General features: G+C 74.0%; 51 protein-coding genes (2 of these 51 only partly in view). 17 read left to right on the top strand and 34 right to left on the bottom strand.

Annotation, left to right across the window (positions count from 1 at the left end; all coding sequences use genetic code 11):
• A protein-coding gene (locus ACFWP2_RS08535; RefSeq protein ID WP_380449504.1) for a YegP family protein crosses the window boundary here: on the bottom strand, window positions 1-51 show its 5' portion. 138 nt of this gene lie to the left of the window's left edge; 51 of the gene's 189 nt are visible here — the first part of the coding sequence; its start codon is at window positions 49-51; the stop codon falls past the left edge of the window.
• A 122-nt stretch (window positions 52-173) separates the two neighbouring features.
• Complete coding sequence (locus ACFWP2_RS08530) at window positions 174-851, bottom strand: TetR family transcriptional regulator (RefSeq protein WP_380449503.1); 678 nt, start codon at window positions 849-851, stop codon at window positions 174-176.
• Window positions 852-931: 80 nt separating this feature from the next.
• Between ACFWP2_RS08530 and ACFWP2_RS08525 the strand changes: the two genes are divergently transcribed.
• A complete protein-coding gene (locus ACFWP2_RS08525; protein WP_380449502.1) occupies window positions 932-1,825 on the top strand; it encodes an SDR family NAD(P)-dependent oxidoreductase in 894 nt (297 codons plus the stop codon).
• Between the two features lie 90 nt (window positions 1,826-1,915).
• Here ACFWP2_RS08525 and ACFWP2_RS08520 read toward each other — a convergent pair whose 3' ends face one another.
• Window positions 1,916-2,563 carry an HNH endonuclease family protein gene (locus ACFWP2_RS08520; protein ID WP_380449501.1) on the bottom strand — a complete coding sequence of 216 codons (648 nt, stop codon included), beginning with the start codon at window positions 2,561-2,563 and terminating at the stop codon, window positions 1,916-1,918.
• 251 nt (window positions 2,564-2,814) lie between these two features.
• A complete protein-coding gene (locus tag ACFWP2_RS08515; RefSeq protein WP_380449500.1) occupies window positions 2,815-4,245 on the bottom strand; it encodes an amino acid permease in 1,431 nt (476 codons plus the stop codon).
• Between the two features lie 432 nt (window positions 4,246-4,677).
• On the opposite strand from ACFWP2_RS08515, the gene ACFWP2_RS08510 reads away from it, so the two are divergent.
• Entirely contained in the window at window positions 4,678-4,893 is a 216-nt protein-coding gene (locus tag ACFWP2_RS08510; protein WP_380449499.1) for a hypothetical protein, read from the top strand.
• Between the two features lie 98 nt (window positions 4,894-4,991).
• Here ACFWP2_RS08510 and ACFWP2_RS08505 read toward each other — a convergent pair whose 3' ends face one another.
• On the bottom strand, window positions 4,992-5,984 hold the full coding sequence (locus tag ACFWP2_RS08505) for a deoxyribonuclease IV (RefSeq protein WP_380449498.1): 993 nt from the start codon (window positions 5,982-5,984) through the stop codon (window positions 4,992-4,994).
• Window positions 5,985-6,236: 252 nt separating this feature from the next.
• Between ACFWP2_RS08505 and ACFWP2_RS08500 the strand changes: the two genes are divergently transcribed.
• From ACFWP2_RS08500 to ACFWP2_RS08490, 3 genes are all read left to right on the top strand, one after another.
• Window positions 6,237-7,631: a cytochrome P450 gene (locus ACFWP2_RS08500; RefSeq protein ID WP_380449497.1), complete on the top strand. Its 1,395-nt coding sequence runs from the start codon at window positions 6,237-6,239 to the stop codon at window positions 7,629-7,631.
• A 346-nt stretch (window positions 7,632-7,977) separates the two neighbouring features.
• Window positions 7,978-9,060: a nitrous oxide reductase family maturation protein NosD gene (locus ACFWP2_RS08495; RefSeq protein WP_380449496.1), complete on the top strand. Its 1,083-nt coding sequence runs from the start codon at window positions 7,978-7,980 to the stop codon at window positions 9,058-9,060.
• Window positions 9,061-9,193: 133 nt separating this feature from the next.
• The gene (locus tag ACFWP2_RS08490) at window positions 9,194-10,228 is read left to right on the top strand and encodes a methyltransferase (protein WP_380449495.1); all 1,035 of its coding nucleotides are present in this window, start codon (window positions 9,194-9,196) and stop codon (window positions 10,226-10,228) included.
• A gap of 122 nt (window positions 10,229-10,350) precedes the next feature.
• Here ACFWP2_RS08490 and ACFWP2_RS08485 read toward each other — a convergent pair whose 3' ends face one another.
• The 9 genes from ACFWP2_RS08485 to ACFWP2_RS08445 form a co-directional block, all read right to left on the bottom strand.
• Window positions 10,351-11,007, bottom strand: coding sequence for a class F sortase (locus ACFWP2_RS08485; RefSeq protein ID WP_380449494.1), 657 nt, complete (start codon window positions 11,005-11,007; stop codon window positions 10,351-10,353).
• A gap of 101 nt (window positions 11,008-11,108) precedes the next feature.
• Window positions 11,109-11,594 (bottom strand): hypothetical protein, encoded by a 486-nt coding sequence (locus ACFWP2_RS08480; protein WP_380449493.1) that lies wholly within the window; start codon window positions 11,592-11,594, stop codon window positions 11,109-11,111.
• A 381-nt stretch (window positions 11,595-11,975) separates the two neighbouring features.
• Complete coding sequence (locus ACFWP2_RS08475) at window positions 11,976-12,305, bottom strand: TcmI family type II polyketide cyclase (RefSeq protein WP_224282871.1); 330 nt, start codon at window positions 12,303-12,305, stop codon at window positions 11,976-11,978.
• On the bottom strand, window positions 12,302-12,757 hold the full coding sequence (locus ACFWP2_RS08470) for an SRPBCC family protein (RefSeq protein ID WP_380449492.1): 456 nt from the start codon (window positions 12,755-12,757) through the stop codon (window positions 12,302-12,304). Before ACFWP2_RS08470 ends, ACFWP2_RS08475 begins: the two co-directional genes overlap by 4 nt.
• A 1-nt stretch (window position 12,758) precedes the next feature.
• On the bottom strand, window positions 12,759-13,019 hold the full coding sequence (locus tag ACFWP2_RS08465) for a phosphopantetheine-binding protein (RefSeq protein ID WP_380449491.1): 261 nt from the start codon (window positions 13,017-13,019) through the stop codon (window positions 12,759-12,761).
• A 29-nt stretch (window positions 13,020-13,048) separates the two neighbouring features.
• The gene (locus ACFWP2_RS08460) at window positions 13,049-14,287 is read right to left on the bottom strand and encodes a ketosynthase chain-length factor (RefSeq protein ID WP_380449490.1); all 1,239 of its coding nucleotides are present in this window, start codon (window positions 14,285-14,287) and stop codon (window positions 13,049-13,051) included.
• A 5-nt stretch (window positions 14,288-14,292) separates the two neighbouring features.
• Window positions 14,293-15,549, bottom strand: coding sequence for a beta-ketoacyl-[acyl-carrier-protein] synthase family protein (locus ACFWP2_RS08455; protein ID WP_380449489.1), 1,257 nt, complete (start codon window positions 15,547-15,549; stop codon window positions 14,293-14,295).
• Window positions 15,546-15,971: a cupin domain-containing protein gene (locus ACFWP2_RS08450; RefSeq protein ID WP_380449488.1), complete on the bottom strand. Its 426-nt coding sequence runs from the start codon at window positions 15,969-15,971 to the stop codon at window positions 15,546-15,548. Before ACFWP2_RS08450 ends, ACFWP2_RS08455 begins: the two co-directional genes overlap by 4 nt.
• Before the next feature lie 27 nt (window positions 15,972-15,998).
• Window positions 15,999-17,174, bottom strand: a complete 1,176-nt coding sequence (locus ACFWP2_RS08445; RefSeq protein ID WP_380449487.1) for a SchA/CurD-like domain-containing protein — start codon at window positions 17,172-17,174, stop codon at window positions 15,999-16,001.
• A 303-nt stretch (window positions 17,175-17,477) separates the two neighbouring features.
• Between ACFWP2_RS08445 and ACFWP2_RS08440 the strand changes: the two genes are divergently transcribed.
• Window positions 17,478-19,103, top strand: a complete 1,626-nt coding sequence (locus ACFWP2_RS08440; RefSeq protein ID WP_380449486.1) for an FAD-dependent oxidoreductase — start codon at window positions 17,478-17,480, stop codon at window positions 19,101-19,103.
• A 77-nt stretch (window positions 19,104-19,180) separates the two neighbouring features.
• Here ACFWP2_RS08440 and ACFWP2_RS08435 read toward each other — a convergent pair whose 3' ends face one another.
• Both ACFWP2_RS08435 and ACFWP2_RS08430 read right to left on the bottom strand, forming a co-directional pair.
• Window positions 19,181-20,842: an APC family permease gene (locus ACFWP2_RS08435; protein ID WP_380449485.1), complete on the bottom strand. Its 1,662-nt coding sequence runs from the start codon at window positions 20,840-20,842 to the stop codon at window positions 19,181-19,183.
• A 321-nt stretch (window positions 20,843-21,163) separates the two neighbouring features.
• On the bottom strand, window positions 21,164-22,084 hold the full coding sequence (locus ACFWP2_RS08430) for a serine/threonine dehydratase (protein WP_380449484.1): 921 nt from the start codon (window positions 22,082-22,084) through the stop codon (window positions 21,164-21,166).
• A gap of 330 nt (window positions 22,085-22,414) precedes the next feature.
• On the opposite strand from ACFWP2_RS08430, the gene ACFWP2_RS08425 reads away from it, so the two are divergent.
• Window positions 22,415-23,296, top strand: coding sequence for a DMT family transporter (locus ACFWP2_RS08425; protein WP_380449483.1), 882 nt, complete (start codon window positions 22,415-22,417; stop codon window positions 23,294-23,296).
• Window positions 23,297-23,762: 466 nt separating this feature from the next.
• On the opposite strand, the gene ACFWP2_RS08420 is transcribed toward ACFWP2_RS08425, so the two are convergent.
• Entirely contained in the window at window positions 23,763-24,089 is a 327-nt protein-coding gene (locus ACFWP2_RS08420; protein ID WP_380449482.1) for a hypothetical protein, read from the bottom strand.
• Window positions 24,086-24,421, bottom strand: coding sequence for an SAV_915 family protein (locus tag ACFWP2_RS08415; protein ID WP_380449481.1), 336 nt, complete (start codon window positions 24,419-24,421; stop codon window positions 24,086-24,088). The genes ACFWP2_RS08420 and ACFWP2_RS08415 overlap by 4 nt, the downstream gene beginning before the upstream one ends.
• 401 nt (window positions 24,422-24,822) lie before the next feature.
• On the opposite strand from ACFWP2_RS08415, the gene ACFWP2_RS08410 reads away from it, so the two are divergent.
• Window positions 24,823-27,045: an NADP-dependent isocitrate dehydrogenase gene (locus ACFWP2_RS08410; RefSeq protein ID WP_380449480.1), complete on the top strand. Its 2,223-nt coding sequence runs from the start codon at window positions 24,823-24,825 to the stop codon at window positions 27,043-27,045.
• A gap of 121 nt (window positions 27,046-27,166) precedes the next feature.
• On the opposite strand, the gene ACFWP2_RS08405 is transcribed toward ACFWP2_RS08410, so the two are convergent.
• Window positions 27,167-27,754, bottom strand: coding sequence for a YdcF family protein (locus tag ACFWP2_RS08405; RefSeq protein WP_380449479.1), 588 nt, complete (start codon window positions 27,752-27,754; stop codon window positions 27,167-27,169).
• A gap of 129 nt (window positions 27,755-27,883) precedes the next feature.
• Window positions 27,884-28,900: a cytochrome c oxidase assembly protein gene (locus tag ACFWP2_RS08400; protein WP_380449604.1), complete on the bottom strand. Its 1,017-nt coding sequence runs from the start codon at window positions 28,898-28,900 to the stop codon at window positions 27,884-27,886.
• A gap of 202 nt (window positions 28,901-29,102) precedes the next feature.
• Here ACFWP2_RS08400 and ACFWP2_RS08395 point away from each other — a divergent pair, with 202 nt between their 5' ends.
• Window positions 29,103-30,062 (top strand): NAD-dependent epimerase/dehydratase family protein, encoded by a 960-nt coding sequence (locus tag ACFWP2_RS08395; protein WP_380449478.1) that lies wholly within the window; start codon window positions 29,103-29,105, stop codon window positions 30,060-30,062.
• On the opposite strand, the gene ACFWP2_RS08390 is transcribed toward ACFWP2_RS08395, so the two are convergent.
• The 5 genes from ACFWP2_RS08390 to ACFWP2_RS08370 all read right to left on the bottom strand — a co-directional run bounded on the left by ACFWP2_RS08390 (window position 30,053) and on the right by ACFWP2_RS08370 (window position 35,630).
• Window positions 30,053-31,057 (bottom strand): 2-hydroxyacid dehydrogenase, encoded by a 1,005-nt coding sequence (locus ACFWP2_RS08390; protein ID WP_380449477.1) that lies wholly within the window; start codon window positions 31,055-31,057, stop codon window positions 30,053-30,055. The two genes, ACFWP2_RS08395 and ACFWP2_RS08390, sit on opposite strands and share 10 nt — an antisense overlap.
• Window positions 31,058-31,230: 173 nt before the next feature.
• A complete protein-coding gene (locus tag ACFWP2_RS08385; RefSeq protein WP_380449476.1) occupies window positions 31,231-32,256 on the bottom strand; it encodes a 6-phosphofructokinase in 1,026 nt (341 codons plus the stop codon).
• Window positions 32,257-32,607: 351 nt separating this feature from the next.
• The gene (locus tag ACFWP2_RS08380; protein ID WP_380449475.1) at window positions 32,608-33,336 is read right to left on the bottom strand and encodes a type 1 glutamine amidotransferase; all 729 of its coding nucleotides are present in this window, start codon (window positions 33,334-33,336) and stop codon (window positions 32,608-32,610) included.
• Window positions 33,337-33,382: 46 nt separating this feature from the next.
• On the bottom strand, window positions 33,383-34,645 hold the full coding sequence (locus ACFWP2_RS08375; protein WP_359898457.1) for a MurT ligase domain-containing protein: 1,263 nt from the start codon (window positions 34,643-34,645) through the stop codon (window positions 33,383-33,385).
• Between the two features lie 286 nt (window positions 34,646-34,931).
• Window positions 34,932-35,630, bottom strand: coding sequence for a GNAT family N-acetyltransferase (locus ACFWP2_RS08370; RefSeq protein ID WP_380449474.1), 699 nt, complete (start codon window positions 35,628-35,630; stop codon window positions 34,932-34,934).
• 331 nt (window positions 35,631-35,961) lie between these two features.
• On the opposite strand from ACFWP2_RS08370, the gene ACFWP2_RS08365 reads away from it, so the two are divergent.
• The gene (locus ACFWP2_RS08365; protein ID WP_380449473.1) at window positions 35,962-39,915 is read left to right on the top strand and encodes an amino acid adenylation domain-containing protein; all 3,954 of its coding nucleotides are present in this window, start codon (window positions 35,962-35,964) and stop codon (window positions 39,913-39,915) included.
• A gap of 112 nt (window positions 39,916-40,027) precedes the next feature.
• On the top strand, window positions 40,028-40,267 hold the full coding sequence (locus ACFWP2_RS08360) for a hypothetical protein (protein WP_380449472.1): 240 nt from the start codon (window positions 40,028-40,030) through the stop codon (window positions 40,265-40,267).
• Window positions 40,268-40,381: 114 nt separating this feature from the next.
• On the opposite strand, the gene ACFWP2_RS08355 is transcribed toward ACFWP2_RS08360, so the two are convergent.
• The 4 genes from ACFWP2_RS08355 to asnB all read right to left on the bottom strand — a co-directional run bounded on the left by ACFWP2_RS08355 (window position 40,382) and on the right by asnB (window position 45,763).
• Window positions 40,382-40,807, bottom strand: a complete 426-nt coding sequence (locus ACFWP2_RS08355; RefSeq protein WP_380449471.1) for a hypothetical protein — start codon at window positions 40,805-40,807, stop codon at window positions 40,382-40,384.
• 77 nt (window positions 40,808-40,884) lie between these two features.
• Window positions 40,885-42,324: a pyridoxal phosphate-dependent decarboxylase family protein gene (locus ACFWP2_RS08350; RefSeq protein WP_380449470.1), complete on the bottom strand. Its 1,440-nt coding sequence runs from the start codon at window positions 42,322-42,324 to the stop codon at window positions 40,885-40,887.
• A 159-nt stretch (window positions 42,325-42,483) separates the two neighbouring features.
• Window positions 42,484-43,602, bottom strand: a complete 1,119-nt coding sequence (locus ACFWP2_RS08345) for a hypothetical protein (protein ID WP_380449469.1) — start codon at window positions 43,600-43,602, stop codon at window positions 42,484-42,486.
• Window positions 43,603-43,912: 310 nt separating this feature from the next.
• Entirely contained in the window at window positions 43,913-45,763 is a 1,851-nt protein-coding gene (gene asnB, locus ACFWP2_RS08340) for an asparagine synthase (glutamine-hydrolyzing) (protein WP_380449468.1), read from the bottom strand.
• Between the two features lie 216 nt (window positions 45,764-45,979).
• Here asnB and ACFWP2_RS08335 point away from each other — a divergent pair, with 216 nt between their 5' ends.
• Complete coding sequence (locus tag ACFWP2_RS08335) at window positions 45,980-46,255, top strand: hypothetical protein (RefSeq protein ID WP_355254796.1); 276 nt, start codon at window positions 45,980-45,982, stop codon at window positions 46,253-46,255.
• A gap of 45 nt (window positions 46,256-46,300) precedes the next feature.
• Window positions 46,301-48,127, top strand: a complete 1,827-nt coding sequence (gene glmS, locus ACFWP2_RS08330) for a glutamine--fructose-6-phosphate transaminase (isomerizing) (RefSeq protein WP_380449467.1) — start codon at window positions 46,301-46,303, stop codon at window positions 48,125-48,127.
• Between the two features lie 126 nt (window positions 48,128-48,253).
• Here the strand turns inward: glmS and ACFWP2_RS08325 are convergent, their stop codons facing one another.
• The 3 genes from ACFWP2_RS08325 to ACFWP2_RS08315 form a co-directional block, all read right to left on the bottom strand.
• Window positions 48,254-49,165 carry a glutaminase gene (locus tag ACFWP2_RS08325; protein WP_380449603.1) on the bottom strand — a complete coding sequence of 304 codons (912 nt, stop codon included), beginning with the start codon at window positions 49,163-49,165 and terminating at the stop codon, window positions 48,254-48,256.
• A 156-nt stretch (window positions 49,166-49,321) separates the two neighbouring features.
• The gene (locus tag ACFWP2_RS08320; protein WP_380449466.1) at window positions 49,322-50,023 is read right to left on the bottom strand and encodes a DUF3152 domain-containing protein; all 702 of its coding nucleotides are present in this window, start codon (window positions 50,021-50,023) and stop codon (window positions 49,322-49,324) included.
• Window positions 50,020-50,154 (bottom strand): hypothetical protein, encoded by a 135-nt coding sequence (locus tag ACFWP2_RS08315; protein ID WP_380449465.1) that lies wholly within the window; start codon window positions 50,152-50,154, stop codon window positions 50,020-50,022. Before ACFWP2_RS08315 ends, ACFWP2_RS08320 begins: the two co-directional genes overlap by 4 nt.
• 381 nt (window positions 50,155-50,535) lie before the next feature.
• Between ACFWP2_RS08315 and ACFWP2_RS08310 the strand changes: the two genes are divergently transcribed.
• Window positions 50,536-50,751 (top strand): heavy-metal-associated domain-containing protein, encoded by a 216-nt coding sequence (locus ACFWP2_RS08310; RefSeq protein ID WP_359898470.1) that lies wholly within the window; start codon window positions 50,536-50,538, stop codon window positions 50,749-50,751.
• A gap of 97 nt (window positions 50,752-50,848) precedes the next feature.
• Here the strand turns inward: ACFWP2_RS08310 and ACFWP2_RS08305 are convergent, their stop codons facing one another.
• Window positions 50,849-51,403: a DinB family protein gene (locus ACFWP2_RS08305; protein ID WP_380449464.1), complete on the bottom strand. Its 555-nt coding sequence runs from the start codon at window positions 51,401-51,403 to the stop codon at window positions 50,849-50,851.
• A gap of 94 nt (window positions 51,404-51,497) precedes the next feature.
• Between ACFWP2_RS08305 and ACFWP2_RS08300 the strand changes: the two genes are divergently transcribed.
• Window positions 51,498-52,469, top strand: coding sequence for a helix-turn-helix transcriptional regulator (locus ACFWP2_RS08300; protein ID WP_380449463.1), 972 nt, complete (start codon window positions 51,498-51,500; stop codon window positions 52,467-52,469).
• Between the two features lie 65 nt (window positions 52,470-52,534).
• On the opposite strand, the gene ACFWP2_RS08295 is transcribed toward ACFWP2_RS08300, so the two are convergent.
• A complete protein-coding gene (locus ACFWP2_RS08295; protein ID WP_380449462.1) occupies window positions 52,535-53,881 on the bottom strand; it encodes a PLP-dependent aminotransferase family protein in 1,347 nt (448 codons plus the stop codon).
• A 138-nt stretch (window positions 53,882-54,019) separates the two neighbouring features.
• On the opposite strand from ACFWP2_RS08295, the gene ACFWP2_RS08290 reads away from it, so the two are divergent.
• Both ACFWP2_RS08290 and ACFWP2_RS08285 read left to right on the top strand, forming a co-directional pair.
• Window positions 54,020-54,781 carry a crotonase/enoyl-CoA hydratase family protein gene (locus tag ACFWP2_RS08290; RefSeq protein ID WP_380449461.1) on the top strand — a complete coding sequence of 254 codons (762 nt, stop codon included), beginning with the start codon at window positions 54,020-54,022 and terminating at the stop codon, window positions 54,779-54,781.
• 88 nt (window positions 54,782-54,869) lie between these two features.
• Window positions 54,870-55,467 carry the 5' portion of a GNAT family N-acetyltransferase gene (locus ACFWP2_RS08285; RefSeq protein ID WP_380449460.1) on the top strand. 173 nt of this gene lie beyond the right edge of the window, so only the first 598 of its 771 coding nucleotides appear in the window; it begins with the start codon at window positions 54,870-54,872; its stop codon lies off the right edge, out of view.

Here is a 55,467-nt window from a genome sequence, read left to right as displayed (position 1 = left end):
GAACCGGTGCATGCCGCCCTCGTCCACGTACAGCTCGAATTTGCCAGCCATGCCAGAAACAGCCTTCCGCTCGGATGACCCCCTGGAACCGCACCGTAGGGTCAAATCCCTTGTGCGGCGCGCCAGATGATCCATTGGAGTGCACCGGAACGGATGTCGGAGAGGCGGTCGGGTCAGGTCTGCGGCCCGCTTCGTGCGGCGGCCAGCCCGGTGACGGTGGCGGTCAGGACGCGGGCGAGCCGGGGTTCGACCTCGATGACGGCGTGGGCCAGCCGGGGGTCGCTGCGGTAGAGGGCGGCGACCTCGGCGCCGGGGTTCGCGATCTGCCACATGGCCCCGGCCAGGGAGACGGCGGTGGCGATCAGGTCGACGACGTCCTGGTCGTCCAGCGTGGGCAGTTGTGCGCGGACGGCCGCGCCGATGGGTTCGCGGGCGGCGAGCGTGGCGAGCTTGAACTCGCGTACCGCGTCGAGCGAGACGTTGCGTTCGAAGTTGAGCGGGGCGTGGGCGAGCAGGTCGCAGAACATCCCGCGGGCCGCTAGCGTGGCGGCGAACGCCCGCGCCACGGCGGCCGGGCCCGGCTCCACCGTCTCCCGCAGTCGTGCGGTCAGCGCCTCCGACCACTCCGCCCAGCCCTCGGCGGTGAGCCGCAGGAAGATCTCCTCGCGGGTCTCGAAGTACCGCAGCAGCGCCGACTTGTGCATCCCCACCGCGGCGGCGATGTCGGTCAGGGTGACGTCCCTGATGCCGCGCTCACCGCCGAGCGAGCGGGCCGCCGCCAGGATCGCGGCCTCGCGCCGGCGCTTGGCCTCGGGCGAGCGCGCGCGCTGGAACTCCGATGCTTCATCCACCTGCCCATGGTAGGGCGACACTGTTGCCGTAATACCGCAACACCGTTGCGCTAATAACGCAACGGTGTTTTACTAGCGGCATGGAGCAGAACACGGAGCAGAGCAGGGAACAGACCTGGTTCATCACCGGCAGCTCGCGCGGCTTCGGCCGCGCCCTCGTCCGGGCCGCACTCGAAGCCGGCGACCGAGTGGCCGCGACCGCCCGTCGGCCCGAGCAACTCGCCGACCTCGCCGAGGAGTTCGGCGACCGGATCCGCCCGATCGCGCTGGACGTCACCGACCCGGCGGCCGCCCGGGCCGCCCTCGCCGAGGCGCACGCCGCCTTCGGCCGGATCGACGTGCTGGTGAACAACGCCGGCTACGCCAACGTCTCGCCGATCGAGACCACCGACGACGCCGACTTCCGCGCCCAGTTCGAGACCAACTTCTGGGGCGTCTACCACGTCACCAAGGCCGCGCTGCCGCTGCTGCGCGAGCAGAAGGGCGGACTGGTCGTGCAGTTCTCCTCGATGGGCGGGCGGGTCGGCGGCTCCGCGGGCATCGCCTCCTACCAGGCGGCGAAGTTCGCCATCGACGGGTTCAGCCGGGTGCTGCGCACCGAGGCCGCGCCGTTCGGCGTGCGGGTGCTGGTGGTCGAACCCAGCGGCTTCCGCACCGACTGGGCCGGTTCCTCGATGGTCGTCCACGAGGTCCCGGAGGCCTATGAGGAGACGGTCGGTGCCATGAACCGGCTGATGCGGCAGGGCGGCGCCGGCGCCGCGGGCGATCCGGTCCGCGCCGCCGAGATCCTGGTCCGGGTGGCCAAGCGGCGCGACATCCCCCACCACCTGCCGCTCGGGGTCAACGCCGCCGAGGGCTCGATCGCCATGGACCGGCGGCTCCTGGCGGAGGACACCAGGTGGCGCGAGGTGGCCCGCTCGGCCGACTTCGCCGAGGCCTACCCGGTCGCCTTCCCGGCGGACTCGGCCGACTGACCGGTCCGGCGCTGCGGCCGTGCCCGGCGTCCGCCGGGCCCGGCGGTGCGGCCCGGCGCGGGGTGGGCGCCGGGCCGCGGGGGCGTTCGGTCAGCAGTTGTCGAGGATGCCGGTGAGCGCGGTCTTCTCGGTGCTGTCCACGCTCAGGCCGTAGTACTGCTTCACCTGCACCCAGGCGCGGGCGTAGGTGCAGCGGTAGGAGGCCTGGGGGAGCCACTCGGCCGGGTCGCGGTCGCCCTTGGAGCGGTTGCTGCTCGCGGAGACCAGCAGCAGCTGGGGGCGGGTGACGTCGTTGGCGAAGGCCTGGCGCTGCGCGGTCGTCCACGCCCAGGCGCCGGAGGCCCAGGCCTCGGAGAGCGGCACCAGGTGGTCGACGTCGAAGGAGGAGGCGTTGGTGGTGGTCGCGCCGTCGTACGGCGAGGACCAGTTGCCGCTGGTGGCCTTGCAGGAGGTGTCGGTGGCGACGTTGCTGCCGTCCCGCTTGACGACCCACTCGCGGGTGTCGCAGGTGCCGCTGATGGTGATCCAGGTCGGGAACAGCGTGCGGTCGTAGGTGTCCCCGTGGGTCTCCGCGGTGGCGGGCATCGCGGCGAGGTAACTGCGGGCGGTGGCCGCGGAGATCGGGGTCGGCAGGGCGGCCTGGGCGGGGGTGCCGGCCGTGACCACGGTCACGGCGGCGAGGGCGGCGGCAGCCGGTATCCAGGACAGGAATCGGCGCGCGGGTGCGGCGGGGGCCATGGCGGACGCTCCATCATCAGATCGGATGAACTGCTGAATTGCGTGCGCCAGTGTGGCGATCCGGGTACCTACGCGGGTAGATCCGGGAAGTGAAATCCTCGTGCACATCGGACGTGCACCGGACAAGTCCGGCGTACGTCACGGGGGTTCAGGGGGATGTGTCCGGTTTCCGGCCGTCGCCGGGGGCCCACCGGCGGCCAACCGTCGGCTCACCGGGGCCCACCGGCGGCCAACCGTCGGCTCGCCGGGGCTCAGGCGCGGCGGCGGCCCGCCATCCAGACGTAGACCAGGATCCCCGCGAACAGGAAGAGGACGCCCTGGTACACGGCGGCGTAGCCGGCCCCGGCGAGTAGCCAGAGCGAGAAGGCGAAGGAGCCCAGGCCGAGGACGGCGTCGCGCACCAGCCGCCCGCGGTCGACCCGCTCGCCGGCCCCGCGCACCAGCCAGTACAGCTGGGCGGCGGTGGAGAGCAGGTACGGCACGGTGGCGGTGAAGGTGGTGACCAGCACCAGCATGTCGAAGGCGCCCTTCGCGCCGCTGGCGAAGTTGAGCACGGTCAGCGCCGAGGCCAGCGCCACGCTGACCAGCACGCCGAAGGTCGGCACGCCGCGCCGCTCCTTGCCGAAGGCCGCCGGGAACAGCCCGTCCTTGGCCGCCGCGTACGGGGCCTGGGCGGAGAGCAGGGTCCAGCCGTTGAGGGCGCCGGTCATCGAGACCAGTGCGGCGACGGCGATCACCGTGCCGCCCCAGGTGCCACCGAACATGGCGTCCACGGCGTCCGAGAACGGCGCGGTGGAGTGGACGAGCTGCTGGTGCGCCACGGTGCCGAACACCGCGACGGTGCCGAGCAGGTAGACCACCGCCGCACCGGTGGTGCCGAGCACGCTGGCCCGACCGACGTTGCGCTCGGGGTCGCGGACCTTGCCGGCGCTCATCGCGGCCGACTCGACGCCCAGGTAGCTGAATAGCAGGATCGCCGCGGCGGCGGTCATGCCGCCGGCCCAGCCGTGGCCGGTGGCGTCGAAGGGCCCGAGGTTCTTCGGGTCGAAGAAGAACAGGCCGCCCACCGAGACCAGCAGCAGCGGGATGAACTTCAGTACGGTGGAGACGAGTTGGACCACCCCGACGTAGCGGGTGCCGGCCAGGTTGGCCAGTGCCGGCAGCCACTGGAAGGCCAGCGCGGCGGTGATCTCCAGCGGGATGGAGTGGTGGAGCGGCAGCACTACGTCCAGGTACCCGACGGCGGCCACGGCGAGCGCGGCGTTGCTGACCCAGGTGGTGATCCAGTACGACCAGGCGGACAGGAAGCCGGCGAAGTCCCCGAAGGCCTCGCGGGCGTAGACGTACGGCCCGCCGGTGCGCGGGTTGCGGCGGGCCAGCTGCCCGAAGACCAGTGCCAGCGCGATCGCGCCCACGGTGAGCACCCCGAAGGCGGCCAGGCTGACCGTCCCGAACGGGGCCACGGCGGCGGGGATCATGAAGATGCCGCCGCCGATGATGTTGCCCATCACCAGGGCGGTGGCGGTCACCAGCCCGAAGCGGCGGCCGGTCGTCTGCCGCGACGGGTCGTCCGAAGCGGGGCCGGCCGGCCCTGGGCCGTCCGTCGGGGAGCCGACCGGCCCCGGGGTCTCCGGGCCGCTCGGTCGGGTCGCCTGCCGGGGTGCGGCGGGACTGGTCTGCATGAGGGTGGTGCGCCTTTCGTGGAACTGCTCCTGCGGCTCCTCACACGCGGTGGAGCGATACGGAGCGACCGTTCATGCTCGGACCAGCCGATACCTTGCACCAAATCGACGGGATTTGTTCAGTTCGCCCGGTCCGTCACCGCAAGACTTGCGGTCGCGGAGCGGCCCGACGGGCACTCGTCCGGCACTCCTCCGCCCGGCTGTTCGAGCGCGGACGGACCGGATTCACGGAGGTGTGCCCGGGTTCGTCCGGCCGGGGGAGTTGCCTCACCCGAACGCCTCAGCCCGGTTGCGGCGTGCGCCCGAAGCCTCGCGTTCGTGTGCAAACGTGGGCGCGGCGCCCCCGGTGGGGCGCCGCCCAGCCCGTCGGGCGGCCGAACCGGCCGGTCGGGGGCGCGGGTTGAGGACCAGAAACGAACCAAAGGACATCAGATGTCGCTTCGTGGGAAGATCCGCAAGCTCGCCGTGATCGTCGCCGTGGCCGGTGCCGTGGTGGCGGTCCCGACCTCGGCCGTGGCGGGGGGCTACGCTCCGACGCAGTCGGAGGGGCAGAACCTGGAGTCCGTCTCCGCGGGCGTCGGCCTGTTCGGTCCGCACGCCAGCTGGGTCAACTACTCCGAGCACGGCGAGAGCGACTGCGGCTGCTGATCCCCTCCGAACCCCGAGCCCGGAGGCCGCCCGTCGGCCTCCGGGCTCACGCCTGTCCCGGGGCGGCCGGGCTCACGGCCGTCCTGCGGTCTCCCCGCTCACGGCCGTGCCGCGGCGGCAGGCTCCCGTCGGTCCGCCGGACGGGTTCCGGGGCCGCGGACGGTGGCCCGGTCCCGCAGTTCCCTCAGCACCGCGATGTCCATCGCGTGCCCGGTGCCGTCCCCGCCGTGCTTGCGGTCGGGGGTCTCCACCACCAGGGGCACCCCGGCCGTCTCCGGGTGCTCGAACAGCTCGCGGAACGGCTCGGCGCCGATCATCCCGGCACCGATGTTCGCGTGCCGGTCCTTGCGGGCGCCGACGACGTCCTCGGAGTCGTTGGCGTGGATGAGTCGCAGTCGGCCCGGACCGGCCGCGGCGGCCAGCGCGTCCAGCGCGGCCGTCACCCCGCCCGGCTCCTCCAGATCGTGCCCGGCGGCGAAGGCATGGCAGGTGTCCAGGCAAACTCCCACCTTCGGGTGATGGTCCAGCGCCTCCAGGTAGTCGGCCAGCTCCTCCAGCCGTGAGCAGAGCGAGCTGCCCTGGCCCGCCGTCGGCTCCAGCAGCAGCCAGGGCGCGTCGTCCCCCAGCCCGTCCAGTTCGTCCAGCAGCGGCCGGACGTCCGTCCGGACCTGCGCCATCGCCTCGGCCCGGCGCGAGCCGCCGCCGGGAGCGGAGCCGACCGCCGAGCCGGTGTGCAGGACGACGCCGAGCGCGCCGATGGCGTGGCCGCGGCGCAGCGAGTGCCACAGCGAGTCGGCCGAGCGCTCGCGGGTGTCCGGGTTGTCCGAGCCGAAGTTGATCAGGTACGGGGCGTGCACCCAGGCCGGGATGCCCTGTTCGGCGCAGGCGGTGCGGAACTCCTCGTCCTGGGCCGGGTTGCCCGCCGGAGTGGCCCAGCCGCGCGGATTGGCCACGAACACCTGCACCGTCTCCGCGCCGACCCGGGCCGCGTACGCCAGGCCGGTGCCGGCCAGCCCGCGACCGGCCACCGGGACGTGGGCGCCGATGGGGTTGCGGAGGGCGGCGACGGGCGGTACGTGCACGGTGGTCATGGCCCCGAGCATGTCACGCGCCCGGACCGGGGTGCCGGGCGGGCCGGGCGGAGCGGAGTCGGGCGGAGGGCGGACAGGGCCGGGCCGGCAGGGCCGGACGCCCGCAAGGCCGGAGGCCCGGCTCCTTCGGCAACCGGAGAAACGATTCTCTGTGCTCGATCGAGTGAATTCGAACCGGAACCCCAGAACCGCGCCCCCGCCTCCGTCACGATCCGTGACCAGATGGACTTCGCGACTCCTGAGGAGGCAGCCGTGAGCACCGCCGAACCGGTCGAGATCGTCGACCTGCGGGCCGACCACCTGATCCGCGACCCCTTCACCGCCTTCGCCGACCTGCGCGAGCGCGCCCCGCTCGCCCGCGCCACCATCCCCGGCGTGGAGCCCTTCTGGATCGCCGTCCGCTACCAGGACGTCCGCACCGTGCTCTCCGACCCGCGCTTCGTCAACGACGTGAACGCCGTCGACGGCCCCGTCGCCGACGACCTCGCCACCGCCGGCTCCGCAACCGACGACCTCGCCACCGCCGACGGCATCGGCCCCGCCGCCGCCCTGTCCGGCCCGGCGGACGGGACCACCGCGCCCGTCCCCGCGCACCGCACCGAGCAGGTCTGGCGCGCCCGCGGCATGCCGCCGGAGTGCGCGACGTACCTGCGCGCCGGGGTCTTCGGCGCGGACGGCGCCCGGCACCGCCGGATGCGCGGGCTGGTGCACCCCGCCTTCACGGCCGGTGCGGTCGAGCGCCTGCGGCCCACGATCGAGCGGCTCGCCGAGGAGTACGCCCGGGCGCTGCCCCGGCACGCCGGCCCGGACGGCGTGGTCGACCTGGTCGCGCACTTCGCCTACCCGCTGCCCGTCACGGTGATCTGCGAACTGCTCGGGATCCCCGAGTCCGACCGCCCGCGGTGGCGCCGCTGGAGCTCCTACCTCGGCCGGGGCGCCGGGCCGGGACTGGACGAGGCGCTGCGCGCCATGGTGGGCGCCGCCCGCGAGCTGGTCGAGCGCCGCCGGGCCGAACCGGCCGAGGACCTGCTCTCCCGGCTGGCCGCCGCCGAGGGCGACACCCTCGCCCCGGTGGAGACCGTCTCGCTGATCCTCAACCTGATCGTGGCCGGCCACGAGACCACCGCCACCCTGATCGGCAACGGCACGGCCGCGCTGCTCGCCCACCCCGAACAGCTGGCACTGGTCCGGTCCGACCCGGGCCTGCTGCCCGCCGCCGTCGACGAGCTGATGCGCTGGTGCGGCCCGACCATCGGCGGGGTGCCGCGCTACGCGACCGAGGACCTCACCCTGGCCGGCACCCTGGTCCGCAAGGGCGAGGCGGTGATGCCGATCCTCGCCGGGGCCAACCACGACCCGCGGGCCTACGCCGAGCCGGAGCGCCTGGACGTCTGCCGGGCGAGCGCGCCGGACCGCGCGGGGCACCACGAGGCGCACCTGGGCTTCGGCCACGGCACCCACCGGTGCCTGGGCTCGGTGCTGGCGCACCAGGAGGCCGTCGTCGCCTTCGGCACGCTGCTGCGGACGTACCCGCGGCTGGCCCTCGCGGTCGGCCCGGAGGCCGTCGAGCGCGGACCGAACCCGGCGGCCTGGCACCTCGCCGCACTGCCGGTCCGCCTCGGGCCGCAGGCCCAGGCCGCGGGCTGACCGGGCCGCCGAGCCCACTGCCGACGCGCCCGACCGCCCCCGCGGCCGGGCGCGTCGCCACGTCCGCCGCCGACCGCACCCCCGGAGCCGTACCCGTCGCACGGCGCGCCCGGCTGGCGCCCGCCCCGCGCCACGCCGGGCCGTCCCACCTCCGGTCGACGCCCTGTCAGCCCCGCAGCCCAGCCCTGGTGGCGGGCCCACCCGGCCGCCCATACCGTCGACACGGCCGCACCCACCGGCCGTCACCGCCCGCGCACCGCGCGTCAGCCCACACCGCCGGACCGTGCGGACGACCACGCCACCCGCACGAACACCGCGCGCGCCGAAAGAAATCAGGTCACCACTCATGCCCACGCGACGGGTCCACCACCTCGCCGCGGCCACCGCCGCCGCCACCGCCCTGACCACCGTCCTCGCCGCTCTGGCCGCAGCCCCCGCGGCCCGCGCCGTCGGCGGCATCCCGCTGCACCTCGTCCGGCCCGGAGAATCGATTCAGCGGGTGATCGACGCCGCCCGGCCCGGAGACACCGTCCAACTGTTCCCCGGCACCTACCGGGGCAGCGTCCGCATCACCACCCCCGGCCTCACCCTGCGCGGCGTCGGCACGGACAGCGTGATCGTCCCGGGGGACGGCACCGAGAACGCCTGCGGCGCCGCCGGCCACGGCATCTGCGTGGTCGGCACCGAGGAGCAGCCGCTGTCCGACGTGACCATCGAGGGCCTCGCCGTCACCGGCTTCCGCAGGAACGGCATCGACGCCAGCGGCACCACCGGTCTGACCGTCGCCGGCACCTACATCCACGACAACGCCCAGCAGGGCATCAGCCAGGAGATGTCCACCCGGGCCGTCATCCGCGGCAACCTCTCGTCCGACAACGGCCAGTCCGGCGTCTTCCTCGCCAACTACGCCTACCGCGAGGGCGGCTCGCCCGACACCGGCGGCACCGTCGTCGAGGGCAACGAGCTGGTCGGCAACCGGGTGGGCGTCACCGTCCGCCGGTTGCGCGGACTGGCCGTCCAGGACAACGGGATCAGCGGCAACTGCGCCGGCGTCTTCGTGGTCGGCGACGAGGGCGTGCCCCGCGCCGGGGACCTCGACGTCCGGCGCAACGCCGTCGTCGGCAACAACAGGTTCTGCCCGGCCAACCCGCGACTGGGCGCCATTCAGGGCGCCGGCATCGTGCTCACCGGCACCGAGGACGTCCGGGTGACCGAGAACATGGTCCACGACAACACCGGCACCTCGGAATTCTCCGGCGGCATCGTCCTCTTCAAGAGCGTCGTCGGGGTCTCCAACGCCCGCGCCGTGATCACCGACAACCAGCTGAGCGGCAACGGCCCGGCGGACCTCGCCGACCGCGACCTCGGCGCTGACAACACCTTCGCCGGCAACACCTGCGAGCGCTCCGAGCCGACCGGCCGCTGCTGAGCCCGCCCCTGGCGCCTCGTCGCCCGCCCCTCACCCCTCGCCCCTCACCCCTCGCCGCCCGCCCCTCGCCGCCTGCCGTCCGCTGCCCGTCGTCCGCCGCCCCAGGAACTCCCAAGGACCCGAGGAACCAGCCATGACCACCGCACCCGCCCACACCAGCCCCCAGGCCGCGATGCGCCTGCGCGAGCTCGTCTTCGGCGCCGCCTGCGCCGCCGCCGTCCGCGCGGCCGCCCGGCTCGGTGTCGCCGACGTGCTCGGCGACACCCCGACCACCGTCACCGACCTCGGCGTCGCACTCGACACCGAGCCCCGCCAGCTGCGCCGCCTGCTGCGTGCGCTCGCCTGCTACGGGATCTTCCAGGAGAGCGGCGACGACCGCTTCGAGCACACCGAGATGTCCCGGCTGCTGCGCGAGGACGCCCCCAACTCGCTGCGCTACATCTCCCTCTGGTGCACCGAACCGTGGACCTGGGAGGCCTGGCCGAAGCTGGACGAGGCCGTGCGCTCCGGCCGCAACGTCTTCCCCGAGCTGTTCGGCAAGGAGTTCTTCGACTACCTGCACAGCGACGCGGGCGACTCGGCGAAGGTCTTCGACAAGGCGATGACCGCCTCCAGCCGGCAGTCCGCCGAGGACTTCGCCGAGTACCTGGACCTCACCGGCATCGACTCGGTGGCGGACATCGGCGGCGGCCAGGGCCATGTGCTGGCCAGCCTGCTGGAGCGGCACCCGGCGCTGCACGGCACCCTGCTCGACCTGCCCAAGGTGGTGGCCGGCGCCGACCTCCGGCTCCACGACGGCGGCGCCTTCTCCGACCGGGCCCGCCTGGTGCCGGGTGACTGCCGGGTGGAGATCCCGGTCCGCGCCGACCTCTACATCATCAAGAACATCCTGGAGTGGGACGACGACAGCACCCGCCGCACCCTCGCCAACGTGGTCAAGGCGGCCGGATCCGGCGCCCGCGTCGTGGTGGTGGAGAACCTGGTCGACAACAGCCCCTCGATGCGGTTCACCACCGCGATGGACCTGATGCTGATGCTCAACGTGGGCGGCGCCAAGCACTCCGAGGAGAGCATGGTCGGGCTGATGGCGGAAGCCGGACTGACCGTCACCGCCGTCCGCCCGGTCAACCCCTACCTGCACGCCTTCGAGGCCGTCGTGACCGGCTGAGCCACCGCCCCACCCACCTGGTCGACCGCGGACCCGCACGGCCGTCGGCCCCCGATCACCGGGGGCCGACGGCCGTCGCGCTCCCGGCGGGACCGGGGCGGGCCGGCCGGGGGAAACCCGGGTCAGCCCGGGCGGGAGGACTCCAGGTGGGCGAAGACCACCACGTTGTCCAGGTAGTCCCGCCGCTTCTTGTCGTACGTGCCGCCGCAGGTGATCAGCCGGAGCTGGGCGTCCGGGGTCCGGCCGTACACCTTGGCGTCGGGGAAGGCGTCCTTGGCGAAGGTCTCGACCGAGTCGACCGAGAACACCGCGACCGTCCCGTCCGCCCGGCTCACCTCGACCTTGTTGCCCGGCAGCAGGAAGCTCAGCAGCAGGAACACCGCCGGGCCCTTGGCGGTGTCCACGTGCCCGGCCAGGACCGCGCTGCCGCGCTCGCCCGGGGTGACGCCGTCCCGGTACCAGCCGACCAGGTTCTTGTCGTCCGGCGGCGGTGCGTCGAGCTGGCCGGCCGGGTTGAGGGCCAGTTCGGTGAACGGCGCGTCCACGGCGATCTGCGGGATCCGCAGCCTGGTCGGCTTGGCGCGGCCGAGCGCCGGCGCCCCGGCGTCCGCGGGACCGGGGACGGCCGGCGCGGCGGCTGCCGGGGGAGCGGGCTTGCCGTCCCCGTCGGAGTCCGATCCGGTGTCCACCGAGTTGTAGATCAGCAGCAGCCCGACCGCCGCCGCGCCCATGCCCGCGCGCAGCAGCCGGGGTGTTCCAGAGGCGGGACCGCCCGTCATTCGTGTCCTCCGCTCGACCTGTTCCACGACGGCCCACCGCCCCCGGTGCGCCGGCCCCGTGCGGGGAGGCGCCCGGAGGCGGCGGAAGCAGGGTGTCGGCGTCAGGCGACCGCGCCGGGGGCACGGCGGCCGCGACGCAGGGCGTAGGCGCCCGCCCCGAGTCCGCCGAGCAGCAGCACCGCGCCGGACGCGAGCCCGCTTCCGGACAGCGCGAGACCACCGCCCCCGGTGTGCACGCCGCCGTGCGGGGTCGTGTGGTCGTCTTCCTTGGCTTCGGTGCCCTTGTGTTCGTCGGCGCCCTTGTATTCGGTGGTGCCCTTGTGCTCGTCGGTGGCCTTGCGCTCGTCGGTGCCCTTGTGCTCCTCGGAGGCGGCACCGCCCTTCTTCTCGTCGGTGGCCTTGGTGTCGGCGGCCTTGGAATCGGTGGCCTTGGAGTTGTCGGAGGTCTTCTCGGACTTGTCCTGCTTCTCCTGCCAGGTCAGGTTCTTGCCCTGGTCGGCGGCACCGTCGGCGAAGGCCATGGGGGTACCGACGGCGAGCACGGCGGCGACGGCCGCCCCGGCGAGCAGCGTGCGTGCAGAACGCATGAGGATGATCCTTCCGGCGCGCAGGACCGCGACTGCCGGCACGGTGCCGGGCAAGGGGACTCGCGGGGGGTGCGCCTGATCCACGGTCATCCACCGTGCGGCCGATTGCCACCGGAGCGTGGCAGCGCCGGTACGCAGTGTGCGCCCTTCGAGTGGAGTCCCGGGTGTGTTCACCCGTTCGGCCGGGCGATCCGGGTGAATCCGCGGCAGGTGGATTCGAGCGGCGTGTATCCGGGGCGGGTGGATTCGAGCCGGGCGGGTCCGTTCGGGGCGGCTCTGCTTCCCGAGGCGCCGGATCCGCGTCGGCGCCGTCCGGCCGGACACGCGTGGGCCCGCCCCCGGCGCACGGCCGGGGGCGGGCTCGTCGGACAGCCGCAGGGGTCAGCGGTCCCAGCGGTAGAACTCCCGCGCCATCGCGTCCTTCGGCTCGCGCCAGGTGGCCGGGTCGTACGCCTGCACGTAGGCGGTCAGGCGGTCGCTGACGGTCCGGAACTCCGGGTGCCCGACGACCTTGGCGACGGCCGGGCCCGGCGGGCGGTCGGCCTCGATCAGGTGCAGGTAGACGTCGCCGAACTGGAAGAGGCTGCGGCCGGTGACGCCGATCAGGTGCGGCAGCTCGCCCTGGTCGGACTCGGCGAACACCTCGGCGATGTCCGGTGCGGCCTCGGGCTTCATCCGGGCGACGATCAGTGCCCGGTGGACGCCGGTCACAGCTCCGCCGCCCGCTTCTCGACCTTCTCCCGGATCAGCTGCATCTGGATCTTCGAGTTCCGGTTGATGTGGCCGGTCATGCCCTCGTCGTCGGCCGGGGCGGTCGGCTTCATCGCGAAGTCCTGGATCCAGCGCATCCTGGTGCCGGCCGGCACCTCGGCGTACTCCCAGCGGATCTCCATGAACTCGAACGGGCCGGGCTCGACCCGGCGGGCGCGCACCGAGAGCGCGTCCCGGTCGGTCTCCCGCTCGGAGACCCAGCTCCACACCTGGCCGTTCTCGTCCGGGTGCATGGTGAGCCGGAACCGGACGAGGCTGTCCTGCCGGTCCAGCACCTCCACCGAGGCGTACTCGCTGAACAGCTGCGGCCAGTTCTCCAGGTCGTTGGTCATCTCCCAGACCAGGTCGAGCGGAGCGGCGATGACGATCTCGTTGTCGGTGTGTCCGGGCATCTCAGGCACCGGCCTTCGTGGCGAGGGAGGAGTTGACCAGCTCCAGGAACTCGGCCGGGGTCTTGGCGGACTCGGCGCCCGAGGTGACCTTGAGTCCGTGCCGGTTCTCCAGCTCGCCGACCACGCCGAGCAGGCCGAGGGAGTCGATGCCGAACGTGTCGAACTCCGCGCCCGGCCGCGCCAGGTCGCCCGGGTCCACGGCGACGCCGGCCCGGGCCTGGAGCAGTTCGGCGAGTTCCGGATAGCTGAGGGTGTTGCTCACGGGGGTGTCCCTTCGGAGGTGTGGGTGGTTCAGGGCCGCGCGCGCCGGACCACCAGCGCGGAGTTGGAGCCCATCAGGCCGCGGCTGAGGACCAGGGCGGTGTTCAGCTCGGCCGGGCGGGCCCGGCCGGTCACCAGGGCGAGGTCGTGGCAGACCTCGGTGACGTTGGGGGTGGGCGGCAGCACGCCGTCCTCCATGGCCAGCACGGCGGCGGTCACGTCGAGCATCGGGGCGCCGCAATAGGCCCGCCCCGTACCGGCCTTGGGCGCGGTGACCGGGACCCGTTCGGCGGCCGGGCCGAGCGCGTCGGCCAGCGCCAGGGCCTCCGCCCGGTCGGCCTCCGGCACTCCGAGGGCGTCCGCGAAGACGACGTCGATCTCCTCGGCCGCGATGCGGGCCTCGTCCAGCGCGATCCGGATCGCGGCCGCCAGCCCCTCCCGGGACTCCGCCCAGCGGGAGGCCCCGGTGAAGGTGGCGCCGTGTCCGGCCAGCAGCGCCCGGACGCGGGCGCCGCGCAGCCGGGCCGCCTGCTCGTCCTCCAGCAGCAGCATCGCGCCGCCTTCGGCCGGGGCGAAGCCGCGGGCCTGCGCGGTGAACGGCAGGTAGGCCCGGTCGGCCTCCTCGGCCAGGCTGAGCTCGGGGTAGCCGAGCTGGCAGACCATCGAGTACGGCGCCAGCGGGGCCTCGGCGGCGCCGACCACCACCGCGTCGGTGCCGCGCTCGATCGCGCGGGCGGCGTGCGCGAGGGCGTCCAGCCCGCCGGCCTCGTCGCTGGCGACCACCCCGCACGGGCCCTTGTAGCCGCCGCGGATCGAGATCTGGCCGGTGCTGGCCGCGTAGAACCAGGCGATGGACTGGTACGGGCCGACGAACTTGGGCCCCTGGCCCCAGAGTTGCTGGAGTTCGCGCTGGCCGAACTCGCCGCCGCCGGAGCCGGCCGCGGTCACCACGCCGACCGCGTAGGGCTGTTCCGGGTCGGGCCGGAAGCCGGCGTCCGTCACGGCGAGGTCGGCGGCGGCCATCGCGTAGTGCGTGAAACGGTCGGTCTGCACCAGGAAGCGGTTGTCGATCGCCGACTGCGGATCGAATCCGTTCACCTGGCCCGCGATCCGCAGCGGCAGCCCGGTGCAGCCCTCCCGGGATATCCGGTCCAGGACGCTCACGCCCTGCCGGGTGGCCTTCCAGAAGGCGTCGGCCCCGACCCCGTTCGGCGCCACCACGCCGAGGCCGGTGACCACCGCCCGGCGGCCCTGCTGACGTGACGTCATGGAACTCACCCCGTTCTGTTGAGCACGACGGCGGACTGGAATCCGCCGAATCCGCTGCCGACCGAGAGGATGTGGCTCAGCGGCAGCTCGCGCGCGGTGCGCGGCACGTAGTCGAGGTCGCACTCCGGGTCCGGAGTCTCGTAGTTGGCGGTCGGTGGAACGACGCCGTGGGCGAGCGCCAGGGTGCAGGCGACGACCTCGATGGCGCCGATGGCGCCGAGCGAGTGCCCGACCATCGACTTGATCGAGCTCATCGGCGTCCGGAAGGCGTGCGCGCCCAGTGAGCGCTTGACCGCGGCGGTCTCGTGCCGGTCGTTCTGCTTGGTGCCCGAGCCGTGCGCGTTGACGTAGTCCACGTCGGTGCGGTCCACCCGGGCGTGGACGAGCGCGTGGTCGATCGCCCGGGACATCTCCAGCCCCTCCTTGGTGAGGCCGGTCATGTGGTAGGCGTTGCCGAAGGTGGCGAAGCCGCCGATCTCGCCGTAGATCCGGGCGCCGCGGCGGCGGGCGTGCTCCATCTCCTCCAGCACCAGGACGGCGCCGCCCTCGCCGAGCACGAAGCCGTCCCGGTCGGCGTCGAAGGGGCGGGAGGCGTGCTGCGGGTCGTCGTTGCGCTCGCTGGTGGCCTTGATGGCGTCGAAGCAGGCGACGGTGATCGGCGAGATCGGGGAGTCGGAGGCGCCGGCGACGCAGATGTCGGCGCGTCCCTCCTCGACCGCCTGGAAGCCGTAGCCGATCGCGTCCAGGCCGGAGGTGCAGCCGGTGGAGACGGTCTGCACCGGGCCGTGCGCGCCGGTCCGCTCGGCCACCGTGGAGGCCAGCGTGCTGGGCGCGAAGGCCCGGTGCAGCTGTGGCTCGGCCTGCCGGTGGTCCACGTCCCAGCGGGCTCCGGCCGCGCTGACCAGGGCGTAGTCGTGCTCCAGCCGGGTGGTGCCGCCGACGGCGGTGCCGAGCGAGACGGCGATCCGCCACGGGTTCTCGGCGGCCAGGTCCAGGCCGGCGTCGGCGATCGCCTCGTCGGCCGCGACCATCGCGAACTGCACGTAGCGGTCGGCCCGTCGGACGTCCTGCGGGCTCAGCCCGTGGGCCGCCGGGTCGAAGTCGACCTCGGCCGCGATCCGGGAGCGGAACCCGGTGGGGTCGAAGAGCGTGATGCCCCGGGTCGCGGTGCGGCCGGTCGTCAGCAGGTCCCAGAACGCCGGGACGCCGACCCCGCCGGGCGCGACCACACCGATCCCGGTGACGGCGACGCGCCGGGTCACGAGCCCACCTTGGCGTGTTCCGGCGGCCCGGAGGCCGCGGTCCCCTCGGTGCTGACGTGGCCGAGGTCGGGGCGCGGGGCGAGCGGGCCGAGGTGGAAGACCATCCGGGCCTCGGTGGAGCCGACGTTGCGGAAGCGGTGGCGCATGTTGATCGGGATCATCAGGCCCTGGTCCGGCTTGAGCGGGTGGGGCTTCCCGTCCAGGTCCACCTCGAGCTCGCCGCAGACGACGAACACGAACTCCTCGGAGTACGGGTGGTAGTGCTCGCCGATCCGCTCGCCGGGCTTGACGATGGCCAGGCCCATGAAGCCGGTGGTCGCACCGCAGCTGGTCGGGGTGAGCATGGTGCGCAGCTCGGCGCCGTGGCGGCGGTTCTCCGGTGCCTCGTGGACGCTGACGATCCGTGGGGACTGCGTGGTCATGGAGATCTCCCGTGAAGTGACGGAACGTCAGTTGTTGATCGGGTCGGCGGAACTGCGGTCGGTGACCGGGTTCATGGCCCGGGCGGCGAGGAAGGCGCCGAGCCCGGTGGCGGTGCGCAGGTCGGCCTGCGGGCCGAGGTCGAGCAGCCCGGCGAGCACGGCGGCCTGCCGGTCGTCGGCCACGCCGAGGGCGGCCGCCGGATCGGCCTCGGCCGGTACCCGCAGGTCGACCAGGCGGACCACCACGTCCTCGCGGTGGAAGACGGTGGCGGCCGCGACCGGCCCGGTCGGGTCGGCGGTGGCCAGGTTGTCGTGCTCGGCCAGCAGTTCGGCCACGTCCTGCCCGCGGCCGGGACGGACCGGGTAGAGCACGGCGTGCCGGTGCAGTCGGGCGGAGACGGGGGAGCTGGCGATCGCCTGGTGCCGGGCGGGCAGCGCGGCCTTGGCGAAGAACGCCCGGGCGGCCTGCGGGTCGCCCAGCTGCCGGGCCTCCTCCAGGTGCGGGTTGAGCGCCTCCTCGACGGCCCGCACCTCGGGCTGCATCGCCACGTGGCGCAGCGCGTCGCCGAGGTTGCCGACCACCTCGACGGCGCGGACCACCCGGTTGCCGAGCATGAACAGCGAGGTGCGGCGCAGCCGGGTGTGCTGGTCCACCTCGGCCCGGGGGGAGGCGTAGCCGGAGAGGATGCGGGCCACCTCGGGCTCGCTGCCGGGCTTGACGGTGAAGGTCAGCGCGTGGCGGACCACGCCGTCCGGGCCCGGATCGGCCTTGGGCGGGCCGACGTGCCCGGCCGGGGTGGTGCGCGGCAGCCCGGGCGGCACCTCCATCGGGGCCCGGGTGCCGGTGGAGCCGGCCGCCGAGGTCTCGCGCAGCACGGCGTAGCGCAGCGAGCGGAAGTTGTCGCTGACGCAGCCGTGCATCGGCTTGACCATCTCCCGGTGGGCCGGGCTGTCCACCCACTCCAGGAAGGTCTCCTGGTCCTTCCACTCGCTGGTGATCAGCCACTGGCGCGGGTCGTTGATCGACTGGCACAGCTGGTCGCTGACGTGGCCGGGAACAGAGGCCACCTGGTGGCGCAGCTGCTCGTACACGTCGAGGAAGCGCTGCTGGGCGCCGTCCTGGATCTCCAGCATCAGCACCACCCGCAGCCGGGTGTCGGCCTCGTCGTGCTGCTTCGGCTGGGGTTCGGACAGAGTTGTCATGATCCACTTTCTGCTCTGGGCCGCCCGCTGCGGGCCGTGTCGGCCGTGCCCGGCGGGTGCTCCCCGGCCTGGGAAGGCGGTGCGACGGCGGTTCGGCCGGGCGAGTCGGCGCCAGGCCTGAGGTCGATCGTGGGCGGCTCACCGGGCGCGGCGCGAGATTTGCGGGCCATCCGGGCGAAGGGGCGGCACGAGCGCCCTCCGGCGGGGGATGGAAGAGCGGGGCCCCGGCTGAGAGGGCCCGTCGAGGGCGGCGCCGAGACCGGTCGCCGGGCCGCGGAATCCCCTGACAGGGCGGAGCAATCGATGAATCCGAAGGTTGACGACCGGGTGCCGGTCCTGATCGTGGGCGGCTCGCTGGTGGGGCTGTCGGCCTCACTCTTCCTCGGTCGGCTCGGGGTCCGGCACCTGCTGGTCGAGAAGCACGCCGACACCTCGCACCACCCGCGGGGGCGCGGCAACAACGTCCGCACGATGGAGCTGTACCGGGTCGCCGGGATCGAGCCGGCGATCCGCGAGGCGGCCTCGATCCTGGCCCCCAACCACGGCATCCTCCAGGCGCCCTCGCTGACCGGCGCCGAGCAGGAGTGGCTGTTCCGGGAGATCGACCCGGGCGGCCGGCTGGCCCGGTTCAGCCCCAGCTCCTGGTGCCTGTGCAGCCAGAACGACCTGGAACCGGTGCTGCGGCGGGCGGCCCGCGAACTCGGCGGCGACCTGCGGTTCAGCACCGAGCTGATCTCCGTCGAGCAGGACGCGGACGGCGTCACCTCGGTGCTGCGCAGCCGGGAGAGCGGCGAGGAGCGGGTGGTGCGCTCGGAGTTCCTGATCGCCGCGGACGGCCCGCGCAGCCCGGTCCGGGAGAGCCTGGGCATCGGCCGGTCCGGCCAGGGCGAGCTGTTCCACAACGTCAGCATCACCTTCCGGGCCAAGCGGCTGGCCGACGTGGTCGGCGACCGGCACTTCATCGCCTGCTACCTGACCAACCCGGAGGCGGACGGCGCCCTGCTGCCGGTGGACAACCAGGAGGAGTGGGTCTTCCACGCGCCCTGGCACCCCGAGCACGGCGAGCCGCTGGAGGCCTTCACCGACGAGCGCTGCGAGCGGCACATCCGCACCGCCGTCGGCCTGCCGGAGCTGGACGTCGAGGTCACCGGCCGGGCCCCCTGGCACGCCGCGGAGCGGGTGGCCGACCGGTACGGCGCCGGGCGGGTCTTCCTCGCCGGGGACTCCGCCCACGAGATGTCCCCGACCGGGGCGTTCGGTTCCAACACCGGCATCCAGGACGCCCACAACCTGGCCTGGAAGGTCGCCGCGGTGCTGTGCGGCTGGGCCGGGCCGCGGCTGCTGGAGACGTACGGGCAGGAGCGCCGCCCGGTCGCCCGGGTGACCGGCGAGCGGGCCTCGGCCCGGTCCGCCGAGCACAGCCACCCGGGCTACGCGGTGGTGCCGGGCGCCGGGCGGCAGGCCGGGGTGCTGGCGGTGGCGCTCGGCTACCGCTACCCGGTGGGCGCGGTGGTCGGCGCGGACCGGAACGGGCCGGTGGTCCCCGAGCAGTTCGAGTCGGCGGGTGAGCCGGGCAGCCGGGCGCCGCACCAGTGGCTGCGGCGCGCGGGCGTCAAGCTCTCCACGCTGGACCTGTACGAGCAGGCGATGGTGCTGCTCACCGGCCCCGAGGGCGGGGCCTGGCAGGCGGGCGCCCGGCGCGCGGCCGACCGGCTGGCCGTCCCGCTGGACGGCTACCGGATCGGCGACGGCGCCGAGGACGACCTGGCGCCGGAGCCGGGCGCGGACTTCGCCGCGCTGCACGGCATCGGCCCGCAGGGCGCCGTGCTGGTCCGCCCGGACGGCTTCGTCGCCTGGCGCTCGCCCGGCCCGGCGCAGGACGCGGAGGCCGAGGTCGCCACGGCGCTGCGGACGGTGCTGGGCCTCTGACGGCCGGCCTTCGGAAGGACGCGGAAGGGCCCGCCGGTCGCACGGCCGGCGGGCCCTTCCGCGTGTGTCGTCGGCGGTCAGTGGCCGCCCGCGTCGACCACCTCGACGTCCGAGACCTCGTGCTCGATCGCCTCGGCCGGCAGCGCGACCCGGATCGCCCAGAAGTAGATGGCCAGCGAGAACGCCGCCACCAGGGCCATGTCCCACCACATCGGGATCCGGCCGGTGCCCTCACCGAAGCCGCCCTGCCAGGAGATCAGGCCGAGGCCGACCAGGTAGACCGGCAGCCACTGGGCGGACTTCCAGCTCAGCCGCGGCGCGTTCGGCAGGCCCTTCTTGATCGCGTACGCGGCGTAGCTGCCGAGCAGGACGTAGCCGAGCACGATGGCGATGCCCAGGCGGGACAGGGTGTGCCAGCCGGCCCAGTAGATGATCAGGCTGGAGACCACGAACGCGGCCGGGGAGATCAGCTGGCCCGCGGGCAGGCGGTAGGAGCGCTCCCGGTCGGGCAGCCGGCGGCGCAGTGCGCCGAAGGCCAGCGGTGCGCCGGCGTACATCAGCACGCTGGCGGAGGTGATGAAGCCGACCAGCTCCTGCCAGCTCGGGAAGGGCAGGAAGCAGACCACGCCGGTGACGAACGACATGGCCAGGCCGAACCACGGCACGCCGTTCTTGTCCAGCTGCTCGAAGCGCTGCGGCGCGTAGCCGTTCTTGCTGAGGCCGTAGGAGATGCGCGAGGTGGAGGTGGTGTAGATCAGGCCGGTGCCGCCGGGGGAGACGATGGCGTCGAAGTACAGCACCCAGGAGAGCCAGCCCAGGCCGACCAGGGTGGCGAGGCCGGCGAAGGGGCCCTCGATGCCGGGGAAGTCGAGCTTGTCCCAGCCGTTGACGAAGGAGCTGACCGGCAGCGCGCCGATGAAGGCGACCTGCAGCAGGACGTAGATCAGGGTGCCGATCGCGACCGAGCCGAGCACGGCGCGGGGGATGTCGCGCTTGGGGTTGCGGCTCTCACCGGAGATCTGGATGGCCTGCTCGAAGCCGAGCAGCGCGAAGATGATGCCGCTGGAGCTGATCGCGGCGAGCACGCCGTGGGCGCCGAACGGTGCGAAGCCGTGCGAGGTGAAGTTCGAGCCGTGGAAGCCGTTGATCGACAGCGCCAGGATCGTGAGCAGCGGGACGCCGATCTTGAGCCAGGTCGCGACCGAGTTGGTGGCGGCCAGGACCCGCACACCGAGGAAGTTGACCGCGACGAACACGCCCATCAGGACCACCGCGACGGCGAAGCCGCTGGTGGTGAGGGTGCCGTTGTCGTTGAGGAAGCTCTTGGCGAACTCCCAGTGGCCCGCGTAGCCGATCATCGCCTCGACCTCGATCGGGGCGACGGTGGCGGCCTGGAGCCAGGAGAACCAGCCGAACGACATGCCGGCCAGGCCGCCGAAGGCGTAGTGCGGGTAGCGCGCGGTGCCACCGGAGACCGGGAACATTCCGCCGAGTTCGGCGTGCACGAGCGCGAGCAGGACGATCGCGACGGCGCCGATGCCCCAGGAGACGAGGGCTGCCGGTCCGGCGGCGACGACGGCGTTCTTCGCGCCGAACAGCCAGCCGGAGCCGATGATCGAGCCGACCGAGGCCCACATGAGGCCGATGAGGCCGACGTGGCGCTTGAGCGACCGCTGGGTCGTCCCGGATTCTGCGGTGGTGCTCTGCCCGGGCGGCGAGATCTGGTTGAGGGAAGCCATGAACGATCTCTCTGTGGGTGGGGGCTCCGAGGTGGGCGGAGCGCGGAGAGTTGCCACACAGTAGGTCTATTCATAGAGCTCTGCACAGATTTCATTACTGAATGTTTACCTTCTTTGCCGGATATCCCTGCAGGTAGGAGGCACTCTGTTCAGTTGTCTGTTACGTTACCGAGCGGTAAGTCCAGTATTTGAGCATGCGTTGAGCTTCGCTATTCGCGCCGGGCACCATGGTCGGCCCGAGCATTCATAGAAATGGCGACAGCTGCATGGTCATGCCGGCCGGCCCGGGGAGGGCCGGCCGGGTCGGACGCGGACGCTCCGTCAGTTCACCAGGTCCGACGGGTCGGTGTTCGCGCCGCAGAGCAGCACGGCGACCCGATCGCCCTCGGCCCGGTCGGCGGCGGCGAGCGCGGTGGCGGCCGCGTACTCGACGGCGATCCGGCGCTCCTCCCAGAGCTCCCGGCGGGCCCGCACGATGGCCTCGTCGTCGACCAGCACCGAGCGGACGCCCTCGTGCCCGGCCGCGTCCACGGCGAGGGCGGTGGCGCGGCGGGCCCCGAGCGAGTCCTGGGCGACGGAGTCGACCGGGACGTCCACCGGGCGGCCCGCCTCCAGCGCGGCGTTCAGCGCGCGGCTGCCCGACGGCTCCACGGCGAGCACCCGGACGCCGTGCTCACGGGCCGCCACCGCCACCCCGGCGAACAGTCCGCCGCCGCCGACCGACACCACCACCGTGTCCAGCCCCGGCACCGCGGCGCGCAGCTCCGCCAGCACCGTCCCGGCGCCGGCCGCGATCAGGGGGTGGTCGTACGCGTGCGAGGACAGCGCCCCGCTGCCGGCCGCGAACTCCTCGCAGGCGGTCAGCGCCTCCGCGTACTCCCGGCCCGCCAGCCGCACCTCGGCGCCGTACGAGCGCAGCCGCGCCAGCTTCACCGGGGAGGCCGTCTCGGGCAGGAACACCGTTGCCCGGACGCCGAGTTCACGCGCCGCCCAGGCGCAGGCCAGTCCGGCGTTGCCGCCCGAGGCGATGGTCACCCCGGTGTCCGGGAGGGTGCCCGCCTCGGCGTGCGCGAGCAGGAAGTTCTGCGCGCCGCGCGCCTTGAAGCTGCCGGTGTGCTGGAGGAACTCCAGGGCCAGCCAGGTCCGCCCGCCGTCGTCCCCCGGCGCCACCGCCACCGGGCGCACCCGCCCGGCGATCCGCTTCCCGGCGGCCTCGACCTCGTCGTACGTCAGCTGGTCCATCGTGATCCGCTCCTTCGTCGAGGGGTGCGTTCCACCGGGAGTTCCGGCCAGGGCGACCGTACGTCCCGTTCGTGGACGGGGGAAGATCGCGGGCGCCGGGACCGGGCGGAGGCGTAGGCTGACCGGGTGCGTCCTGTGATCCTCCCCCCGCCGGCCCGCTAGCGGGCGGCCCACTCCACCCACTCCGGCCCGACGGGACCTGCCCGCGGCCGGGGCGATGACCGCCGCCCGCGTCACGGGTGTCTCCGACAGTTCCCGCCGGTACGCCGCGAATTGTCGGACACGCCCCCAGCGGACCCGAACCGGCACCTCATCGTGGAGTACCGACGCATGACCTCCTCGTACGCCGCCGTGCCCTTCCGGCACGGCCTCCTGTCCATTTCCGCCGCCGCCGTCGCCTGGGGCGTGGGCGGCGCCGTGTCCGCGCTGCTGATGCGCACCACCGGGCTCGGCCCGGCGGGCGTCTCCTGCTGGCGCTTCGGCGTCGCCGCGCTCTGCCTGGCCCTGCTGCCGAGCCGGGCGCCGCGGGCCGCGCGGGGCACCGCCCGGTGGCGTTCCGCAGCGCTGACCGGGCTCGGCCTCGCGGTCAGCCAGTGCGCCTACTTCGGCTCGGTGCGGTACGCGGGCCTCGGCCTCGGCACCCTGATCACCATCGGCGCGGGCCCGGTGTTCACCAGCCTCGGCGCCCACCTGCTGCTCGGCGAGCGGCTGACCCGTCGCGCGGTGGCCGCGGTGGCGCCGGCCCTGGCCGGCCTCGGCCTGCTGGTGGCCGCCCCGGCGGCGGGCCCGCGCCCGGCCCTCGGCGTCGCGCTGGCCGTCCTCGCGGGCGCCGGCCAGAGCGGCCTCACCCTCTGGGCCCGGGGCGGCGGCTCGGCCCGGGCCGGCACCGGCGCCTTCACCACCGGTCTGCTCTGCCTGCTGCCGCTCGCTGCCGTCCAGGGTGTTCACGGCGTCCTGCCGACGGGAGGGGACCCGATGGTCACCGCGCCGGCCCTGCTCTTCCTCGGCACGGTGCCCACCCTGTTCGCCTACCGCTGGTACTTCACCGGCCTGACCGCCGTGCCCGGCACGACGGCCGCGGTACTGGTCCTGCTGGAGCCCGCGACCGCGGCGGTGATCGGCGTGCTGTTCCTCGGCGAGCCGCTGACGGCGGGCCTGCTGGCGGGCTCCGCGCTGCTGCTCGCGGCCATCGCCGTGCTGGCGCGGGAGTAGCGGGCGCGGGTGGCTGCCCGGGTTGCCACCCGGGCGGGCGACCAGTGGTCGCCGGGGGCCCGACGGCGTGCTGTCGTGGTCCGCATGAACAGCACACTCCCGGCCCGGGTGGCCGCCGCGACCGCCTCCGTCCTCCTGCTCACCACCACCGCCGCGGCCGTGGTCGCCGGGACGTCACCGCGGGCCAGTGCCGGGGCGCGGGCGGGCACGTCGAGGGCAGCGGCTACTGCGTCGACGCGGCCGGTGACGACGCCTGGGGCCAGCCCATCGACGGCCAGGCGATCAACCCGGACCCGCGGCCCGGGGAGGAGTGAGCGCGGCCCGGTCCCGGCGACCGCCGGGACCGGCGCGCTCGGTCGCGGGGCGGCCGGTCGCGGGGCGGTCGGCTCCTGTCCCCGGGCGTCCGGCGCCCCGCTCCCGGGCAGGGGAGCGGGGCACCGGAGTCAGCGGCCCGTGGCGATGCCGCTCACGGCACCGGGCGCAGGGTGACCGGGGCCGGGGTGAGGGCGCGCAGGACGAGGTCGACGTGCACCTTGGCGGCGCCCGCGCGGTGCAGGGCGGCGGCGATCGTCCGTAACTCCTCGGGGCCGGTGCAGGCGAGGCGCAGTTCGAGGTCGGCCTCGCCGACCAGGGCCAGGCCGCTCTGGACGGCCGGGAACTCCGCCGCGAGGCGGTCGAAGTCGAGCGGGACGGGGCCGTGGCTGATCCGGACGATCGCCTGCAGGGAGCGGGCCGGCTCGGCCCGTCCCGCCGGGGCCGGACCGTCCGGGACGAGCCGGAGCGGGGCGGTCACCGGCGCTGGAGCCGGGCCGCCGGGGCCGGGCAGGTCGGGGCCGGGGCGGACGGGGCGGACGGTCCGGCTCCGGCGGGGATGGTGACGGAGGGGGCGACCATCCGGGGGTTCACCACCAGGGTGTCGATCCCGAGCGGGGCGGTGAGGTCGCGGAGGGCGGGCTCGCCGAGTTCGGTGTGGGCCTGGTTGGGCCCGAGGAGGGCGACGAGGGCCTCGGGGCTGGAGAATCCGACCGCGCAGCGGCGGCCGTCGCGCAGGCGGAACAGGCGGAGTGCGGTGGTGCTTCCGGTGCCGGAGGTGGTGACCGGAACGTGCCAGACGACGCGGGCCATGCGGATGCTCCCGAGTGGGGTGGTGGTGCCTGCCGGAACTACTGCCTCGACGCTAGGTCGGACCGGCCCGGGGATCGCCGGTCCTGACGCGCCGTTGACCGAATGGGGTCGTGCGTTGACGCACTCCTGACGTCCCGCTCACCCGAGTGGACTAAACCACCGGTCGAGCGCTCCGCTTGCCGCGCGGGCCGACCCGGACCACCGTGGAGTTCGGCCCCCCTTACCTCCCTCCGCCGCGCCCTCCGCCGGGTCCGGTCACGACCGCCGGAGCACCCCGCCGCGAGGGCCGCGGCACCCGCCGTCCGGACCCGTGCGCGTCCGGAGGCGGGGGGAGGTGGAGTCCGAGGCCCGTGACGAGATATCTTGACGTCAAGACGTTGGAGACGTGAAGCGGAGTACCGATGACTGACTCGACCATCATCTATACGCACACCGACGAGGCTCCGGCCCTGGCGACCTACTCGTTCCTGCCGGTGGTCCAGGCCTACGCCTCGACCGCGGGCGTGCGCGTGGAGACCCGCGACATCTCCCTGGCCGGGCGGATCATCGCGAGCTTCCCGGAGCGTCTGGCCGAGGGCCAGCGGATCGGGGACGCCCTCGCCGAGCTGGGCGAGCTGGCCAAGACCCCGGCCGCCAACATCATCAAGCTGCCGAACATCTCGGCCTCCGTCCCGCAGCTGAAGGCCGCCATCGCCGAGCTGCAGGCCCAGGGCTACGCCCTGCCGGACTACCCGGACGACCCGCAGACCGACGAGGACAAGGACGTTCGCGCCCGCTACGACAAGGTCAAGGGCAGCGCCGTCAACCCGGTCCTGCGCGAGGGCAACTCGGACCGCCGCGCCCCGCTGTCGGTCAAGAACTACGCCAAGACCCACCCGCACCGGATGGGCGCCTGGACCCCCGAGTCCAAGACCAACGTCGCCACCATGGGCGAGAACGACTTCGCGAGCACCGAGAAGTCCACCGTGATCGCCGCGGACGGTGCGCTGCGCATCGAGCTGGTCGGCGAGGACGGCACCACCACCGTGCTGCGCGAGAAGGTGCCGGTGCTGGCCGGCGAGGTCGTCGACGCCTCGGTGATGCGCGTCGCCGCCCTGAACGAGTTCCTGGCCGCCCAGGTCGCCCGTGCCAAGGCCGAGGGCGTGCTGTTCTCGGTGCACCTCAAGGCCACCATGATGAAGGTCTCCGACCCGATCATCTTCGGCCACGTGGTCCGCGTCTTCTTCCCGAAGACCTTCGCCAAGTACGGCGAGGCGCTGGTCGCCGCCGGCCTGAACCCGAACAACGGCCTCGGCGGCATCCTGGCCGGCCTCGACAACGTGCCGCACCTGGGCGCCGAGATCAAGGCCTCCTTCGAGGCCGAGCTGGCCGAGGGCCCGGCCCTGGCCATGGTCGACTCCGACAAGGGCATCACCAACCTGCACGTGCCGAGCGACGTCATCGTCGACGCCTCGATGCCGGCCATGATCCGCACCTCCGGCCACATGTGGGGCCCGGACGGCAAGGAGGCCGACACCCTCGCCGTGCTGCCGGACCACAGCTACGCCGGCGTGTACCAGGCCGTCATCGACGACTGCCGCGCCAACGGCGCCCTGGACCCGGCGACCATCGGCTCGGTGCCGAACGTCGGTCTGATGGCCCAGAAGGCCGAGGAGTACGGCTCGCACGACAAGACCTTCGAGATCGCCGCGGCGGGCACCGTCCGCCTGGTCGACGCCGAGGGCAACGTGGTGCTGGAGCAGGCCGTCCAGCCGGGCGACATCTTCCGCGCCTGCCAGACCAAGGACCTGCCGATCCAGGACTGGGTCAAGCTGGCCGTCACCCGTGCCCGCGCCACCGGCGTCCCGGCGGTGTTCTGGCTGGACGAGAACCGCGCCCACGACGCGGTGCTGATCGAGAAGGTCAAGCAGTACCTGCCGGAGCACGACACCACCGGCCTGCAGATCGAGATCAAGTCCCCGGTCGAGGCCACCACGTTCTCGCTGGAGCGCATCCGCCGCGGCGAGGACACCATCTCGGTGACCGGCAACGTGCTGCGCGACTACCTGACCGACCTCTTCCCGATCCTGGAGCTGGGCACCAGCGCCAAGATGCTGTCGGTCGTCCCGCTGATGGCGGGCGGCGGCCTGTTCGAGACCGGCGCCGGCGGCTCCGCCCCGAAGCACGTCCAGCAGCTGGTCAAGGAGAACTACCTGCGCTGGGACAGCCTGGGCGAGTTCTTCGCGCTGGCCGCCAGCTTCGAGCACCTGGCCAGCACCACCGACAACGCCCGCGCCCAGGTGCTGGCCGACACCCTGGACCGCGCCACCGGCACCTTCCTCAACGAGGACAAGTCGCCGAGCCGCCGCCTCGGTGGCATCGACAACCGCGGCAGCCACTTCTACCTGGCCATGTACTGGGCCCAGGAGCTGGCCGGGCAGACCGCCGACGCCGAGCTGGCCCAGGCCTTCGCCGGCCTGGCCGCGGCGCTGACCGAGCACGAGTCGGCCATCGTGGACGAGCTGATCGCCGTCCAGGGCTCGCCGGTCGACCTCGGTGGCTACTACCAGCCGGACCCGGCCAAGGCCGCGGCCGTGATGCGCCCGTCCAAGACCTTCAACGAGGCGCTCGCCAACCTCGGCTGAACCAGGCCGAGTTGAGCTGACGAAGGCCCTGGGTCCGATCCGGACCCGGGGCCTTTCGGCTGTGCGCGCCCGGGTTCCCGAGGCAGGACCGGACCGCCGGTGCGGGCCCGGGGCGCCGGCTTCAGGCCCGGCCGAGCAGGGCGAGGGCGGTGCCGACGGCCTCGCGCAGCAGCAGGTACGGGCCGTGCGCCAGCGGGCCGTCCGCGCCGAGCACGGCGGCGGGGGCGCCGGCCCGGCGGGCGGCCAGGGCGGAGCGGACGGTGTGGAAGCCGTTGGTGACCACCGTGCAGCGGTAGCCGGGGCGCTCGGCGGCCATCAGGGCGGCGCTGAAGCGCAGGTTCTCGGCGGTGTTCACGGCCCGCTCCTCGCGCCGGATCCGCTCGGCCGGGACACCCCGGGCGGTCAGGTAGCGGGCCATCGCGGCGGCCTCGGTGCACTCCTCGTGCGGGCCCTTCCCGCCGGTCACCAGGACCAGTGGGGCGTACCCGGCGGCCTCCTCGGCGGCGAAACGTTTCAGTACGGCGTCCAGCCGGGCCGCCAGCGGGCGAGCGGGCTCACAGCCGTCCAGCGCGGCGCCCAGGACCACCAGGTAGTCCGAGCCGGCCGGCGCGGGCCGCCCGCGCTGGTACAGCGCCAGACCGAGGAAGCCGAGCAGCCAGAGCAGGACGGGCCCGCAGAGCAGGACGGCGACGATGAGCAGGACGTGCATGTCCGTTCGAACGCTTGCGGTGGAACGACCGTTCCGCCGGAGCGGGCCCGGGCCGGAAACGGCGGAACCCCCGTTCCGGAGGTGGAACGGGGGTTCCCGGGAACGGGGGTTCCGCGGTGCGCGGCGGCCTCAGCCGACGTCGGCCGCCGGAGCCGCCGGAGCCGCCGGGGCCGCCGGTGCGGCCGGGGCCGCGCCAGGGCGCCGGTCGCGCTTGTGCAACGAGGCCAGGTAGGCGTTGTACGCCTCCAGCTCGGCGTCACCGGTGCGGTCCTCGGAGCGGTCCCGGCGGCGGGCCTGCCGCTGCTCGGAGCCCATCCACTGGTAGACCAGCGCGATCAGCACGATCGCGGTCGGGATCTCGCCGAACGCCCAGGTGATGCCACCGGCCAGCTTCTGGTCCTCCAGCAGGTTCGTCCCCGGTGGCGCGCCCTCCACGGTGAAGGTGGTGACCAGCGGGTGGGCGGCCATCATCACCGCCACGCCGAAGAAGGCGTGGAACGGCATCCCCATGAACAGCTCGATGATCCGCATCACGTGGCCGGGGCGGTGCGGGCCCGGGTCGACGCCCATGATCGGCCAGAAGAAGGCCAGACCGGTGAGCAGGAAGTGCACCATCATGAAGATGTGCCCGAGGCGGTACTGCATCAGGAAGTCGAACAACGGGGTGAAGTAGACCCCGTACAGGCTCGCGATGAACATCGGGATGGTGAACGCCGCGTGCGAGACGACCCGGATGTACCGGCTGTGCAGCAGGGCCACCAGCAGCTCGCGCGGACCGCGCGGACGGCCCTTGCCCGCCGGGCGCAGAGCGCGCAGCGCCAGGGTGATCGGGGCGCCGAGCAGCAGCAGGATCGGCGTCAGCATGGAGAGCACCATGTGCTGGATCATGTGCGCGCTGAACAGCACCATGCCGTAGTCGTTCAGCCCGGTGCAGGTGACCAGCAGCATGCTGGCGACACCCAGCGTCCAGCCCACCATCCGGCCGATCGGCCAGCGGTCGCCGCGCCGGTAAAGCCGCACCACGCCCGCCGCGTACAGCCCCAGGACGACCAGGCCGCCGAGCAGGAACACCCAGTCCGGGGACCAGGTCCAGAGGTTGGACAAGGTGAACGGGCCTAGTTGGGTCATCCCGCCGTGGTGGTGCATTCCTGACATTCCGTCGCCCATCGGCGGGTCCTGCTTTCCGTCCTCGTGGTCCCCGGTGCGCGTCCGGTTCGCCCCTTTTTGCTTGGCATACAGCCTAGGCGGGCCTTACCTCGGGCCGTCCCCCACCCCCTCCGTACGGGTGTCTCCCCACCGGGGCGCCCCCTGGCTAGACTGGCCGGCCGGTAGGCAGAGAGGCTCGGAGATGGCGACGGAACACGGAACCGCGGCGCGCCCCACGGTCGCGCTGACCGGGGCGACCGGCTTCATCGGCTCCGGAGTGCTGGCGGCCCTCGCGGCGCGCGGCGTCCGGGTGCGGGCGCTGGCCCGCAAACCGCCGCAGGACGCCGTTCCCGGCACCGCCTGGGTGCCGGGCGACCTCGCCGACCCGGCCGCGCTGGAGGCGCTCTGCACGGGCGCCGGGGCGCTGGTGCACCTCGCCTCCCGGGTCGCCGGCGGCGCCGAGGAGTGCGAGGCGGTGAACGACCGGGGCACCGCCGCCCTGATGGCGGCCGCCGGCCGCGCCGGCGTTCGGCGGATCGTCCACCTCTCCACGGCGGCGGTCTACGGCGAGGGACCGCACGCGGGCATCGGGGTGGACGAGGTGACGCCCGCCCCGCTGTCCGAGGCCAGCCGCACCCGGCTGCTCGGCGAGCGCCACACCCTGGCGGCCGGCGGGTACGTGCTGCGCCCCGGGCTGGTGACCGGCACCGGCGACCGCTGGGTGGTGCCCGCGCTGGCCGAGCTGGTCCGCCGGGTGCCGGTCCGCTGGGACGGCGGCGAGGCCCGGCTCTCGGTCGTGGAGCGCACCGACCTGGCCCGGCTGATCACCGCGCTCGCCCTGGACGACCACGCCGCCCGGCCCGGCGTCCACCACGCCTCCCACCCCGACCCGGTCCGCGCCGGCGACCTGCTCGCCGCCCTGGCCGCCCTCGGCCTGCTGCCCGCCCTGGACGGCCCGGCCGTGCCGTGGGAGGAGTGCCGACGGCTGCTCGCCGCCGCGCCGGGCCGGGTCTCCGAGCGGCAGTTCGCCCTGGTCGCCCGCGACCACTGGTACCGCAGCGAGGAGATCTGGCGCCTCGCCGCCTGCCCGCCCGGCCCCGGCCCGCTGGCCGGCCTGCCGGAGGCCGCCGCCTGGTACCGCCGGGTCCTGGGTCAGGCCTGAGGAGCCGCGGGGACGAGGGTGTTCTCGCTACGGCGGCCGGCGGCGAAGTCGTCGATGTTGCGGGCGGTGGCGTCGATGATCTGGCCGACGGCGGTGCGGGTGAAGTAGGCCTGGTGGCTGGTGACCAGGACCTGGGGGAAGGTGATCAGCCGGGCGAGGGTGTCGTCGGTGATGCCCTGGATGGATCGGTCGGTGAAGAAGACGCCGGTCTCCTCCTCGTAGACGTCGAGGCCGACGCCGGAGAGGCGTCCGGCGCGCAGCGTCTCGACCAGGGCGGCGCTGTCGACGAGACCGCCTCGGCTGGAGTTGACGAGGATCGCGTCGTCCTTCATCCGGGCGAGCGCGGCACCGTCGATGAGGTGGTGGGTGGCGGGCAGCAGGGGCACGTGCAGGCTCACCAGGTCGGCGCGGGTGAGGAGTTCGGGCAGTTCGGTGTACGTCATGCCGAGGTCGAGGCAGGCGGGGTTCTGCGCGATGTCCCAGCCGAGGAGTTCGGTGCCGAAGCCGGCCGCGATCCGGGCGAAGCACTCGCCGATCTTGCCGGTGCCGATGACGCCCACGGTCATGCCGTGGATGTCGCGGCCGAGCAGGCCGTCGAGGCGGAAGTCGAACTCGCGGGAGCGGTTGGCGGCGCGGGTGAGGCGGCGGTTCACGGCCAGCGCGAGGGCCCAGGCGTGTTCGGCGACGGAGTACGGGCTGTAGTGGGAGACCCGGGCGACGGTGAGGCCGAGGTCGGCGGCGGCGTCGAGGTCGATGTTGTTGAAGCCGGTGGAGCGCTGGGCGATCAGCTTGGTGCCGCCGGCGGCGAGGACGGCGAGGGTCTCGGCGTCGAGTTCGGCGTTGACGCTGCTGCTGACGGCCGGGTAGCCGGCGGCCAGCGGGGCGGTGTCGCGGTTGAGGAACACGTCCAGGCAGCGCAGCCCGTGCCGGCCGGCGAAGGCCTGCTCCAGCAGCGGACGCTCGTCGGCCTGCACTCCGTACGCGAGGATCTCCATGCCGGACACGCTAACGGCCGGTGCCTCCGGACGCCCGCCGGATGCGGAACCGGGCGCGCAGACTGCTGCGGACCCGGATGCGAGACCGGATCGGGTGGCCGCGCGACGGAACGCGCGGAGGCCCCCGGATCCGCGCGGCGCGGTCCGGGGGCCTCCGGCAGGGCGGCGGGCGGTCAGATGACCGTCTCGGCCTCCAGGTAGCGGTCCTGCGGCACGGTCTTCAGCTCGGCGACCGCCTCGGCCAGCGGCACCAGGTTGATGTTGGTGCCCTGCAGCGCGGTGATGTGCCCGAAGGCGCCCTTGTGGACGGCCTCGACGGCGTGCCAGCCGAAGCGGGTGGCGAGCACCCGGTCGTAGGCGGTCGGGGTGCCGCCGCGCTGGGTGTGGCCGAGGATCACCGGGCGGGCCTCCTTGCCGAGGCGGTGCTCCAGCTCGCGGGAGAGCTGGGTGGCGATGCCGGTGAACCGCTCGTGGCCGTAGATGTCCTTGGTGCCCTCCTCCCAGTGCATGGTGCCGGCCTCGGGCTTGGCGCCCTCGGCGCAGACCACGATGGCGAACTTCTTCTGCCGGTCGAAGCGCTCCCGGACGACCTCGGTGAGCTTGTCGATGTGGAACGGGCGCTCCGGGACGACGATGGCGTGCGCGCCGGCCGCCATGCCCGCGTTCAGCGCGATCCAGCCGGTGTGCCGGCCCATGACCTCGACGACCATGACCCGCTGGTGGGACTCGGCCGTGGTCTTCAGCCGGTCCAGCGCCTCGGTGGCCACCGAGACGGCGGTGTCGAAGCCGAAGGTGACGTCGGTGGCGGCGATGTCGTTGTCGATGGTCTTCGGCACGCCGACGATCGGCAGGCCCGCGTCGCTCATCAGCTTGGCGGCCTTCAGGGTGCCCTCGCCGCCGATCGGGATGACCGCGTCGAGGCCGAGGTCGGAGCAGTACCGCTTGGCCCGCTCGACGCCGTCCCGCAGGTGGCTCGGCTGGACCCGAGAGGAACCGAGGATGGTGCCGCCCTGGGCCAGGATGCCGCTCACCGAGTCCAGGGTCAGGGGGCGGTGGTGGCCCTCCAGGAATCCGCGCCACCCGTCCTCGAACCCGATGATCTCGTCGCCGTGGTCGACCACCCCCCGGTGGACCACGGAGCGGATCACCGCGTTCAGGCCGGGGCAGTCACCGCCGCTGGTCAGCACTCCAATACGCATGAACTTTGCAACTCCCGAGCAGAACCGAGGAACGGCCGGACTACAGGCTGGGACGACGAGCCGTCACCGTAACGGGCCGCTCCCACGCCGCGGTGGCGGGGAGATGGCCGTGGGGTGAAGGACCGGCCGATCCGGACAGAACGCCCGAAAACGGCCGCGAAGTCGAGCATACGGCCCCTGGTCCGGCCGGGCAGGAGCCGACGCGGGAGCGGCGCCGTCGGCGCCCCCGCGCGGAATTGCAGCCTGCTGCCGAGGAGGGTGTGCAGTAGGCAGCCCCATTGTGGTACGTCCGGGGCCACCCGCGGACCGGGTGACCGCATGGCGGGCACCCGGCCGGGGCGTACGGATGTACTACTGGGGGCGCGTCGCGGCCTCGATGCGCTCGGCGCGCAGCGCGTCGTACCAGGTGGTGTCGGCCGGCGGCAGGGCGCTGACGTCCAGCGCCAGCTTGAGCAGCATGTCGGCCACCGCGGGGTTGCGGGCCAGCACCGGGCCGTGCAGGTAGGTGCCGAACACGGTGTCCCGCCAGGCGCCCTCGGTGCCGTCACCGGTGCCGTTGCCCCGGCCGACGGAGACGGTGGCGAAGGGCTGCACGCCCTGGCCGAGGTGGGTGACGCCCTGGTGGTTCTCGAAGCCGGTCAGCTGCGGCAGGCCGAGCCGGGGGTCGACGTCGGCGAGCACGTCGCCGACGCAGCGGGCGCCCTCGCCGCGGGTGGTCCAGACGTCGAGCAGGCCCAGGCCCGGCTCGCGCTCGCCCAGGTCGTTGATGAACTCGTGGCCCATGATCTGGAAGCCGGCGCAGACGCCGAAGATGATCGCGCCGTTCTCGGCGGCCCGCACCAGGCCGGTGTCGGCGCGCAGCCGCTCGGCGGCCAGGCGCTGCGGGCGGTCCTCGCCGCCGCCGATCAGGTAGATGTCACCGCTGGTGGGGATCGCCTGGTCGGAGCGGACGTCGATCCGGGTCACGTTGAGGTGGCGCTGGCGGGCCCGGCGCTCCACGACCAGGGCGTTGCCCCGGTCGCCGTAGGTGCTGAGCAGGTCCGGGTAGACCCAGACCACGCGCAGGCTGCTCTCACTCATCCTCGAAGGCCTTCCGTCACGTAACGACTGGTGTGCGGGCGCGGCATCAGCCGGCCACGACCTTCCGCAGCTGCTGGAAGGCGGTGTAGTTGGCGATGGCCTCGATCCGGCCGGGCGGGGCCATCCGGACGGCCTGCTCCAGGGTGTCGACCACGTGGAACTGGAGCCCGGCGACCTCCAGGCGGACGGCCAGGTCCAGCTTGCGCTGGCCCATCACGAAGACCGGGTGCCCGGCGAGGCGCTCGTAGTCGACGTCCCACAGCCAGGAGGTGTCGGTGCCGTCGGCGTCGAGGGCGTTGACGGAGAGGATCACCGGGGCGGGCGGGCCGTCGATCAGCGAGAAGGTCTCCAGCCAGCCGGCCGGGTTCTTGGCCAGCAGCAGGCGGATGTCCCGGCCCTGGTACTGGACCACGTCGTAGCGGCCGGCGACGGCGGCCACCGAGCGCATCCGCTCCAGGGCGACCTGCGGGGCGACGCCGAAGACGGCGGCGACGGCGGCCGAGCTGGTGGCGTTGGCCAGGTTGGCCCGGCCGGGCAGCTGGAGCTGGATCGGCCAGGCGCCGCGCTGCGGGTCGATCACGTGGGTGCCCTGGAGCGCCCAGTGCGGGTTGGGCCGGCGGAAGCCGCAGTCCTGGCAGAACCAGTCGTCGCCGGGGCGCTGCATCACGCCACCGCAGGCGGGGCAGGACCAGGCGTCCTCCTTCCAGGCCTGTCCGGCGGCCACCCAGACCACCTTCTTGCAGGAGGAGGCGGCCCAGGTCACCAGCGGGTCGTCGGCGTTGGCGATGACCACGGCCTCGGTGTTCTGGAGGCCCTCGCGCCACTTCTCGGCCATCATCCGGGTCTCGGCCGCGCGGTCGAGCTGGTCGCGGGAGAGGTTGAGCAGGGCGATCGCCTTGGGGCGGGTGTCGCGGGCGACCATCGCCAGGTACTTCTCGTCGACCTCGATCACGCCGAAGCGGGCGTCCGTTCCGCCGGCCAGGGCGGAGGTGATGCCGGCGGGCATGTTGGCGCCCAGGGCGTTGGAGACCACCGGGCCGGCGGCGCGCAGCGCCTCGGCGATCAGGCGGGTGGTGGTGGTCTTGCCGTTGGTCGCGCTGACCAGGACCACGTCGAGGTGGTCGGCGAGGGTGGCGAGCAGGTCGGGGTCGAGCCTGAGGGCGACCTTACCGCCGATCACCGAGCCGCTCCCGCGTCCGGCCTTGCGCGACACGGCGGCGGCGACCCGGCCGGCGGTGACCGCGATCTTGGCGCGGGCCGGCAGCGAGGCGTCGCGTGCGCCTGTGGGCTCCGATTCGGTGCCTGCCATGCTCAGTGGTTCCTCCTTGCTGCGGCACCGCACGCGGCCGGATAACGGGCCGTCGGGCGGCGGGGACGGGGGCCAGCCTACCGACTCCGTCGCCCGGCCGGACGATCCGGACCCCGCGCCGCCTGCTGCGACGCGTTCACGGGTGCGGCTGAGGGCCCGTCGAGGAGGGCGGTGTACGGAGCGATGCCAAGGGTTCGGCCCCAGGCGAGCCCTCACTGCTTGACGACGCTCGACGGGCATCGCCGGGTTCCCGAGCCGCCGGGGTAAGGATCTGGTGAAGAAACGATCAGCGGCCCGGATGGTGGGCGTGGTCGGCCGGATCACCGGCGGCCAGCGTGGCGGTGATCACCAGGGCGCCGTCCTCGGCCCGGAAGTCCAGCGGCGCGTCCAGCCGGCGCATCGCGGCGATCAGACCGGCGTTGGTGCCGTGGGTCACCGCGTACACCGTCCGGATGTCGGCCGCCCGGGCCTCCGCCGACAGCCGCCGCAGCAGCGCCAGGCCCAGCCCGTGCCGCTGCCAGGCGTCCTCGACCAGGACGGCCAGCTCGGCCTCCCCGTCGTCCCACATCAGGTGCCCGAGCGCGACGATCCGCCCGTCCGGGGCGGTCACCGCGTAGCTGCGGCCGTGCCGGGGGTCCAGCAGGTGGTCCAGGTAGCGGCCGGCGTCGCGGACCGGGCCGTGGTAGCGCTGCCGCAGCGCGGCGGGGGAGCAGCGGCCGTGCATCGCCAGCGCCGCCGCCCGGTCGGCGGGCCCGGCCGGGCGCAGCAGCAGCCCGGTCCCGTCCGGCAGGGACAGCCGGGACGGGGCCTCCGGCGTCCGGCCGGCGGTGCGGGTCGCGGGCGGGTGCGGCCGGACGGTCCGGTACGGGCCGCCGGTGAGCGCGGGCAGCCGGGTGGCCTGGCCCTCGGGCGCCGCGCACCTGCGGTCCGACCTGCGGAAGGGCCGGTGCCAGAGCCGTTCGGGGCGCGTGCGTGATGCCTTCATGGCGCCGACGCTACCGACGGTGCGCTTCCGTTCGGTTACGTGATCGTGAACGCGTGAATGCCCCGGGGCGTGGTCGGCGGGGTGGGACAGGGCGGTCGGTGGGGTGGGACCTCGTGGTCGGCGGGGTGGGACGGCGCGGTCGACGGGGTGGGACAGGGCGGTCCCCGGGCCCGGGACGCGCGGGCCGGCCGGCCGGGACGGCGTCGGCGCAGGTCCCGACCGGTGCCTCATGCGGACGGGACGGCGGGCGGCCGACGGTGGGTGGCGTTCCCGGCGCTCCTGGTGAGCAGGAGGCCGGGCCCCGTACGTCCACGCACCGAAGGCCGTTTCCATGCGCGACACCCCGTCAGTCCCTACCACCACCACTACCGGCACCGACACCGCCGCCGTCCCGCACGCCCGCCGCGCTCCGGTCGGCACCGCGCTCACCGGCCTGCTCGACGGGCAGGCGCACCTGCGGCCCGACGCGCCGGCCGTGCTCGGCGCCGAGGGCGGCCTCACCTTCCGGGAGCTGTCCGGGACCGCCCGCCGGCTGGCCGAGCGGCTGCGCCGCCTGGGCGCCGGCCCGGACGGCTGCGTCGGCCTGTACGTCGAGCCGTCCGTCGAGCTGGTCGCCGGCGCCTGGGGCGTGCTGTACGCCGGGGCCGGCTACCTCCCGCTGTCCCCCGAGTACCCCGAGGACCGGCTCCGCTACATGATCGAGGACAGCGGAACCCGGATCGTGCTCACCCAGGCGCACCTGCGCGAGCGGCTGGCCGCGCTGGCCCCGGCCGGAACGGCGGTCGTCACCTTCGAGGAGGCCCCGCCGGCGGAGGACGCGGCGGAGCGGGGCGCGGCGGAGCGGGAGGCCGTCGAGCCGGAGTCGCTGGCCTATGTGATCTACACCTCGGGCAGCACCGGCCGGCCCAAGGGCGTGATGATCGAGCACCGCTCGGTGGTCTCCCAGCTGCGCTGGATGCACTCCGAGGGCCACCTCGACCCCGAGGTCACCGTGCTGCAGAAGACGCCGATGAGCTTCGACGCCGCGCAGTGGGAGATCCTCGCCCCCGCCGTCGGCGCCCGGGTGGTGGCCGGCACGCCCGGCCTCTACCGCGACCCGGAGGCGCTGGTCGCCGCCGTCCGGCGGCACGAGGTGACGGCGCTGCAGTGCGTGCCCACCCTGCTCCGGGCACTGCTGGACACCGAGGGCTTCTCCGCGTGCACCGGCCTGACCAGGGTGTTCTCCGGCGGTGAGGCGCTCTCCCGGCGGCTCGCCCGCGATCTCGGCCGGGCCCTGCCGCGGGCCGCGCTGGTCAATCTGTACGGCCCGACCGAGTGCACCATCAACGCCACCTCGCACCTGGTCGACCCGGCCGACCCGGCCGACGGCGCCGGCTCGGTGCCGATCGGCCGGCCGGTCGCCGACACCCAGTGCTACGTCCTCGACGAGGAGCTGGTGCCGGTGGCCGCCGACGGCGTGGGCGAGCTGTACATCGGCGGCGTCCAGCTGGCCCGCGGCTACCTGAACCGGCCGGAGCTGACCGCGGAGCGGTTCGTCCGCTCCCCGTTCGCCCCCGGCGAGCGGCTGTACCGCACCGGCGACCTCGTGCGGTGGAACCCGGACGGCACCCTCCAGTTCGCCGGCCGGGTGGACAACCAGGTCAAGCTGCGCGGGTACCGGGTCGAGCTGGACGAGATCGCCCGCGCGATCGAGGAGCACACCTGGGTCCGCCGCTCGGCCGCGGTCGTCACCGGGGACGGCCGTACCGGGCACCAGAACCTGGTCGCCTGCGTCGAGCTCAACCCGCGCGAGGCCGCCCTGATGGACCAGGGCGACCACGGCGGCCACCACCAGTCCAAGGCGAGCAAGCTCCAGGTCAAGGCCCAGCTGTCCGACCCGGGCCTGCGCGACCGGGCCGCGCTTGCGGGCCGCGAGCGGGTCGAGCTGCCCGGACGGAAGGAGACCGAGACCCAGCGCCGGGCGGTCTTCGCCCGCAAGACCTACCGGTTCTACGACGGCGGCGCGGTCACCCGGGACGACCTCACCGCGCTGCTCGCCCCGCGCCCGGCCGCCGCCTCCGGTCGTGACCTGGAGCTGCTGGGCCTGCCCGAACTCGGCTGTGTCCTGCGGTGGTTCGGCCAGTTCCACAGCGAGGAGCGGCTGCTGCCGAAGTACGCCTACGCCTCGCCCGGCGCGCTGTACGCGACCCAGCTGTACCTGGAGACCGGCGGCCTGGACGGGCTCGCGGCCGGGCTGTACTACTACCACCCGGTCGAGCACGTCCTGGTCCGGATCGGGCCGGCCGAGGCCGCGGCGGGCCCTGCGGGCGGCCCCGCGGGCGGCGCCTGGCTGACGCTGCACTTCTCCGGGAAGCACGGCGCCATCGAGCCGGTCTACCGGAACAACATCCGGGAGGTGCTGGAGTTCGAGACCGGCCACATGCTGGGCGTCCTGGAGGAGGTGCTGCCCGAGTACGGGCTGGACGTGCGTCCGCTCGGCCTCGACCCTGCGGTCAAGGACCGGCTGGACGTCGCCGAGGAGGACCACTACCTGGGCGGTTTCGCGGTCGTCCGGGCCGGCGGCCCGGCCACGGCCGAGCGCACCGAGCTGTACGTCCAGGCCCACGAGGGCCGGGTGGACGGCCTGCCGGGCGGCCTCTACCGGTACGCCGACGGCGAGTTGACCCACGTCTCGGACGAGGTGGTGGAGCCCCGGCACGTGATCGCGATCAACCAGGCGGTCTACGCCCGGGCCGCGTTCGGCATCACGGCCGTCGGCCGCGCCGAGCGGGAGTGGCTGGAGTACGTCGAGCTCGGCACGGTGCTGCACCGCCTCCAGCGCAACGGCCTGGCGCTGGGCTTCATGTCCTCCGGCTACAGCTCCAAGTCGGGCCGTCCGCTGCCCGCTTCGCGGCGCATCGACGAGATCCTGGCCGGCCGCGGCATCACCCCCGGCCCGTCGTACTTCTTCCTCGGAGGGAAGGTGAGCGAGGAGCAGATCCGCAGTGAGGGCATGCGCGAGGACACCGTCCACATGAAGGGCCCGGCCGAGATCATCAAGGACGAACTGGCCACCCTGCTGCCCGACTACATGCTGCCCAACCGGGTGCTGGTGCTGGACGCCCTGCCGCTCACCGCGAACGGCAAGGTGGACCTCAAGGCGCTGGCCGCCTCCGAGGCCGTCAGCACGGCCGACGTGCGGGGCGAGTACGTGGCCCCGGCCACCGGGTGCGAGCGGTGGCTGGCCGAGGCCTGGGGGCGGGCGCTGGCGTACGAGGAGGTGTCGGTGACGGACGAGTTCTTCGCCGTCGGCGGGAACTCGCTGATCGCCGTCGCCCTGGTCAACCGGATCAACCGGGAGTTCGGCACCGCCCTGCCGCTCCAGGTGCTCTTCGAGTGCCCCCGGCTGGGCGAGCTCGCCGCGCGCATCGAGCGGGCCCGCGGTGCGGACGGCGGGCGCGCCGAGGCCGCCACGGCCTCGCGGCTGATACCCCTGCACCCGGGGGAGGCCGGCCGGGCGGTGTTCTGCTGGCCCGGACTGGGCGGCTATCCGATGAACCTGCGGCCGCTCGGCCGGGAGGCGAGCGGGGGCCGGGCCTTCTACGGGATCCAGGCGTACGGCATCAACCCGGGCGAGACGCCGTACCCGACCATCCGGGAGATGGCCGCCGCCGACGTCGCCGAGCTGCGCCGGGTGCAGCCGCGGGGGCCGTACACGCTGTGGGGCTTCTCCTTCGGCGCCCGGGTCGCCTTCGAGGCGGCCTGGCAGCTGGAGCAGGCCGGGCAGCGGGTGGAGCGGCTGCTGCTGATCTGCCCGGGCAACCCGAAGGTGCGCCAGGCCGACGGCCGGCGGTGGGGCCGCGAGGCCTCGTACGCCAACCCGGCGTACCTGACCATCCTGTTCGGGGTGTTCGCCGGTCGGATCAGCGGCCCGGACCTGGAGCGCTGCCTGGCCGACACGGTGGACGAGCCCACCTTCGTGGCCTCTGTGCACCGGATGCTGCCGGAACTGGACGAGGAGCTGATCCGGCGGATCACCGGCATCGTCGGTGAGACGTACGAGTTCGAGTACAGCTTCCGCGAGCTCGCCGAGCGGCGGCTGGACGCGCCGGTGACCCTCTTCAGGGCCGCGGGCGACGACTACTCCTTCATCGAGGGCAGCACCGGCTACTCGGCCGCCCCGCCCACCGTGGTCGACCTGGCCGGCGACCACTACGGGGTGCTGCGGGAGCACGGGGTGGCCGAGCTGGCCGCCGCGATCCGGGAGGTGGAACGGACGGTCCCCGGGGAGCTCCCGGACCGCTGATCGGATGATGTGGGCGCTCACGAACGGCCCAGGATCCGTGAGCGGGGGAGCCCCTTCGGATAGGGATGGCTCGGCTTTCCGCCGATCCCGACCCGATCCGAAGGGGTTCCCCGTGTTCCAGAAGTCCGTCCGGGCCGCCGCGTGCGGCGCGCTGCTCCTCGTCGCCCCGCTCGCCCTCGCCCAGCCGGCCGCGGCCGTCGCCTCCTCCACCGTCAACTCCTCCGGCAACCAGGGGCCCAAGACCCAGGAGGAGGCCGCCGCCTGCAAGTCCGTCACCAGCGCCCTGCTCGGCGGCTTCGGCGCGATGCTCGGCAAGGCCGTCTGCGTCGTGAAGCCCGCCGACCAGGGCTGAGCGACCACCCCCCTTCGCCGGTGCGTGCCCCGGGCCCGCACCGGCGAAGTGCTGGGGTGCGTCTCGACGGGCGTCGGCCGGACGGCGTGCGGGGGCCGCGGGAGGTGCCGCCGGTCAGGCGATCCGGGTCGGGGCGTCCTGGAGGGTGTGGCCGGTGGCGGTGAGGAGGGTGGTGAGGGCGGTGGGGGTGAGGGTGTGGGGGGTGCGGAGGAAGAGTTCGTCGGCGGTGGGGTGGGCGTGGAGGGAGAGCAGGGTGATCCGGTGGTCGGCGAGGGTGGTGGGGGTGTGGGCGAGGGTGGTGGTGCGGACGCGCCAGAGCGTGGTCGGCGGCGGGGCGTGGGGTGACCACCAGGTGTGCAGGAGGACGCCGGTGAGCAGGGCGAGGGCGGAGCCGGCGAGGACGACCGGGCCGTCGGGGCCGTGCAGGACGACCTTCGCGATCAGGTCGGCGGCGGTGACGGACAGGAAGGCGGCGGCGAGTTCGACGGTGTCGCGGCGCCAGCGGCGGGCACGGCGGAACGAGGGCTTCGAATGCTCCATGGCGTCCACCGTGCCCGACCGGTGTTTCCCGCTCACGGCCCGGTCGTGACCTGCCGGTTAAGATCCGTCACGGCGTGTTACGCGAGCAGGTCGCGGGCCGCGGCCCTGACCTCGGAGAGCAGGAGGCGGAGGTCGGCCTCCGTCGTGGTGGCGTTGAGGAGGCAGGCGCGCAGCATCTCGGCGGTGCCGAGGCGGGCGCCGGTGACGAAGACCCGGCCGCGCCGCTGGACGGCGACGGGGAGCTCGCGGTTGAGGGCGTCGCGGGCGGCCCCGTCCAGGCCGGGGGCGCGGTGGCGGAACGCCACGATCGAGGTCTGCACCTTGGCGAGCAGCTCCAACTCCTCGTCGGCCTCGACGAGTTCGCCGAGCCGTCGGGCCAGCGCGGTGCACCGGGCGATGTCCCGGGCGAGGCCGGCGCGGCCCTTGTGGGCGATGGTGGCCCAGACCTTGAGGGCCCGGAACGGGCGGGTCTGCTCGGTGCCGTACTCGGAGAACCAGCCGAGCGCGCCGGCCGCCTCGTCGCGCAGGTAGGACGGAACGAGGCTGAAGGTGCCGCGCAGCTCCTCGGCGTCGCGGACCAGCGCGCAGCCGCAGTCGACCGGGACGCCGAGCCACTTGTGCGGGTCGAGGGCGAGCGAGTCGGCCCGCTCCAGGCCGGCGTAGCGGTGGGCGATGGCCGGGTCGAGCCGGCCGAGGGCGCCGTACGCGCCGTCGACGTGCAGCCAGAGGCCCTGCTCCTCGCAGAGGTCGGCGATCGGGCCGAACTCGTCCACCGCGCCGGTGCCGACGGTGCCCGCCGAGGCGACCACCAGGAAGGGCAGCAGGCCGGCCGCGCGGTCGCGCTCGACGGCCGCCCGCAGGTCGGCGGTGTCCAGCCGGCCGTCGGGGCCGGTGGCCACGGTGCGCAGCTGCCGGCTGCCGAGGCCGAGGAGTTCGGCGGCCTTGCGGACGCAGGAGTGGGTCTCGCCGGTGACGTAGCCGACCAGCGGCGGCAGGCCCGCCAGGCCCTCCTCGCGGACGTCCCGGCCGGCCCGCCGGGCGGCGCGGTCGCGGGCGGCGGCGAGGCAGACGATCGTCGCCATCGAGGTGCCCGAGGTGAGCAGGCCGCCGCCGGCCGGGTGCGGGAAGCCGACCAGCTCGGCCGTCCAGCGGACCACGGCGCGCTCCAGGTGGACGTCGGCGTGGTCGCCGCCGGCCGAGCTGGGGTTCATCGCGGAGGCGGCGAGGGTGGCGAGCACCCCGGCGGGGGCGGGGGCGGAGTTGACCCAGCCGAAGAAGCGCGGGTTGCCGTTGCCCATCGGGTACGGCAGGACGTCCTGCCCGATGGCGGCGATCAGCTCGTCGAGCGGGCGGCCCTCGGCGGGCAGCGGGGCGTCGAGCAGGGCCCGGCGGGCGGTCTCGTCCATGGGCTGCCAGACCGGGCGCCCGGGCAGTTCGGCGAGGTAGTCGGAGACCAGGTCGGCGGTGGCGTGGGCGGCACGGCGGAAGTCGGTGCCGGGGAGGTCCTCGGTGGTCATGGCGTGCTCCAGGGAGGCCGGGAGGGGCTGGGGCGAGGCGCGGCGTCCTTGGCGCACCCTGATCAGGCGATGATCGGGCGATCCTACGCAAAGGGCCCGCGCCGTGCGGCGCGGGCCCTCGTGCTGAGACCGGGGGGTGCCGGTCCGGGAGACGGGCGCTCAGTCCAGCGAGGCGGACAGGCCGCTCGCCGAGCGGCAGTAGCCCTGCATCTCCTTGTTGGTGATCTTGGCGCAGAGCCGTCCGGCGGCGCCGCCGTCGGTGTAGTTGACCGTGTAGTAGCTCACCAGGCCCTCGGCACAGGCCTTGCGCTGCCAGCCGTCGGCGGCGGTGGCGCACTGCTCGGCCGCCCAGTCCTCGCGGTCCAGGTTGTACTTCATGGTGCGCGAGCCGACGCCGCGGCTGCAGTCCACCGCCCCGCCGCCGGCCTTGCCGTTGAGGCACCACTTGAGGGCCTCGGCGTAGACCTCCGGGTGGTTCGGGTAGTCGTGCGAGGACAGGTAGAAGGTCGGGGCGTAGAAGAAGCAGGCGGACTGGAACAGTGCCGGCTGGTCCTTGCACGGGTAGAGCGGGTCCTGGGCCAGCTTGTCGGCGGGCAGGTTGGCCTTGGCCTGCTCGTCCTCCTCGTCCGGGCCGAAGAGCTGCATGAACAGGCCCTCGGAACAGCGGATCCTGTTCTGGTCGGAGGGGAACTTGTTGCACAGGTCGCGGGCCTTGGCGACGTCCTGCTTGACCACGAACATCGTGCCGTGGCCGACGCCGTGGATGCAGGGGCCGCTGTTCTTGGGCGCGCAGAGCTTGAGCAGGTCCGTCTCGGGCTGGGCGGAGGCGTTGAGCATCTCCTCGACCGCGCCGTGCAGGTAGCCGGCCGCGCAGGTCTCGTGCGGGAAGGAGATGACCTTCTGGAAGTCGGCGTTGAAGCGCTTGACCGCCGCGTGGCCGAGCTCGTGCGCGATCGGGTGGCAGAAGCGCACGGTGTACGGCTTCTCCTTGGTGATCTTGTCGAGGTCGGCCAGGGCGATGCCGGGGTCGGTGGCGTCCATCTCGGCCATCAGCTTGTTGCGCAGCGTGGAGCGGGTCCACACCGCCGGGTCGCCGGTCGGGGTGGCGCTCGCGGGGCCGGCCGAGGCCGGCCGGGCCCCGGTGGCGGGGGCCCCGGAGGTGACGGCGGCGGGGGCCGTGCCGGCCGCCGCGGGCGACCAGTCGGTGACGGCCACCGACCCCAGGCCCAGGACGCCCAGGAGCAGGGCGGTGAGAATCGCGAAGACTCGCGGCTGCATGACGGGATCCCCCGGCGGATCGAGGTGAACGTTTCGCTCCCATCCTGACGGCAGATGAGCGGGTAATCCGCGTATTCGTCCGCCATTCGGGAGGTGTCGGCGACGCTACCGCACGGTGGGACCTCCGGAACGGGCGGGATGGCTCCTCCACAATCACCCGAACGGAGTATGGGGGCGCGGACGTCGGCCACTGCGCCGTCCGGGTGGTGGCGCCTGCTCCCGAGCGCCCGGCGCGCCGCCGTTCCGGGGCTCCTGCCGTTCTCCGGCTCCCGGAGCTCCAGGGCTTCCGGTGTTCCAGGGATCCGACCGTTCACAGCTCCAGCGTCACCTGGTAGTCCGTCAGCCAGGCGTCGAAGTCCAGTGCGAGGTCGACGGCCAGCCGGACGGACTGCGGGTCGGTGTCCGGGGCGAGCGCGTCGGCGAGGCGCCGCCGGTCGAGCAGGCCCAGGGCCGGGGAGGTGCCCTCGGCGGCGAGCCGGGCGAGTTCGGCGCGCAGCTTCGCCGGGTAGTGCGGGTCGGTGGTGACCGGGTACGGGCTCTTCGGCCGCTCGGCGACCGCGGCCGGCAGCACGTCCCGGACGGCGGCGCGCAGCAGGCTCTTCTCCCGTCCGTCGAAGGACTTCATCGCCCACGGGGCGTTGAAGACGTACTGGACCAGCCGGTGGTCGCAGAACGGCACCCGTACCTCCAGGCCGTTGGCCATGCTCATCCGGTCCTTGCGGTCGAGCAGGATGCAGACGAAGCGGGTCAGGTTGAGGTACGAGATCTCGCGCATCCGGCGTTCGAGCGGATCCGCCGTCGGCAGGTGCGGGACCTCGGCGATCGCCTCGCGGTAGCGGGCCCTGCGGTAGCCGTCCAGGTCGAGCTTGCGGAGCAGGTCGGCGTCCAGGAGGTGCTCGCGCGGGGTGGCTCCGCCGCCGGCGATGCCGGTGAGGCCGAGCGCCCACGGGAAGTCCTCGACGGCGATGGTCTTCGGGTCGTGGAACCAGCGGTAGCCGCCGAAGAGCTCGTCCGCGGACTCACCGGACAGCGCGACGGTGGAATGGCGGCGCACGCCCCGGAAGAGCAGCAGCAGCGAGGTGTCCATGTCGCCCACGCCGTTGGGCAGGTCGCGGGCGCGCAGCACGACGGAGCGCCGGGACGGGTCGGTGAGGTCGGCGGCGTCCAGCTCGACGACGCTGTGGTCGGCGCCGACGTGCCCGGCGAGCAGCCGGGCGAACGGGCCGTCCTGGGTCTGCCGGACGTCGTTGGCGTGGAAGGTCTCGCTCTGCCCCGCGAAGCCGACGGAGAAGGAGCGCACCGGGCCGGCCCCGGCGGCGCCCAGGGTCCGGGCGGCGAGGGCGGTGACGGCGCTGGAGTCCAGTCCGCCGGAGAGCAGCGAGCAGAGCGGGACGTCCGCCTCCAGCTGGCGGTGCACGATGTCGTCCAGCAGGGCCCGGACGGTGGCGACGGTGGCCTCCAGGCTGTCGCGGTGCTCGCGTGCCTCCAGCGCCCAGTAGCGGCGGGCCGACAGGCCCTCGCGGCGCACCCGGAGGACGTGCCCGGGCCGGACCTCGTGGATGTCCCGGTACGGGGTGAGGCCGGGGGTGCGGGTGTAGCCGAGCAGTTCGCGCAGCCCGTCCAGGTCCACCACCGGGTGGACGGCGGGGTGGGCGAGCAGGGCCTTGACCTCGGAGCCGAAGACCACGCCGTCCGGGGTGCGGTGGTAGTACAGCGGCTTGACGCCCATCCGGTCGCGGACCAGCAGCAGCTCCTCGCGCCGGACGTCCCAGACCGCGAAGGCGAACATGCCGTTGAGCCGCTCGGCCAGGTGCTCGCCCCACTCCAGGTAGGCGCGCAGCACCACCTCGGTGTCGCTGCGGGTGCGGAAGCGGTGCCCGGCCGCCTCCAGTTCCGCGCGCAGCTCGCGGTGGTTGTAGACCTCGCCGCTGTAGGTGAGCACGGCCAGCGTCCGGCCGTCGTGCTCGGCCGTCATCGGCTGGACGCCGCCGGCGATGTCGATCACCGCGAGCCGGCGGTGGCCGAGCGCGGCGTGCGGCTCCAGGTGGACGCCGCCGGCGTCCGGGCCGCGGCGGGCCTGGGTGGCCGTCATCGCGTCCAGGACACCCCGTTCGGCGGTGAGGTCGCGCTCGAACGCGACCCATCCGGTGATCCCGCACATCAGCAAGCCTCCGGTCTTCCGCTTCGTGTTCAGGGGGTCACGCTACGTGCGGAGTTGGTGCCGCTTCAAGGGGCTTTCGCGAACGGGGGTGATCGGGCGGCCGCCCGGCGGTCGCATGCGCAAGAGGAGTGGAGTTGGTCTGATTGTCGTAATGTCTGCCCGATTTCGGGCAGAAACTTTGGCTTCGGCGGTCCGGCCGACCTAGGCTCCTCACTCGTGCCGAGCTCACCCCACCCTCACGAAGACCTCCTCGCCCACCTCACCCGGACCAGCCCGCTCGGGCCCCGGGAGGCGGCGCGGGTCGTGGCGGAGGTGCTGGCGTACTTCTCCGAGAGCACCGAGGAGTACGTGCGCCGCCGCCACACCGAGCTCCAGGCACGCGGTCTGACCAACGAGCGGATCTTCGCCCGGCTCGCCGAGGAGCTCCCGCAGCGCCGGGTCTCGGCGCCGGAGCTCTCGGCCCGCCAGCTGCGGCGGATCGTCTACGGCTGAGCCGTCGTTCCCGACCTTCCGAAGACTTCGAAGAGGAGACCACGCATGTGCGGAATCGTGGCCTACATCGGCCCCAAGGACGCGACCCCCTTCCTGCTGGAGGGGCTGGCGCGGCTGGAGTACCGCGGCTACGACTCGGCCGGCGTCGCCGTCACCGGACGCAGCGGCGGCATCAAGCTCCGCAAGGTGAAGGGGCGGGTCGCCGACCTGGCCGCCGCCGTGCCGGCCCGGTTCAAGGGCACCACCGGCATCGGCCACACCCGCTGGGCCACCCACGGCGTCCCCAGCGACGCCAACGCGCACCCGCACCTCGACAACGCCGAGCGGATCGCCGTCGTCCACAACGGCATCATCGAGAACGCCGACGAGCTGCGCGCCAAGCTCACCGCCGACGGCGCGGTGTTCCGCTCCGAGACCGACACCGAGGTGCTCGCCCACCTGATCGCCGCGAACGTCACCGAGGGCGTCGAGCTGGAGGACGCGGTCCGGGCCGCGCTCGGCCGGGTGGTCGGCACCTACGGCATCGCGGTGCTCGACGCCGAGCGGCCGGACCGGATCGTGGTCGCCCGCAACGGCAGCCCGATCGTGCTGGGCATCGGCGAGAAGGAGATGTTCGCCGCCTCGGACGTCTCCGCGCTGGTCCGCTACACCCGCCAGGTCGTCCACCTGGAGGACGGCGAGCTGGCCACCGTCCGGGCCGACGGCTTCCGCACCTTCACCGCGGACGCCCGCACCACGCACCGCCAGCCGTCCACCGTGGACTGGGAGGTCGACTCCTACGACACCGGCGGCTTCGAGCACTTCCTGCTCAAGGAGATCCACGAGCAGCCCGGCTCGGTCGAGCGCACCCTGAGCGGCCGGCTCGACGAGCGCTTCGCCACCGCGCACCTCGGCGGCCTCAACCTGGACGCCCGGGAGCTGCGCGAGATCCGCCGGGTGAAGATCCTCGGCTGCGGATCGGCCTACTACGCGGGCGAGATGGGCGCGCAGCTGATCGAGGAGCTGGCCCGCATCCCCGCGCACAGCGAGCCGGCCTCGGAGTTCCGCTACCGCAACCCGGTGATCGAGGCGGACACCCTGTACGTGGCGGTCAGCCAGTCCGGCGAGACCTACGACACGCTGGCCGCCGTCCAGGAGGTCAAGCGCAAGGGCGGCCGGGTGCTCGGCGTCGTCAACACCGTGGGCAGTGCTATCGCCCGAGAGTGTGACGGCGGCATCTACCTGCACGCCGGTCCGGAGGTCTCCGTCGCCTCCACCAAGGCGTTCACCTCCACCGTGGTCGCCTTCGCGCTGCTCGCCCTGCACTTCGGGCGCATCCACGACCTGTCGCCCGCCGACGGGCGCCGGATCGTTTCGGCGCTCCAGGCGCTGCCCGACCAGATCCGCGAGGTGCTGGAGCAGAGCGAGGCCATCGCCGAACTCGCCGCCGAGTACGCCGACTCGACCGGCATGATGTTCATCGGCCGGGTGCGCGGATACCCGGCGGCCCGCGAGGGCGCGCAGAAGCTCAAGGAGATCTCCTACGTGCACGCCGAGGCCTACCCGGCGAGCGAGCTCAAGCACGGCCCGCTGGCGCTGATCAGCCCCGAACTGCCCACCGTGGCGCTGGTTCCGGACGACGAGCTGCTGGACAAGAACCTGACCACGCTCGGCGAGATCAAGGCCCGCTCCGGGCGGGTCATCGCCGTCGCCCACCGGCGGCCGGAGGAGAAGCTCGCGGACCACTGCATCCTGGTGCCCAAGAGCGAGCCCGAGCTGGACCCGCTGCTGCTCAACATCCCGCTCCAGCTGCTGGCCTACCACGCCGCCGTCGCCCTCGGCCGCGACGTGGACAAGCCGCGCAACCTGGCGAAGAGCGTGACGGTGGAGTAGGCCCTTCGGGGAGGGCGCCCCCGGGGTGGGGCGCTCGCATCGGACCCGCGGGTCCCGGTCGCTGTGCGGACGGCCGGGGCCCGCGTTCCCGCTCTCGCCGGGGGCCGGGGGCCGGGGGCTTCGAGGTCAGAACACCGAGCACCCGGAGAGGGTGGTCAGGGTGTCCAGGGCGGCGACCGCGGCCACGGAGTTGCCCGCCTGGTCCAGGCGCGGGCCCCAGGCGCAGACGGCGGCGCGGCCGGGGAGTATCGCGAGGATGCCGCCGCCGACGCCGCTCTTGCCGGGCAGCCCCACCCGGAAGGCGAACTCGCCGGCGGCGTCGTAGGTGCCGCAGGTGAGCAGGACGGCGTTGATCCGCTTGGCCTCGCTGCGGGTCATCAGCCGGGTGCCGTCGGCGCGCACGCCGTAGCGGGCGAGGAAGGAACCGGCCAGCACCAGGTCGCGGCAGCTGGTGGCCACGGCGCAGTGGGCGTAGTAGTGCTCCAGCACGGTTTCGACCGGGTTCCGCAGGTTGCCGTGGCTCGCGATGAAGTGGGCCAGCGCGGCGTTGCGGTGGCCGTGTTCGGCCTCCGAGGCGGCGACCACCGGGTCGGTGTCGAGCAGCGGGTTGCCGGACTCGCGGCGCAGGAACTCCCGTACCGCGCCCGAGGCGTCGCCGGTCATGGTGTGGAGCCGGTCGGTGACCACCAGGGCGCCCGCGTTGATGAACGGGTTGCGCGGGATGCCGTGCTCGGTCTCCAGCTGCACCAGGGAGTTGAAGGGGTTGCCGGACGGCTCGCGGCCGACGCCCTGCCAGAGCGTGTCGCCGCCGTAGGCCACCGCGAGGGCGAGCGAGAACAGCTTCGAGACGCTCTGGACGGAGAACGGCCGCTCCCACTCCCCGACGCCGTGCAGCTCCCCGTCGACGGTGGCGACGGCCATGCCGAAGGCCTCCGGGTCGGCGGTGGCGAGGGCCGGGATGTAGTCGGCGACCCGGCCCCGGCCCGCGGTCGCCCGGGCGGCGGCCTCGGAGGCCTCCAGCAGCACCGGCCAGTCCAGGATCTCCCCGCCGGGCACACCGTTCAACGCTTCTCCTCCACCGGCACCGACTGCGGACACGACCGGGACCGGGCGCGCGGTGCGGGTGCGTCCGGTCCGACCAGGATTATCCGTGTTTCGGGAGGCGGCCCGGTACGGGGGGTGGGCGCCGGCGGGTCAGGGCGCGCCGGTGGGGGCCTGGACGGGCGGGCCGGTGAGCAGGGTGCCGGTGTCCGAGTACGGCCGGCCGTTGGGGACGCAGCCGTGCAGCCCCTTGATCTGCTGCATCATCACCGGCGCCGGGGCGCCCGGGCCGGGGCAGTCGACGTGGCCGTGGCCGAGGATGTGGCCGACCTCGTGGTTGACGGCGAGCGCGTGGTACAGCTCGGGCCTGCCCTGGTAGAACTCGGACAGCTCGGTCCACCGCTTGAGGTTGACCACCACCTGGTGGGTGACGCCGCAGTTCACCCAGCCGCCGGTGTCCAGCCCGTACTGGCCGCAGATCCGGTCGGTGGACCTCGGGGTGGCCAGGTAGACGGTGAAGTCCACCGGATCCGCGGACACCCGCTGGAACGAGACCGTGCCGTCGGCCGCCCAACCCTGCCGGACGTCGCCGAGGACCGCGTCCACCTCGGCGGCGAACTGCGCCGGGCTCTCCGCGATCCCGTCCTCCACCCGCACCTTGTAGCGGTACAACCGCTCGCCGGCGCCGAAGCGGGCGGAGCCGCCGGGCGCGGTGGTGAACGCCAGCCGGTCCTCGCCCCCGCCGCCGTTCCAGGGCTGCCAGCAGAGCAGCCCGGCGGTCAGCGCGGCGACCGGCGCGAGGACGAGAGCGCCGTGCCGGGGCTTCCGGCGGCGGAGCCGCGCGAGCGCCCTCAACGGCCCGCTCCCGTCGCGTCCGGGGGGCCGGACGTGCCGCGCCTCGGGGCGACGCGGGCCTCGGCGGGGCGGGCCTGGGTGAGGCGGGCGGTGGTGGCCGGGCGGGCGTGGACCGGGGCCGGGGTGGACATGGCGGAAGCGCTCCAGGACGGGATCGGCGCGCCGGGCGGCCGATCGGCGGCCGGGCCGCGCCGCCGCCCGGTCGGGCGAAAGGGGTTGTACCTGGAGGAACGGGGCGTGGCTCGGCGGCGGTTCAGGACGTGGCGGGTGCCACGCCACGGGCTCTGTCGGACGGGAGGCCCGGACGGTTCCCGGAAACGCTCGATGGTGTCACCCGGGCGGCGTGTCCCTGGGCGGCGCCTTCGGAATCGGGTGTCGTAGGGCGGGTCGATCCGTCGGAGCCGATCCGTCGGAGCCGACCCGTCGGGTTCGATCCGCCCGGATCGATCCGGCCGGGTTCGATCCGTCCGGGTCGAGCCCGTCCCGTCCGGAACGCCATCGGAGGCGCCGTCATGTCCACCACCGCCGTATTCGCCGTCGACGGCATGAGCTGCGGCCACTGCGAGAAGACGGTCAGCGCCGGGCTCGCCGTCCTGCCGGGCGTCACCGACGTCAGTGCCGACGCGCCGAGCGGCCGGGTCACCGTGGCCTCCGCGCAGCCGCTGGACGAGGCCCTGGTCCGTGGCGTGGTCGACGGGGCCGGGTTCACCTTCGTCGGGCGGGCCTGAGGGCGACGGCGGGGCCCGTCGGGTGTGTCGCCGACGGGCCCCCGCACCGGCGGTGCCGTGGTGCTGTGCTGCTGTGCTGCTGTGGTGCGGGCCGGGCTCAGCCCATGCTCTTCGCACCGTCCAGGGACTCCCGGATGATGTCGGCGTGACCGGCGTGCTGGGCGGTCTCGTTGGCGACGTGCAGCAGCACCCGGCGGGCCGACCACTCGGCGTCCGCCTCGAACCAGGGGGCCTTCGGCAGCGGCTGGGTGGCGTCCAGGTCGGGGAGCTCGGCCACCAGCTCGTCGGTGCGGGCGGCCACCTCGGCGTAGGCCGCGAGGACACCGGCCAGCGTCTCGCCGGGCAGCATGCGGAACTCGTCCGCGCGGCGGGCGAGGTCCTCCTCGGTCCAGTTCATGAAGTCGGGCATCGCGGACGGGCCCCGCAGGATGAACGCCGCCCAGACCCGCTCGACGCTGGTCACGTGCTTGATCAGGCCGCCCAGGCAGAGCTCGCTCGCACAGGTCCGCAGGCCGGCCTGCTCGTCGGTGAGGTCGCGGGTGGTGAAGCGCAGGAAGTGCCGCTGCTTCTGCAGGGCCACCAGGAGGTCGGCGCGCTCGCCGGTCAGCGCGGGGGTGGTGGCGGCGGGGGTCGTGGTCGTGGTCATCGTCATGCCTTCCGTTCGATTCCTTGTTCCCTCGGACAAGAACAACGCTACGGACCATTGCGGCCACTTCCTGTCCTGAATCCCGGGCAGAATCGACGGCATGGCGAACACCAGCACCCGGACGCTGCGACTGCTCTCCCTGCTCCAGACCCACCGGTACTGGCCGGGCGAGGAACTGGCCGACCGGCTCGGCGTCTCCGTCCGCACCCTGCGCCGCGACGTCGACCGGCTGCGCGAACTCGGCTACCCCGTCGAGGCCCAGCGCGGCGTCGACGGCGGCTACCAGCTGGCGGCGGGCGCGGCACTGCCGCCGCTGGTGATCGACGACGAGGAGGCGGTGGCCCTCGCGGTCGGGTTGCAGGCGGCGGCCGAGAGCCCGGTGGAGGGGGTCGCCGAGGCCTCGGTACGGGTGCTGGCGAAGGTCGTCCAGGTGATGCCCGCCCGGCTGCGACGGCGGGTGGAGGCGCTGCGCGCGGTGACCGTCCCGGTGGACTGGGGGACGCGGGCGGGCGCGGGCGTCGACCCGGACGTCCTGACGGTCGTGGCGCTCGCCTGCCGGGACGACGAGCGGGTGCGGTTCTCCTACACGGCCGCCGACGGGCGCGGTACGGAACGGCACGTCGAACCGCACCGGCTGGTCTGCCTGAACCGCCGCTGGTACCTGGTCGCGTACGACCTCGACCGGGCCGACTGGCGCAGCTTCCGCCTCGACCGCCTCACCGCCCCGTCCGGCAGCGGCGCCCGCTTCGCCCCGCGCACCCTCCCGGCCGCCGACGCGGCGGAGTTCGTCCGCGCGGGCCTCCACGGCATGCCCCGGCCGCACCAGGTGGAGGCCCTGATCGAGGCGTCGGCGGACCACGTCCGGGCCAGGGTCGGCCGCTGGGGCACCGTGGAGCCCGTCACCCCGCACCGCTGCCGGCTGCGGATGACCGCCGACTCGCTCGACTGGCCGGCCATGGCCCTGGGCTCGCTCGGCGCCGAGTTCGAGGTGATCGCCCCGGACGCCCTGCGGAGCCTGCTCGCCGACTGGAGTGCCCGCTTCGCGCGCGGGGCGGGGGTGGGGGCGGAGTAGGGAGGAGCGGGAAGTCGGCCGGGCCGACTTCCGGTGCCGGCGGGGCGGTGGCTAGGGGGTGGTGGCTAGGGGGCGATGGCGTCGAGGGTGGTGCGGAGGTGGGTGAGGACGGCGGGGAGGGTGGGGAGCGGGGGCGTGGCGAGGGCCAGACGCAGGGCGTTGGGGTGGTGGGGGGTGGTGGCGAAGGCGTCGGCGGTGGAGATCAGGATGCCCTCGGCGGCCAGGGCGGCGGCCGCGTGGTCGGGGCGCTGATGGGGTTCGAGGCTGAGCCAGAGGATGTACGAGGTGGGGTGGGCGGTGGTGGTGAGGCCGGCCAGGGCGGTGCGGGCGACGGCCTGGCGGGCGGCGGCGTCCGTGCGGCGTTCCCGTTCCAGGCGGGCGACCGTACCGTCGGCGAGCCAGCCGGTGGCGAGGGCGGTGATCAGGCCGGGGGCACCCCAGGCCGTCGTGCGCAGACTGGTGGTGGCGGCCCGGAGCAGGTGGTCGGGCAGGACGGCGAACCCGAACCGCAGGCCCGGCGCCACGCTCTTGGAGAGGCCGGCCACGTAGCAGGTGCGCCCGGGGGCGAGGGCGTGCAGGGGCGGAGGCGGCGCGGCCTCCAGGAAGGCGTAGGTGCCGTCCTCGATCAGGGTGAAGCCGTGGTCGGCGGCGAGCCGGACGAGGCGCTCGCGCTGCGCCGGGCCGAGCACCCAGCCGAGCGGGTTGTGGACGGTCGGCTGGGTGTACACCGCCCGTACCGGCCGGGTGCGGCAGAGCCGGTCGAGCGCGTCGAGGTCCGGGCCCGCAGCGGTGACCGGGACGGGGGCCAGATCCAGCCCGTGGGCGGTGGCGAGCAGCTTGATGCCCGGGTAGCCGAGCGCGTCCACGGCGAGGACGTCCCCGGGACGGGTGAGCGTGCGCAGGACGCAGTCCAGGGCCTGCTGCGCCCCGCTGGTGAGCAGGACGTTCTCGGGGGCGGTGTCGATCCCGCGGTCCAGCAGGTGGGTGGCCACCGCGGCCCGGTCGTGCCGGTGGCCGCCCGGCGGGTGCTGGCGCAGCAGGGCCTCGGCGTCGCCGGAGGAGGCGAGCGCGCGCAGCGCCTGCCGCAGCTGGTCGCCCTGCCCGGGGGCGAGCGGCTGGTTGAAGGAGAGGTCGGCCACCCGGGGCACCGGGAGGGCGCGGGAGGGTTCGAGGCCGTCGTAGCCGGCGCGCAGCCGGACGAAGGTGCCGCGGCCCTGTTCGCCCACCACCAGCCCGGCGGCGGCCAGTTCGGCGTAGACCCGGGTGGCGGTGGCGAGGGCGATCCGCCGTTCGCGGGCGAGGGTGCGGTGGGTCGGCAGCCGGGTGCCGGCCGGGAGCGCGCCGGAGCGGATGGCGGTCGCGTACTCGTCGACGATGGCCTTGTAGGAGGGCGGCCGCACGGGTCGGGTCACCTGCCGTTCCCGGGAGTGGAGGTGCGGGCGTGCACGGGCGTGTGCCCGAGTGTATCCAGGACAATAAGTGGATTGTCCTGGGCAGGTGTTCCTAACCTCGTCACATCCAGCAGCGAGCCAGGAACGGAGCACGCGCCCATGACCATCCGCAGCGAGCGGGACCGGCACGTCGTCACCCTCACCATCGACCGGGAGAAGAAGCTCAACGCCCTCGACTACCCGACGATCGACGCGCTGCTCGCCGAACTCGACCGGATCGACGCCGACGACACCGTCCGCGCCGTGATCCTCACCGGCGCCGGCGGCCGGGCGTTCAGCGCGGGTGCCGACATCCCGTCCCTGGCGGCCAGCATCGCGGGCGGTCCCGAGCGGGCGCTGCGCGAGTTCGTCCGGCGCGGACACACCCTCACCCGGCGGATCGAGGAGTTCCCCAAGCCGGTCATCGTGGCCGTCAACGGCCTTGCCTACGGCGGTGGTTGCGAGATCACCGAGGCGGCCCCGCTGGCCGTGGCGGCCGAGCACGCGACCTTCGCCAAGCCGGAGATCTCGCTCGGCTTCCCGCCGCCCTTCGGCGGTTCGCAGCGGCTGCCGCGGCACGTCGGCCGCAAGCGCGGCCTGGAGATGATCCTCACCGGTGACCCGATCCCGGCCGCCCGCGCCGCCGAGATCGGCCTGGTCAACTCGGTCGTCCCGGCGGACGAACTGCTGGACGCGGCACGGCACCTGGCCGAGCGGATCGTCCGGCACGCGCCGACGGCCGTGGCCGCCTGCCTGCGGGCCGTGACCCGCGGCATCAACCTGCCGATCGACGAGGGGCTCGCGGTGGAGGCGGCGGCCTTCGCGGCGACCGTGCCGACCGACGGCGTGCGGGACGGCATCCGGCGCTTCCTGGAGCGTTGAGGCCTCCTGTGCGGCCTCCTGTGCGGCCTCCTGAGGCGGTGCCGGAAAACCGTTGTCCGCGGGCGGGTCGCGGGCTGATCATGGCCGGATGTCGGATCTGCTTGCCCGCGTGACCGCCTTCCGCGCCGCCTTCGCCCGCCGCCAGGCGCGGGAGCTCGTCGAACGTCCGGAGTTTCCGGGGGTGTTCGCCGTCCGGAACGCCGAGTTCGGCCGCTCCGAGGAGCACAACCAGCTGATCGTCGAGGGCCCGGGTACCGACCCGGCGACGCTGCCCGGGCTGGCCGCCCGGTGGCTGGGACGACGCCCTCGGTACCGCATCACCGTGCTGGACCCGGAGTTCGGCGGGCGGGCCGCCCCGGTGCTGGCGGCGGCGGGGTGGGAGCGGCAGGGCGAGGTGATCCTGACCCGGTCGACGGAAGGCTGCCCGCGTCCCGAACCGGCCGCGCTCCCCGTGGAGTTGGTCGGGATGCGGGAGGCGGTGCTGCGCCAGCAGCGGGAGTGGACCGAGGACGAGGAGGTCGGCCGGCAGCTCACCGACCGCCGCACCGCCCGGCTGCGCGGCGCCGGGAGGGTGCACTTCCTGGCCGTGCGGACACCGGCCGGCGAGGTCGCCGCCTGGAGCGACCTCTACCTCGAACCGGACGTCGGGCTGGCCCAGTTGGAGGACCTGGTGACCGGGTCGCGGC

Origin of the sequence: Kitasatospora sp. NPDC058444 (assembly GCF_042721415.1) — a bacterium.
Lineage (GTDB): Bacteria > Actinomycetota > Actinomycetes > Streptomycetales > Streptomycetaceae > Kitasatospora.
The sequence above is the reverse complement of the archived record's forward strand: the minus strand, read 5'-3'. Positions and strand labels throughout refer to the sequence as shown.

Coding starts and splice junctions, on each gene's coding strand:
- ACFWP2_RS08385 (WP_380449476.1), bottom strand. CDS start 32,256: ATGCGTATTGGAGTGCTGACCAGCGGCGGTGACTGCCCCGGCCTGAAC.
- ACFWP2_RS08480 (WP_380449493.1), bottom strand. CDS start 11,594: ATGCGTTCTGCACGCACGCTGCTCGCCGGGGCGGCCGTCGCCGCCGTG.
- ACFWP2_RS08290 (WP_380449461.1), top strand. CDS start 54,020: ATGACCATCCGCAGCGAGCGGGACCGGCACGTCGTCACCCTCACCATC.
- ACFWP2_RS08350 (WP_380449470.1), bottom strand. CDS start 42,324: ATGACCACCGAGGACCTCCCCGGCACCGACTTCCGCCGTGCCGCCCAC.
- ACFWP2_RS08415 (WP_380449481.1), bottom strand. CDS start 24,421: ATGGCCCGCGTCGTCTGGCACGTTCCGGTCACCACCTCCGGCACCGGA.
- ACFWP2_RS08435 (WP_380449485.1), bottom strand. CDS start 20,842: ATGGCTTCCCTCAACCAGATCTCGCCGCCCGGGCAGAGCACCACCGCA.
- ACFWP2_RS08355 (WP_380449471.1), bottom strand. CDS start 40,807: ATGGAGCATTCGAAGCCCTCGTTCCGCCGTGCCCGCCGCTGGCGCCGC.
- ACFWP2_RS08380 (WP_380449475.1), bottom strand. CDS start 33,336: ATGAGTGAGAGCAGCCTGCGCGTGGTCTGGGTCTACCCGGACCTGCTC.
- ACFWP2_RS08510 (WP_380449499.1), top strand. CDS start 4,678: ATGTCGCTTCGTGGGAAGATCCGCAAGCTCGCCGTGATCGTCGCCGTG.
- ACFWP2_RS08395 (WP_380449478.1), top strand. CDS start 29,103: ATGGCGACGGAACACGGAACCGCGGCGCGCCCCACGGTCGCGCTGACC.
- ACFWP2_RS08490 (WP_380449495.1), top strand. CDS start 9,194: ATGACCACCGCACCCGCCCACACCAGCCCCCAGGCCGCGATGCGCCTG.
- ACFWP2_RS08345 (WP_380449469.1), bottom strand. CDS start 43,602: ATGCAGCCGCGAGTCTTCGCGATTCTCACCGCCCTGCTCCTGGGCGTC.
- ACFWP2_RS08505 (WP_380449498.1), bottom strand. CDS start 5,984: ATGACCACCGTGCACGTACCGCCCGTCGCCGCCCTCCGCAACCCCATC.
- ACFWP2_RS08440 (WP_380449486.1), top strand. CDS start 17,478: ATGAATCCGAAGGTTGACGACCGGGTGCCGGTCCTGATCGTGGGCGGC.
- ACFWP2_RS08405 (WP_380449479.1), bottom strand. CDS start 27,754: ATGCACGTCCTGCTCATCGTCGCCGTCCTGCTCTGCGGGCCCGTCCTG.
- ACFWP2_RS08450 (WP_380449488.1), bottom strand. CDS start 15,971: ATGACCACGCAGTCCCCACGGATCGTCAGCGTCCACGAGGCACCGGAG.
- asnB (WP_380449468.1), bottom strand. CDS start 45,763: ATGTGCGGGATCACCGGATGGGTCGCGTTCGAGCGCGACCTCACCGCC.
- ACFWP2_RS08300 (WP_380449463.1), top strand. CDS start 51,498: ATGGCGAACACCAGCACCCGGACGCTGCGACTGCTCTCCCTGCTCCAG.
- ACFWP2_RS08305 (WP_380449464.1), bottom strand. CDS start 51,403: ATGACGATGACCACGACCACGACCCCCGCCGCCACCACCCCCGCGCTG.
- ACFWP2_RS08485 (WP_380449494.1), bottom strand. CDS start 11,007: ATGACGGGCGGTCCCGCCTCTGGAACACCCCGGCTGCTGCGCGCGGGC.
- ACFWP2_RS08525 (WP_380449502.1), top strand. CDS start 932: ATGGAGCAGAACACGGAGCAGAGCAGGGAACAGACCTGGTTCATCACC.
- ACFWP2_RS08460 (WP_380449490.1), bottom strand. CDS start 14,287: ATGACGTCACGTCAGCAGGGCCGCCGGGCGGTGGTCACCGGCCTCGGC.
- ACFWP2_RS08390 (WP_380449477.1), bottom strand. CDS start 31,057: ATGGAGATCCTCGCGTACGGAGTGCAGGCCGACGAGCGTCCGCTGCTG.
- ACFWP2_RS08375 (WP_359898457.1), bottom strand. CDS start 34,645: ATGGCAGGCACCGAATCGGAGCCCACAGGCGCACGCGACGCCTCGCTG.
- ACFWP2_RS08365 (WP_380449473.1), top strand. CDS start 35,962: ATGCGCGACACCCCGTCAGTCCCTACCACCACCACTACCGGCACCGAC.
- ACFWP2_RS08425 (WP_380449483.1), top strand. CDS start 22,415: ATGACCTCCTCGTACGCCGCCGTGCCCTTCCGGCACGGCCTCCTGTCC.
- ACFWP2_RS08495 (WP_380449496.1), top strand. CDS start 7,978: ATGCCCACGCGACGGGTCCACCACCTCGCCGCGGCCACCGCCGCCGCC.
- ACFWP2_RS08430 (WP_380449484.1), bottom strand. CDS start 22,084: ATGGACCAGCTGACGTACGACGAGGTCGAGGCCGCCGGGAAGCGGATC.
- ACFWP2_RS08515 (WP_380449500.1), bottom strand. CDS start 4,245: ATGCAGACCAGTCCCGCCGCACCCCGGCAGGCGACCCGACCGAGCGGC.
- glmS (WP_380449467.1), top strand. CDS start 46,301: ATGTGCGGAATCGTGGCCTACATCGGCCCCAAGGACGCGACCCCCTTC.
- ACFWP2_RS08370 (WP_380449474.1), bottom strand. CDS start 35,630: ATGAAGGCATCACGCACGCGCCCCGAACGGCTCTGGCACCGGCCCTTC.
- ACFWP2_RS08400 (WP_380449604.1), bottom strand. CDS start 28,900: ATGCACCACCACGGCGGGATGACCCAACTAGGCCCGTTCACCTTGTCC.
- ACFWP2_RS08410 (WP_380449480.1), top strand. CDS start 24,823: ATGACTGACTCGACCATCATCTATACGCACACCGACGAGGCTCCGGCC.
- ACFWP2_RS08470 (WP_380449492.1), bottom strand. CDS start 12,757: ATGCCCGGACACACCGACAACGAGATCGTCATCGCCGCTCCGCTCGAC.
- ACFWP2_RS08315 (WP_380449465.1), bottom strand. CDS start 50,154: ATGTCCACCCCGGCCCCGGTCCACGCCCGCCCGGCCACCACCGCCCGC.
- ACFWP2_RS08520 (WP_380449501.1), bottom strand. CDS start 2,563: ATGGCCCCCGCCGCACCCGCGCGCCGATTCCTGTCCTGGATACCGGCT.
- ACFWP2_RS08445 (WP_380449487.1), bottom strand. CDS start 17,174: ATGACAACTCTGTCCGAACCCCAGCCGAAGCAGCACGACGAGGCCGAC.
- ACFWP2_RS08310 (WP_359898470.1), top strand. CDS start 50,536: ATGTCCACCACCGCCGTATTCGCCGTCGACGGCATGAGCTGCGGCCAC.